Origin of the sequence: Paracoccus sp. (in: a-proteobacteria) (assembly GCF_030538695.1) — a bacterium.
GTDB lineage: Bacteria > Pseudomonadota > Alphaproteobacteria > Rhodobacterales > Rhodobacteraceae > Paracoccus.
On sequence record NZ_JAUNTN010000026.1, the window covers coordinates 1 to 45,676 of the forward strand.

General features: G+C 61.7%; 47 protein-coding genes, 3 tRNA genes and 1 riboswitch. Of the genes, 30 read left to right on the forward strand and 20 right to left on the reverse strand.

Annotation, left to right across the window (positions count from 1 at the left end; translation table 11 throughout):
• Positions 1-53 precede the first annotated feature (53 nt).
• Positions 54-377 carry a hypothetical protein gene (locus Q4G24_RS13940; RefSeq protein ID WP_303367150.1) on the reverse strand — a complete coding sequence of 108 codons (324 nt, stop codon included), beginning with the start codon at positions 375-377 and terminating at the stop codon, positions 54-56.
• 26 nt (positions 378-403) lie between these two features.
• On the opposite strand from Q4G24_RS13940, the gene Q4G24_RS13945 reads away from it, so the two are divergent.
• The 3 genes from Q4G24_RS13945 to Q4G24_RS13955 are packed head-to-tail and all read left to right on the forward strand — an operon-like array spanning position 404 to position 1,829.
• Positions 404-757 (forward strand): DUF6516 family protein, encoded by a 354-nt coding sequence (locus tag Q4G24_RS13945; RefSeq protein WP_225245198.1) that lies wholly within the window; start codon positions 404-406, stop codon positions 755-757.
• Positions 754-1,143, forward strand: a complete 390-nt coding sequence (locus Q4G24_RS13950; protein WP_303367151.1) for a helix-turn-helix domain-containing protein — start codon at positions 754-756, stop codon at positions 1,141-1,143. The genes Q4G24_RS13945 and Q4G24_RS13950 overlap by 4 nt, the downstream gene beginning before the upstream one ends.
• Positions 1,140-1,829, forward strand: a complete 690-nt coding sequence (locus Q4G24_RS13955) for a recombinase family protein (RefSeq protein WP_303367152.1) — start codon at positions 1,140-1,142, stop codon at positions 1,827-1,829. The genes Q4G24_RS13950 and Q4G24_RS13955 overlap by 4 nt, the downstream gene beginning before the upstream one ends.
• On the opposite strand, the gene Q4G24_RS13960 is transcribed toward Q4G24_RS13955, so the two are convergent.
• Positions 1,822-2,250, reverse strand: a complete 429-nt coding sequence (locus tag Q4G24_RS13960; protein ID WP_303367153.1) for a hypothetical protein — start codon at positions 2,248-2,250, stop codon at positions 1,822-1,824. The genes Q4G24_RS13955 and Q4G24_RS13960 overlap by 8 nt on opposite strands.
• Before the next feature lie 137 nt (positions 2,251-2,387).
• On the opposite strand from Q4G24_RS13960, the gene Q4G24_RS13965 reads away from it, so the two are divergent.
• Positions 2,388-3,197 (forward strand): DUF3164 family protein, encoded by an 810-nt coding sequence (locus tag Q4G24_RS13965; RefSeq protein ID WP_303367195.1) that lies wholly within the window; start codon positions 2,388-2,390, stop codon positions 3,195-3,197.
• Positions 3,198-3,202: 5 nt separating this feature from the next.
• Here the strand turns inward: Q4G24_RS13965 and Q4G24_RS13970 are convergent, their stop codons facing one another.
• Together Q4G24_RS13970 and Q4G24_RS13975 are read right to left on the reverse strand one after the other, a co-directional pair.
• Positions 3,203-3,610, reverse strand: a complete 408-nt coding sequence (locus Q4G24_RS13970) for a hypothetical protein (RefSeq protein WP_303367154.1) — start codon at positions 3,608-3,610, stop codon at positions 3,203-3,205.
• Positions 3,610-3,822, reverse strand: a complete 213-nt coding sequence (locus Q4G24_RS13975; protein WP_303367155.1) for a hypothetical protein — start codon at positions 3,820-3,822, stop codon at positions 3,610-3,612. Before Q4G24_RS13975 ends, Q4G24_RS13970 begins: the two co-directional genes overlap by 1 nt.
• 553 nt (positions 3,823-4,375) lie before the next feature.
• Between Q4G24_RS13975 and Q4G24_RS13980 the strand changes: the two genes are divergently transcribed.
• The 3 genes from Q4G24_RS13980 (at position 4,376) to Q4G24_RS13990 (ending at position 6,887) form a co-directional block, all read left to right on the forward strand.
• Positions 4,376-5,050, forward strand: a complete 675-nt coding sequence (locus tag Q4G24_RS13980; RefSeq protein WP_303367156.1) for a S24 family peptidase — start codon at positions 4,376-4,378, stop codon at positions 5,048-5,050.
• Positions 5,051-5,186: 136 nt separating this feature from the next.
• Complete coding sequence (locus Q4G24_RS13985; RefSeq protein WP_303367157.1) at positions 5,187-5,807, forward strand: hypothetical protein; 621 nt, start codon at positions 5,187-5,189, stop codon at positions 5,805-5,807.
• Positions 5,808-5,813: 6 nt separating this feature from the next.
• Positions 5,814-6,887: an XRE family transcriptional regulator gene (locus tag Q4G24_RS13990; protein ID WP_303367158.1), complete on the forward strand. Its 1,074-nt coding sequence runs from the start codon at positions 5,814-5,816 to the stop codon at positions 6,885-6,887.
• Between the two features lie 279 nt (positions 6,888-7,166).
• On the opposite strand, the gene Q4G24_RS13995 is transcribed toward Q4G24_RS13990, so the two are convergent.
• The 4 genes from Q4G24_RS13995 to phaC form a co-directional block, all read right to left on the reverse strand.
• Positions 7,167-7,256 (reverse strand) — tRNA-Ser (locus Q4G24_RS13995).
• A 39-nt stretch (positions 7,257-7,295) separates the two neighbouring features.
• On the reverse strand, positions 7,296-7,859 hold the full coding sequence (phaR, locus tag Q4G24_RS14000; protein WP_303367159.1) for a polyhydroxyalkanoate synthesis repressor PhaR: 564 nt from the start codon (positions 7,857-7,859) through the stop codon (positions 7,296-7,298).
• 107 nt (positions 7,860-7,966) lie between these two features.
• A complete protein-coding gene (locus tag Q4G24_RS14005; RefSeq protein ID WP_303367160.1) occupies positions 7,967-8,431 on the reverse strand; it encodes a Phasin in 465 nt (154 codons plus the stop codon).
• 126 nt (positions 8,432-8,557) lie between these two features.
• Entirely contained in the window at positions 8,558-10,804 is a 2,247-nt protein-coding gene (gene phaC / locus Q4G24_RS14010) for a class I poly(R)-hydroxyalkanoic acid synthase (protein WP_303367161.1), read from the reverse strand.
• Between the two features lie 101 nt (positions 10,805-10,905).
• On the opposite strand from phaC, the gene phaZ reads away from it, so the two are divergent.
• The 5 genes from phaZ to Q4G24_RS14035 all read left to right on the forward strand — a co-directional run bounded on the left by phaZ (position 10,906) and on the right by Q4G24_RS14035 (position 15,871).
• Positions 10,906-12,237 carry a polyhydroxyalkanoate depolymerase gene (gene phaZ / locus Q4G24_RS14015; RefSeq protein WP_303367162.1) on the forward strand — a complete coding sequence of 444 codons (1,332 nt, stop codon included), beginning with the start codon at positions 10,906-10,908 and terminating at the stop codon, positions 12,235-12,237.
• Between the two features lie 86 nt (positions 12,238-12,323).
• A riboswitch (cobalamin riboswitch) is annotated at positions 12,324-12,515 on the forward strand.
• 140 nt (positions 12,516-12,655) lie between these two features.
• Positions 12,656-13,660 carry an ABC transporter substrate-binding protein gene (locus Q4G24_RS14020; RefSeq protein ID WP_303367163.1) on the forward strand — a complete coding sequence of 335 codons (1,005 nt, stop codon included), beginning with the start codon at positions 12,656-12,658 and terminating at the stop codon, positions 13,658-13,660.
• Positions 13,657-14,679, forward strand: coding sequence for an iron ABC transporter permease (locus Q4G24_RS14025; RefSeq protein WP_303367164.1), 1,023 nt, complete (start codon positions 13,657-13,659; stop codon positions 14,677-14,679). Before Q4G24_RS14020 ends, Q4G24_RS14025 begins: the two co-directional genes overlap by 4 nt.
• Positions 14,676-15,452 carry an ABC transporter ATP-binding protein gene (locus Q4G24_RS14030; protein WP_303367165.1) on the forward strand — a complete coding sequence of 259 codons (777 nt, stop codon included), beginning with the start codon at positions 14,676-14,678 and terminating at the stop codon, positions 15,450-15,452. The genes Q4G24_RS14025 and Q4G24_RS14030 overlap by 4 nt, the downstream gene beginning before the upstream one ends.
• Positions 15,449-15,871, forward strand: a complete 423-nt coding sequence (locus tag Q4G24_RS14035; RefSeq protein WP_303367166.1) for a pseudoazurin — start codon at positions 15,449-15,451, stop codon at positions 15,869-15,871. Before Q4G24_RS14030 ends, Q4G24_RS14035 begins: the two co-directional genes overlap by 4 nt.
• Positions 15,872-16,044: 173 nt before the next feature.
• Here the strand turns inward: Q4G24_RS14035 and Q4G24_RS14040 are convergent, their stop codons facing one another.
• The 3 genes from Q4G24_RS14040 to Q4G24_RS14050 all read right to left on the reverse strand — a co-directional run bounded on the left by Q4G24_RS14040 (position 16,045) and on the right by Q4G24_RS14050 (position 17,420).
• On the reverse strand, positions 16,045-16,314 hold the full coding sequence (locus Q4G24_RS14040; protein ID WP_303367167.1) for a hypothetical protein: 270 nt from the start codon (positions 16,312-16,314) through the stop codon (positions 16,045-16,047).
• Positions 16,315-16,410: 96 nt separating this feature from the next.
• Positions 16,411-16,485, reverse strand: a tRNA-Asn gene (locus tag Q4G24_RS14045).
• A gap of 92 nt (positions 16,486-16,577) precedes the next feature.
• The gene (locus tag Q4G24_RS14050) at positions 16,578-17,420 is read right to left on the reverse strand and encodes an MBL fold metallo-hydrolase (RefSeq protein ID WP_303367168.1); all 843 of its coding nucleotides are present in this window, start codon (positions 17,418-17,420) and stop codon (positions 16,578-16,580) included.
• 57 nt (positions 17,421-17,477) lie between these two features.
• Here Q4G24_RS14050 and Q4G24_RS14055 point away from each other — a divergent pair, with 57 nt between their 5' ends.
• From Q4G24_RS14055 to Q4G24_RS14080, 6 genes are all read left to right on the forward strand, one after another.
• Entirely contained in the window at positions 17,478-18,818 is a 1,341-nt protein-coding gene (locus tag Q4G24_RS14055) for an ATP-binding protein (RefSeq protein ID WP_303367169.1), read from the forward strand.
• A 72-nt stretch (positions 18,819-18,890) separates the two neighbouring features.
• On the forward strand, positions 18,891-20,216 hold the full coding sequence (locus Q4G24_RS14060) for a hypothetical protein (RefSeq protein WP_303367170.1): 1,326 nt from the start codon (positions 18,891-18,893) through the stop codon (positions 20,214-20,216).
• A gap of 196 nt (positions 20,217-20,412) precedes the next feature.
• The gene (lon, locus tag Q4G24_RS14065) at positions 20,413-22,824 is read left to right on the forward strand and encodes an endopeptidase La (RefSeq protein WP_303367171.1); all 2,412 of its coding nucleotides are present in this window, start codon (positions 20,413-20,415) and stop codon (positions 22,822-22,824) included.
• A 229-nt stretch (positions 22,825-23,053) separates the two neighbouring features.
• Positions 23,054-23,419, forward strand: a complete 366-nt coding sequence (locus Q4G24_RS14070; protein ID WP_303367172.1) for an HU family DNA-binding protein — start codon at positions 23,054-23,056, stop codon at positions 23,417-23,419.
• A 79-nt stretch (positions 23,420-23,498) separates the two neighbouring features.
• Positions 23,499-23,573, forward strand: a tRNA-Val gene (locus Q4G24_RS14075).
• Positions 23,574-23,623: 50 nt separating this feature from the next.
• Positions 23,624-24,172 carry a histidine phosphatase family protein gene (locus tag Q4G24_RS14080; RefSeq protein WP_303367173.1) on the forward strand — a complete coding sequence of 183 codons (549 nt, stop codon included), beginning with the start codon at positions 23,624-23,626 and terminating at the stop codon, positions 24,170-24,172.
• Here the strand turns inward: Q4G24_RS14080 and Q4G24_RS14085 are convergent.
• Positions 24,169-24,855 carry a fumarylacetoacetate hydrolase family protein gene (locus Q4G24_RS14085; RefSeq protein WP_303367174.1) on the reverse strand — a complete coding sequence of 229 codons (687 nt, stop codon included), beginning with the start codon at positions 24,853-24,855 and terminating at the stop codon, positions 24,169-24,171. The two genes, Q4G24_RS14080 and Q4G24_RS14085, sit on opposite strands and share 4 nt — an antisense overlap.
• 48 nt (positions 24,856-24,903) lie before the next feature.
• Positions 24,904-25,914, reverse strand: coding sequence for a TRAP transporter substrate-binding protein (locus Q4G24_RS14090; protein WP_303367175.1), 1,011 nt, complete (start codon positions 25,912-25,914; stop codon positions 24,904-24,906).
• A 102-nt stretch (positions 25,915-26,016) separates the two neighbouring features.
• Here Q4G24_RS14090 and trpB point away from each other — a divergent pair, with 102 nt between their 5' ends.
• A complete protein-coding gene (gene trpB, locus Q4G24_RS14095; protein ID WP_303367176.1) occupies positions 26,017-27,243 on the forward strand; it encodes a tryptophan synthase subunit beta in 1,227 nt (408 codons plus the stop codon).
• Between the two features lie 88 nt (positions 27,244-27,331).
• Here the strand turns inward: trpB and selD are convergent, their stop codons facing one another.
• Positions 27,332-28,375: a selenide, water dikinase SelD gene (gene selD / locus Q4G24_RS14100; RefSeq protein ID WP_303367177.1), complete on the reverse strand. Its 1,044-nt coding sequence runs from the start codon at positions 28,373-28,375 to the stop codon at positions 27,332-27,334.
• 115 nt (positions 28,376-28,490) lie between these two features.
• Between selD and Q4G24_RS14105 the strand changes: the two genes are divergently transcribed.
• A complete protein-coding gene (locus Q4G24_RS14105; protein WP_303367178.1) occupies positions 28,491-29,573 on the forward strand; it encodes a glycosyltransferase family 2 protein in 1,083 nt (360 codons plus the stop codon).
• Positions 29,566-30,180 carry an FMN-binding negative transcriptional regulator gene (locus Q4G24_RS14110; RefSeq protein WP_303367179.1) on the forward strand — a complete coding sequence of 205 codons (615 nt, stop codon included), beginning with the start codon at positions 29,566-29,568 and terminating at the stop codon, positions 30,178-30,180. The genes Q4G24_RS14105 and Q4G24_RS14110 overlap by 8 nt, the downstream gene beginning before the upstream one ends.
• An 8-nt stretch (positions 30,181-30,188) precedes the next feature.
• On the opposite strand, the gene Q4G24_RS14115 is transcribed toward Q4G24_RS14110, so the two are convergent.
• A complete protein-coding gene (locus Q4G24_RS14115; RefSeq protein ID WP_303367180.1) occupies positions 30,189-31,199 on the reverse strand; it encodes a GDP-mannose 4,6-dehydratase in 1,011 nt (336 codons plus the stop codon).
• Entirely contained in the window at positions 31,199-32,365 is a 1,167-nt protein-coding gene (locus tag Q4G24_RS14120; protein WP_303367181.1) for a nucleotide sugar dehydrogenase, read from the reverse strand. Before Q4G24_RS14120 ends, Q4G24_RS14115 begins: the two co-directional genes overlap by 1 nt.
• Before the next feature lie 282 nt (positions 32,366-32,647).
• Here Q4G24_RS14120 and cysS point away from each other — a divergent pair, with 282 nt between their 5' ends.
• From cysS to Q4G24_RS14140, 4 genes are all read left to right on the forward strand, one after another.
• On the forward strand, positions 32,648-34,012 hold the full coding sequence (gene cysS, locus Q4G24_RS14125) for a cysteine--tRNA ligase (RefSeq protein ID WP_303367182.1): 1,365 nt from the start codon (positions 32,648-32,650) through the stop codon (positions 34,010-34,012).
• A gap of 59 nt (positions 34,013-34,071) precedes the next feature.
• Positions 34,072-35,694: a citramalate synthase gene (gene cimA / locus Q4G24_RS14130; protein ID WP_303367183.1), complete on the forward strand. Its 1,623-nt coding sequence runs from the start codon at positions 34,072-34,074 to the stop codon at positions 35,692-35,694.
• On the forward strand, positions 35,691-36,440 hold the full coding sequence (locus Q4G24_RS14135; protein ID WP_303367184.1) for a squalene/phytoene synthase family protein: 750 nt from the start codon (positions 35,691-35,693) through the stop codon (positions 36,438-36,440). The genes cimA and Q4G24_RS14135 overlap by 4 nt, the downstream gene beginning before the upstream one ends.
• 138 nt (positions 36,441-36,578) lie before the next feature.
• Entirely contained in the window at positions 36,579-37,634 is a 1,056-nt protein-coding gene (locus Q4G24_RS14140) for a chemotaxis response regulator protein-glutamate methylesterase (protein WP_303367185.1), read from the forward strand.
• 46 nt (positions 37,635-37,680) lie between these two features.
• On the opposite strand, the gene eno is transcribed toward Q4G24_RS14140, so the two are convergent.
• The 4 genes from eno to Q4G24_RS14160 form a co-directional block, all read right to left on the reverse strand.
• A complete protein-coding gene (gene eno / locus Q4G24_RS14145; RefSeq protein WP_303367186.1) occupies positions 37,681-38,955 on the reverse strand; it encodes a phosphopyruvate hydratase in 1,275 nt (424 codons plus the stop codon).
• Positions 38,956-39,042: 87 nt separating this feature from the next.
• On the reverse strand, positions 39,043-40,416 hold the full coding sequence (locus Q4G24_RS14150) for a YdiU family protein (RefSeq protein ID WP_303367187.1): 1,374 nt from the start codon (positions 40,414-40,416) through the stop codon (positions 39,043-39,045).
• 101 nt (positions 40,417-40,517) lie between these two features.
• On the reverse strand, positions 40,518-41,210 hold the full coding sequence (aqpZ, locus tag Q4G24_RS14155; RefSeq protein ID WP_303367188.1) for an aquaporin Z: 693 nt from the start codon (positions 41,208-41,210) through the stop codon (positions 40,518-40,520).
• Between the two features lie 114 nt (positions 41,211-41,324).
• The gene (locus Q4G24_RS14160) at positions 41,325-41,663 is read right to left on the reverse strand and encodes a multidrug efflux SMR transporter (protein ID WP_303367189.1); all 339 of its coding nucleotides are present in this window, start codon (positions 41,661-41,663) and stop codon (positions 41,325-41,327) included.
• A 134-nt stretch (positions 41,664-41,797) separates the two neighbouring features.
• Between Q4G24_RS14160 and obgE the strand changes: the two genes are divergently transcribed.
• The 5 genes from obgE (at position 41,798) to Q4G24_RS14185 (ending at position 45,603) form a co-directional block, all read left to right on the forward strand.
• Positions 41,798-42,832, forward strand: coding sequence for a GTPase ObgE (gene obgE, locus Q4G24_RS14165; RefSeq protein WP_303367190.1), 1,035 nt, complete (start codon positions 41,798-41,800; stop codon positions 42,830-42,832).
• Entirely contained in the window at positions 42,829-43,935 is a 1,107-nt protein-coding gene (proB, locus tag Q4G24_RS14170; protein ID WP_303367191.1) for a glutamate 5-kinase, read from the forward strand. The genes obgE and proB overlap by 4 nt, the downstream gene beginning before the upstream one ends.
• 449 nt (positions 43,936-44,384) lie before the next feature.
• A complete protein-coding gene (locus Q4G24_RS14175; protein WP_303367192.1) occupies positions 44,385-44,951 on the forward strand; it encodes a hypothetical protein in 567 nt (188 codons plus the stop codon).
• A gap of 104 nt (positions 44,952-45,055) precedes the next feature.
• Positions 45,056-45,349, forward strand: coding sequence for a hypothetical protein (locus Q4G24_RS14180; protein WP_303367193.1), 294 nt, complete (start codon positions 45,056-45,058; stop codon positions 45,347-45,349).
• Complete coding sequence (locus Q4G24_RS14185; RefSeq protein ID WP_303367194.1) at positions 45,304-45,603, forward strand: hypothetical protein; 300 nt, start codon at positions 45,304-45,306, stop codon at positions 45,601-45,603. The genes Q4G24_RS14180 and Q4G24_RS14185 overlap by 46 nt, the downstream gene beginning before the upstream one ends.
• Positions 45,604-45,676 lie beyond the last annotated feature (73 nt).

Genomic DNA, 45,676 nt, shown 5'->3' on the forward strand with positions numbered 1-45,676 from the left:
AATAAAACCCGCAGACTCTCGTTATAAACGAGGGAACAAAGGGGGGCAGGTCACTAAATTTCTGCGTTGTAAAGCTCCTCCGGTCGCTTTGATCGGGGCGCCACCGCGCCCGTAAAGGGCGACCGCGACACCCGGTCCCTGAAGCACTCCCCGACGATCTGTTCGACTACGCCGACGAGCCCACGCCAGACGGCCGGGAGCGCCGCAGGTCGCCGCTTCGCATCGTCGATGTTGAAGCACTGCCGGTCTTCGACGACTGGCCCGAAAAGGTGCCGATCACCGAGGAAGAACTGCAAATCTTCGAGCGGTATTTCGGCGATGTGCTCGACCGGCTGTTTGGCCCAATCGACGATCCTGACAATCAGGGCTTGTTGCAATTAACATCAGATGGTAACAGTAAGCCATGAGCGAGGATCGTGACCCGAGCCTCGACACGCTTCTGGACCTCGACGGACAGGTGCTCGTTGTCGATCCCGAGGGCGGCCATTGGGTGAAGTTCGTTGTCACCCGCGTTCCGGCATCGCCGGAAAAGCCGCACGGCCTCGATTACTCGCTCACGCTTCACGGGCCTTCGGGCGAACGGCTGGTCGGCTTCGATAACGCCCATCCGGTCGGCCGGGGCAGACGCGGCGAGCCGATGGACCATCGGCACCGCCTCCAGACCGTGAAGCCCTATGCCTACGAGGACGCGGCCACGCTGCTGGCCGACTTCTGGCAGGCGGTGGACGCGGTGTTGAAGGAGCGAGGCGTAACATGACCACATTGAAAGTCGGGATTGCCGACTACGAGGAAATGAAGGCCCGCACCATGCGGATTGCCAAGGGCGAGGAAAAGCCGGCGGCGGACGATCCGAAGGTGTGGTTCACGTCCACGGAATCCTTCGCGCAAATCCTGTCCAGCGGGAACCGCGAGTTGCTGCGCGTCATCGACGAGCAGTCGCCCGGCTCGCTGGAGGAACTGTCGCGGATCACCGGGCGGTCGAAGCCCAGCCTGTCCCGCACCCTCAAGACGATGGTGAACTACGGCCTTGTCCGCATGGACCCCGGCGAGGGCCAGAAGGTCGTTCCCAAAGTGCTGCATGATCGCGTGGCGCTGGAGCTGCCACTGATAGAACGCCGGGCCGCGAAAGGAAGCGCGCTATGAATATCCAAAGTCTCCACGTCACTCTGCGCGCCGCGCTCTACCTGCGCGTCTCCACGACGCGGCAGGCCGAGCATGACGTGTCGATTCCCGACCAGCGCAAGCAGGGCGAGGCTTATTGCGCCTCGCGCGGCTACCAGCTTGTCGAAACCTTCGTGGAAGCCGGCGCGTCCGCCACCAATGACCGCCGCCCCGAGTTTCAACGGCTGATCGAGGCGGGCACGTCCAAACCCGCGCCTTTCGATGTCGTCGTGGTCCATTCGTTCAGCCGATTCTTCCGCGATCACTTCGAGCTGGAGTTCAACGTCAGGAAGCTCGCCAAGAACGGCGTCAAGCTGGTTTCGATCACACAGGAAATGGGCGACGACCCCATGCACGTCATGATGCGGCAAATCATGGCGCTGTTCGATGAATATCAGTCGAAAGAGAACGGCAAGCACGTCATGCGGGCGTTGAAGGAGAACGCGCGGCAAGGCTTCTGGAACGGCTCTCTGCCGCCTATCGGCTACGGTCGGTCCTGGGGATGCCGCCAACGGACATCCTTATTCAACCCGCAGCAGGTTTGTTTCCGGCTGAAAGCCTCGGCAGGCATGACAATCTGCGGCTGTTCAATTCTGGGTCTGAGCGTTCGTCGCGCTTCATTCACGCCAAGCTCTTTGTGGCCCTTGGTGAGGAATCGGATCATGTGATCTCAGGCAGTATGAATTGCTCGATCTGAGTTTCAAGGTCTGCAGAAAGCGCGCCGAGGGCTTTCTGAATCGGAGCAAGCGACCGACTGGACTGAGCCCCTCGAACGGCCATCTGTGCTGCGAATTTCGCCGTTGCAAGGTAATCCAGAACCCGCGTGTGCTCGCTCTCATCGTCTTCGACCTGAAGGGACTGTAGCGCGCGGATCGTCCCAAAATGCTGGCGCAGCAATCGCCCAATCAGACGCGGCCACTCAGTGCTATCCTTCGTTTCCAATGGAAGCACCTGATGTTCTTTCGCTTGTCCGGCAACGGGCATCGCCCCAGCCAGGACAATTTGCAGGAGGGCCCGCAAACGAACCAGTTCAGCTGTTGTTATCGGGCTGCCCTTCAGCGCCGTTGTTCGCTTCTCAAAGGCCTTCACAGCGTCGACATATTTCTTGGCTGTTGTCGTGACGTGAGCTCGCCGAGCTGGACTGTTTGTATTGTCAGCAGAATTCAGTCCTTCGGCATCTACATCCTCAACCCTGGCCGGTTCGGTAGTTCGGCGACAAGACCTATCTGCAGGATGGGAAGGGGGCGCTGGTGCCGGTCGAGTTGATCAAGCCGCAGGTGCTGCTCGAGGACGAGACCGTTCGCAAGATTATCGGCTTTGGTCTGGCGCTCAGCGAGCAGATCGCCCGCTTCAAGGCTCATACTTTTACCGACCTTGGCGACTTTGACGCACTGCTTGCGCAGCAATATCAGGCGACCAAGGGCGGCGCCAAGGGCAACCGGACCTATCAGACCCATGATGCGTTGATGAAGGTCGAAATCCGCATTGCAGATCTGATCGACTTTGGCCCCGAGCTCCAGATCGCCAAGGCGCTGGTTGATGAATGCCTGAACGAATGGGCAGCAGATGCACGGGCCGAGATCCGTGCCGTGGTTATCGCTACGAACGTGAAGGGGCTCCTTGATGAGCCCGAGTTTGACGAGATCGCCGCTAAAAGACTGATCTCCGAGCTTCTGAACAACCTGATCAAGATTCAGGCGGAGCAGGTAGCGATGCAGCGCGCTGTTGCTGCACTTGAGCAGGAACAGCGACAGGCGGACCAGTTTCAGGCCGAGGCGATCCGTTACAGGCCGAAGAGGACTGAACAGGGTTCGTTCGTGTATGAACTGCAACCCACGCATGCAAACGGGGAGCCGATTCACTGCATATGCGCTGCCTGCTATAACAAGAAGATCAAGTCGATCCTGCAGCCGGTTCAGCACAATACCTTTGAATGCGGGACGTGCGGTGGCCGCGTGTTCATGCCCGACGGACAAGGAAGCGGCATCATGGTCGGCCGTGTGCCGCGTGACGACAGGTTTGATGGGTGGATATGAAGGCATCACGCAGCCCCTACGATGTGATGGCATGACGGCTGGATGAATAGTCCGCTGACCGGCGTGCCGTTGACTTCGGCGGCACTTGTCACGATTCTGGCTTTGGCGTTTGCGACCTTGCTGCCATGCCGGAGGATGCTGCGTGCTGCCCGCCAGGCCGCGCGGAAGCTGCCGCGATCAGAGAACCACAGCTGGGTGATGTGCTCCTCGATCACGTCAAAGGGAAACTCACCAGCAGCCGAGCGTTCGGAAATCTCCTGATCGCTCGCCGTGCAAGCCTCGATGACGCCCCATTTATGGGGCTCGTCCTGGCTGCGGTCGCGACTGATGTCGGCAAAACCGTTGCCAACAGGAATGATTGAGGGCTGCACGCTAAGGTCAACGCAAGACATCTGGATGTTCGGGAAAAGCATCAGGCTATCCTTAAAGTTACGGACGTTTCGCCGTCGGGGCGCTTGACCCCTTCGGGCCAGCTCAGCCCATCGGGCCAGATCGCGCTGAAATAGTTCAGGGCGATAAAATGGGTGCTCGGGTGAATCCCGCGGGCCGGATCGCGGCGAACCCGGATTACGGCGCTGACCGCTTTGCGGGTTATTGCCATCCGTTCGGTGCGCCAGCGGTGCATGGGTCCGCAGCAAGCGGGCGCACTCCGATGCGCCAGGACTGTCCCGGTGCGTGCAGCATAAAGCCGGTCCAGCAGCCTGATTTGTTGGGCTGCCTCAAATGCGGCGGGTGATGACCGCCCTTTAAGGGCGCTATCAGCGAGAGGCGGAAGGTCCGCCAACTCTGGGCAAATACGAAGCGCCAGACGGCGACGCAGCGCTGCAAACATCATGCTGCTTCCTTTGACTTGGGGGGACGGGGGACCGAACGTGGCCATTCGAGATCGACAGGCCAATGGGTTGAGAGCCAGCGCCATGCACGATCTGCCGATTCAAGCGTGCAGCCAAGGCCGCCCCGCAGCCGCGTAACTAACCGCGCACTCCCAACCATTTTGTTGGAGATCGTGGCATCAGCGGTGTTTGTGTGCCGGCCGTATGCGTCCACAAGGGTGAGTAACTGGTGCTTGTCGATCATAGTGTAATTTTACACTTGATTATAAATGTTAATTTACACTGACCTTGAAGCGAGTCAACAGGGGATTGTGCTGATGGTGTTTGTTGGTGTAATTTTGCACTATGAGCGTTCTTGAAACCCTTCTTGCGCAGGTCGAAGCGCGTCGCACTGATCTGGGCCTGACCCAAGCACAGTTGGGAGAAAGGGCGTTTGGTCGCCCCGATACATCTATTATTCAGAACATGCGGCGAGGATCGGAACCCACGTATTCCAAGTTATTAGCTTTGTGTGATGCGCTCGGCCTCGAGTTCTACATCGGACCCCCGCGCGATCTCGCGCCGCCCGTATCTGTGGAAATTGACGGTGAAGAATACGATGCCGTGCGGCGCTACGATGCGCAGTTCTCGGCTGGTGGCGGTGCGCTGAACGCTGAAGAGCTTGAGGCTGGTGCGGTTGCATTCCGCCGCGACTGGCTCACCCGCGAGGGCATTTCCGCCAGGGAATCAATGGTTGTCAGCGTCCAGGGTGATAGCATGGCCCCGACGCTGGATGACGGCGATCTGGTCCTGATCGACAAGCGCCGCAGAAGCCCGCGTGGCCGCCGGATCTATGCTCTGGTCGGTCCCGACGGCGATGCACGGGTCAAACGTATCGAAGTCCTGGCCGACACCATGATTCTGCACTCTGATAATGATGCTTACCCGACCGAGTTGGTCCCAACCGCCGACGCCGACCGCTACACGATCCTCGGTGAAGTGGTATGGCGCGGCCATTCACTGAGGGACGGGGGGGTGTAGAGCGTGGGGGATGGGGGGGATGGTTCAAGCAAAGACAGATCGCCCCGCTCTCTTTGGAGGTTACGGATAGGTCACGCTTGACATGTTGATTTTTTTTCCCTCAAATGAGGTCTGAAAAATCAACGCGGAGCTTCAGGTGAAAGCCTACCCTTCAGAACCTCTCACCGGCGATAAGGCTGACGCGCGCCTTGAGGCACTTGGCCTAACTCGTGCTTCTCTTCTAGCGACAGCCGATACGGCATTAGCGGCCGGTCGTGACGTAAGTCCGTTTGCTTTGAAGATGGCACCGGGAATGAACAGGTATCTTGTAGGAGGAGAGAGCCTTCGGGGTGAGCATGTTGGTGACAGATGGGAACCTTACCGGCGCGGCAACCTTGAGGGGATCATCAGCCGTGACGGCCAGACTATTGTCTATTTCCAAAACGCAATTTCATGTTGTCAGCTTCATCTGCCTCAGCCGCGCTCAAAGCGGGGACCGCAGAGCGAAAAAATGTCCTCCATCAACCTTTTCGAAGCAACAGGGATACACCTACCTCACCTAATCAAAGGGCGTGAGATGAGTTGTGCCGCCGTCTACTATCTACTGGTTGATGATGACGGTCGAGTTGAGCTCTCATCTATGGTAATTGAAGGGGGCTTTTTCACGTCTTACGGGGAGCGCATTATACTCCGTGCAGACAGTGATCTTGACCCTGCTGTCATTTTGCCAGAAGAGGCACCGGCACCGGTTCTTGAGATTGCGATTTCTCGCAAGTGATAACAAATGTTCAATGGAAGCCGACTTTCTGCTGCACGAAAAAGGCGGTCAATGACCGGTAAGGCGCTTGCTAGCCTAGCAGGGCTGGCTCCGAACACGATTTCACGCCTAGAGCGCGGTATGATCAAGGAGCCATCACAAGAAACGGTCGCCATTCTGGCAAATGCGTTAAACTACCCGATAGAGTTCTTCGATGGCTCTGACCTGTGTGACCTTAGTGCGGATAATGTCAGCTTTCGGAGCATGAGCGCAATGTCGGCTGCACAGCGCGACGCGGCAATTACTGCCGGCCAGTTCGGGGTTCTTTTGCTTGACCGATTGTCCGAGCAATTTAACCTTCCTCTTCTGAACCTGCTTGAGGCTGATCCCGGAACGCCACCAGACGTGGCAGCCCGCCTCTTGCGGCAAAGATGGGGGCTTGGAGATCAGCCAATTCCTCATATGATTCGCTTGCTTGAAGCAAAAGGCATTCGCGTTTTATCACTGAACGAACAAAACCTGCATGTCGATGCATTCTCGTTTTGGGCGAAGGGACAGGCCTATATCTTCTTGAACAATCAGAAGTCGGCTGAGCGCATGCGCTATGATGCCGCACATGAGCTGGGACACCTTGTTTTGCATAGGCAAAGCGCTCCGAAGGATACTAGGCAAGGTGAAAAGGAAGCGAACGAATTCGCTGCCTCATTCATCATGCCTGAGGCTGATGTTAGACTGTATCGTCCTCGAACGGTTTCACCGGCTGCGATTATTAAATCGAAGGCCCGGTGGCGTGTGTCGGCAATGGCGTTGACATATAGGCTTTTTTCACTCCGCTTGCTGACAGAGTGGCAGAATCGCATGCTCTATATTCAGCTGGGGCAGATGGGGTATCGATCTTCAGAACCCCAAGGTATTGAACGGGAAACATCTGCCCTTTGGCCAATGATTTTGGGAGCGCTCTGGGAGGACAAGAAAACAAGAGATCACCTTGCAACTGACATAGGGCTACCATTAGCCGAGGTGAACTCGTTGCTTGATGGCCTGCTGGAGCAGCGGAAGCCACGCCCACCTCGGAATACTCGCCTCTCTGTGGTGAAGTGAGCGCAGGCTAGAGCCGGCGTCAAGCCATGCGGAAATCACATAGCTCGACGCCGTCACACACACTATGCTGAAGGCTTTTCGCCGGTTTTTTTGACCATTTTCGCCGGTCTTTTTGTCGCGCTACAGGTGGACCGTTTTTTTGTCGCGCTACACCATTCAGAGCCCGAAACAGGCCTGGCGCACAGTCTCAGAGGTTCGGATGGGGGAGGCAAAGCCCTTTGAAAACACGACTATTTCTGCGCCGTGAAGGGCGCCTGTCCGTGTTTGCAACAGGGATTATGGCGGACGGTGAGGGATTCGAACCCTCGAGACGGTTCCCCGCCTACACACTTTCCAGGCGTGCGCCTTCGACCACTCGGCCAACCGTCCGTGTCGGGTCGTTTAGCCTGTCATGCGGGCGGGTGCAAGTCAGAGCTTTGCAATCCGGGCCTGTAAATCTGCAAGTTGGCGGCGAATGTCGGTCATATCGTCGGCGGGGGGGGAGGGGCTGCTCGTGTCCTCGGGGGCGGGGCCGGTGGCGGTGCCGGCGCCGGGCCAGTTGCCCATCATCGCCTGCAAAAACATCTGTTGCTGGCGTTGTAGTTGCTCGAATCCGGGCATGGAGGCCATGGGATTGGCGCGGGACATATTCTCGATCAGCTTGGACTGACCCTCGCGCAGCATCTCGAAGCTGGCGGCCAGAAACTGCGGCACCACGGATTGCGCCTGCGTGGTATAGCTGCGCACCAGATCGGTCAGCACATCGACGGGCAGGACGTTTTCGCCACGGCTTTCATGTTCGGCAATAATTTGCAGCAGATATTGCCGGGTCAGGTCGTCGCCGGATTTCAGATCAACGATCTTGACCTCTCGTCCCTGCCGGATAAAGGCGGCAATGTCCTCCAGCGTGACGTAATCGCTGGTTTCGGTGTTATACAAGCGGCGGCTGGCATAACGCTTTATCAGCAGCGGCGCGTCGGTTGAAGCGGCCATTCGGAACCCCCCTTGGATGGTCGTCCGGTCATTCTGCGGCTGCAATCTGGCAAATGCAAAAGAAAAAGGGCGCCCGAAAGCGCCCCTTTGATTCCATGGCCGAAAAATCAGGCCTTGGTCGCGGTGGTTGCAGCGGTGGTTGCTTTTTTCACGGCGGCCTGCGTGTCCTTGGCGGCCTTCTCGGCAACCTTCTGCGCGTCGGCAGCGATGTCCTTGCCGGCGGTCAGCATCAGGTCAACGGTGTCCATCTGCACTTTCTTGGCAACCTCGGCAAAGGCGGCCATATGCTCGGCGGCCATTTCGGTGGCTGCGGTGGCGAAATCGCTGACGGCCTTGGCGTATTCCGAAGGGTCTTCCTTGGTCGCGGTCAGTTCACCCAGACGAGCGATGGCGTCCTTGGCCCATTGCGCGCCGATCTCGGTCGAACGCTCGGCCGCGGCCAGCGTGACGCGGGCCATCTTTTCGTTCAGCGCGGTTTGCGACTTGAACGCATCCTGAACCGAGCTGGTGTCAACCGGGAACTGGCTCATCATGTCTTGAAAGGCTTTGGTGAAGTCGGGGGCTTTTGCCATGTCAGTCTCTCCTCATTCCCTGAGCGCCGCTGGGGGCGCCGATCATCCATTGCGGATAAAAGCAACATACATTCTGCACCGCAGCATTTCAAGCCCAAATATGCTGCGCCGCAGCATTCGCCGCGGTCAGGCCCCTTCCTTGACGTAAGTGCCGGGGGCGGCACCGAAACCTTCGACGGGGGTGCGGGCGGGAACCATCGGGCCAGAGTGACCCGACAGCCAATCCTGCCAGCGTGGCCACCAGCTACCTTCGTGATAGGTGGCAGCCTGTTTCCACGCGGCAGCACCGCCATCAAAACCCGCGTCAGACGTATAATGGCCGTATTTCTTCTTGCTGGGCGGGTTGATGATCCCGGCAATATGGCCCGATTCCGACAGGATGAAGCGTTTGTCCGGGGAACCCATCTGCGAGATTCCCTTCCAGCTATGCAGCCATGGTGCGATATGGTCGGTTTCGCAGGCGATGGCGCAAAGCGGCACGGTCACATCTTTCAGGTGCAATTCCTGACCGAACAGGGTCAGGCCCGCGCCCGCAAACAGGTTGTCCTGACAAAGCCCGCGCAGGTAATCCATCGCCATGCGGCCCGGCAGGTTGGTGGCGTCGCCGTTCCAATACAGCAGGTCAAAGGCTGGTGGTGCCTCGCCCATCATATAGCTGCGGATCGCCGGTCCCCACACCAGATCATTTGCCCGCAGAAAGCTGAAAGTGCGGGTCATCAACTGCGCGGGCAGAATGCCGTGGGTGACGACTTCCTCATCCAGACCGTTGACGAAATCATTGGTCAGATAGGTGGTGAACTCTCCCTGATCCGAGAAGTCGGTCAGGGTGGTGAAAAACGTGGCGCTGTTCACCCGGTCATCGCCGCGCGATTTCAGCAGGGCCAGCACCAGCGACAGCGTGGTGCCGGCGATGCAGTAACCGATGGCGTTCAGCTTTTCCTGTCCGGTTTCGGCAAGCACCTGATCCATGACGGTCAGATAGGCCCCGGCGTAATCCTGCAAGCTGACATCGGCAAAGCTGGCGTCGGGGTTCTTCCAACTGACCACGAACAGTGTATAGCCCTGATCGACGATCCAGCGGATCAGGCTGTTTTGCGGCTTCAGGTCCATGATGTAGAATTTGTTGATCCAGGGCGGAAAAATCACCAACGGGATCTGATGGACCTGTTCCGTCGTCGGGCTGTATTGAATCAGCTCATACAGGCGTTCACGCCGCACGACGCGGCCTTCGGCGGTGCCGATGTTCTCACCCACGCTGAAGGCGTCACGATCGGCAAGCGAGACAATCATTTCGCCGCCTGCCGCCTCGACATCGCGGACAAGGTTTTCCAGCCCCTTGATAAGACTGCGGCCCTCGGTTTCGACGGCGCGTTGCAGCGCGTCGGGGTTGGTGGCCAGAAAATTGGTCGGCGCCATCATATCGACAAGCTGCCGGGTAAACCATTCGACGCGGATGCGGTCGGTTTCATGCGGCAGTTGCAACTCTCGTGCGGCGCGCAGCATGGCATCGGCATTGATGCGATACTGGCGGCGGACGGCGTCAAAGAACGGATGCGTGCGCCACAACGGGTTCTGGAACCGTTTGTCCTTTTCGTCGGGATCATCCTCGACCGCCAGCTTGCCACGGGCGGCGGTTTCTTGCAGGCGGGCGTAGTGTTTCAGCGTTTCGCCCCAATAGCTGACCTGCTGTTCCACCAGTCGGGCGGGCTGTTCGGACAGAAGTTTCATCCATGCCTGCGCCGAGGACATGAACAGGTCTGGCCCCGGCCCCTCGACCGCGGGCGTATGCACCCGGCGGCGAGAAAAGGCAGCGACGAGCCGCTGGGTCAGGGTTTCGATCTTTTCGATATTGGTGGCCATTGCCTCGGTCATGCTGTCATAGGCGGCCTGTGGCAGCGTCGTGGTTGCCGCTGTTTCTGGTGTGGTTCTGGGGGGTGTCGTCGCCTCGGGTTGCGCTTCTTGCCTGGCCTCGGTTTGATCCGGTTTGTGGGTGGTTGCCTTGCGGCGGCTGCTGGTGCGGGTGTCGCTGCGCACCGGCGCATGGGCGCGCGTGGTGCGGCCTGCTGGCTTGGTCGCAGGCTTTTTCGTGGGCTTGGCCTGTGTTGCAACAGCCTCGGGGGCGGGGGGCTTGGCGGCGGTTTTTCGAGGCCGGGCAGGCTTGGCCGTGGTTTGTTTGGCCGTGGTTTGTTTGGCCGCTGTTTCGAGGGGCGCAGTCTGCGCCTTGGTCCGGCGGCGTGGCGGTTTCGGGGCCGCCGGGGCCGATTCATCTGGTGCCGCCGCTGGTGCCGCCGTCACCTTGCGGCCACGCCCCCTCCGCGAAGCCGCCTGAGATGGTTGTGCTTTTTTGATCGAATCGTCGTCTTTGCTTGCCATGGCGATATTCCCCCCCTACCGTCATATGCATATTCCAGCGCAAGACGCAGCGTAACGCAACCGAATCGCGTCGCCTGCCGCAAGAAATAAGGACCGGATGAATGTTCAAAGGGTATCGGGGGATCGTGTCCTATGATGCGATGGAAACCATCCGCAACACGAATGAATGGATCGGTGCGACGGCCCGTGCCGTGGCCTCCTATCCTGCCTTTGCGCTGATTCCGAACCCGGCCTTCAAGATGCTGTCGGCATGGGGCCGCGTCACCGAACGCAGTTTCGCCCGCATGGTCATCAAACCTGACTGGAACATTCCCCCGATCCCCGGTGCGGATGGTCAGGACCATATCACCTATGTGGAAACCGAGCTGAAACGCGATTTCGGCGACCTGATCCATTTCCGCGTCGCCCGCCGCGATCCGATGCCGCGCAAGGTGCTGCTGGTCGCGCCGATGTCGGGCCATTATGCGACGCTGATGCGGTCCACCGTGGTGTCGTTGCTGCCCGACTGTGATCTTTATGCGACCGACTGGCACAATGCCCGCGACATTCCGGTGAGTGCGGGCAAATTCGACATCGAGGATTACACCAAATATCTGGTCGAGTTCATCGAGCATCTTGGCCCCGAAACTCATGTCATCGCCATCTGTCAGCCCGCACCTCTGGCCCTTGCCGCCACTGCGATGCTGGCTGCCAAAGGCCCGCAGTTCCAGCCGCGCAGCCTGACCCTGATCGGCGGTCCGATCGACCCTGACGTTGCGGCCACCGAAGTCACCGATTTCGGAAACCGCGTCACCATGGGCGAGCTGGAGGCTCTGGCCATTCAGCAGGTTGGCTTCAAATATGCCGGGGCAGGGCGGATGGTCTATCCGGGGCTGGCGCAGCTCAGCAGCTTTATCAGCATGAATGCTGAAACCCATGCCCGCGCCTTTATCGACAAGATCTTCGCCGAAGCGCGGGGTGAAGGCTCGGAAGGGGACAAGCACAACAAGTTCTATGACGAATATCTGGCTGTCATGGATATGACCGCCGAGTTCTACCTGTCCACCGTTGAACGCATCTTCAAGGGGCTGGAAATCGCGCAGAACCGCTTTACCGTGGACGGCCAGCCGGTCGATCTGGGCAAGATCAGTGGCATTGGCGTAATGACGGTCGAAGGCGCGAATGACGACATTTCTGCCCCCGGCCAATGCGTTGCGGCGCTGGATCTTTGCACCGGCGTTGATGCCAAAAAGAAACGTCAGCATCTGGAACCCGGTGCAGGCCATTATGGCATTTTCGCGGGGAAGTCGTGGCGGCTGAACATTCGTCCGCTGGTGCTGGATTTCATGGATGAATGTGCCGGTGCCCCCGCCAAACGCCGCGCCGTGGGCCGCAAGGCCGTTGACTGCGGTAGCGCCGATGCGTTGGGTATGGATGGCAAGATCGCCGTCTGATCCGCCCTCTGTGCGATCGCCGAGGCAGGGGACTTGCCCCTGACCGGCGCGCATCGGGAAAGTGCTTGCCACCGGGGCAGGCTTTGCGTTATCGCTGGCCCGTCGGTTTCCATATGGAAACAATAGGGAATCCGCCGCCCCATCTGGGGCGAACCGGAACTGCCCCCGCAACTGTAGGCGGTGAGTCGGCGCGATCATGCCACTGGGGCAACCCCGGGAAGGCCGCGCCCGGTGATGACCCGCCAGTCAGGAGACCTGCCGACGCGAAACGTAACCAAATCCGGGCGGGGTTGTCCGGGAGGTGTGGCATGGCATTGACGGCACGGCGCATAGCGCCTTTCAGCATGATGTCCGGCGATTTTCGCCGCGCCCTGTCGCCTGTCCCGGCAAGCGCGGCCATTATCATCAGGAACATCCCATGTATCTGCGATTGACAACCGCCCTTGCGGCGATCTGCCTTGCCGCGCCTGCCTTTGCCGGGACGGATTACCCGCTGGAGTTTGACAATTGCGGCGTGCCGCTGCGCTTTGACGCCGCGCCCGAACGTGTAGCCAGCATCGGTCAGGCCGCGACCGAGGTTCTCTATGCGCTGGACCTTGCCGACAAGGTCACCGGCACCGGCGTCTGGTTCACCGATGTTCTGCCCGAATATGCTGAGGTGAACGCCCGCGTCCCGCGTCTGGCGGATAATGACCCCAGCTTTGAATCCATCGTTCAGACGCGCCCCGATCTGGTCGCCTCGCAATATGAATGGTTCATCGGCCCGCAGGGGATCATCGCGACCCGCGAGCAATTCGCCGATCTGGCGATCCCGACCTATATCATGGCCGCCGATTGCGCGGGCAAGGATAACACCATCGGGTCCGACGGCACCCGGACCGAGATGTTCACCATGGATAGCATCTGGCAGGGCATCACCGATCTGGCCGCGATCTTCGACGTGCCGGAACGGGGCGAGGCGCTGATCGCCGCGCTTCAGGCGCGCGAGGCTGCCGCCATTGAGCAGGCGCAATCGCTGGATCTGGGCGATGCCTCGGCGCTGTTCTGGTTCTCGTCGGCAGAAATGGACATCGACCCCTATGTCGCCGGTCGCAAAGGCCCGCCAGCCTATATGATGGAGGCGCTGGGCCTGCGCAACGTCATCGAAAGCGATGAGGAATGGCCGACGGTGGCTTGGGAGACCATCGCCCGCGCCAACCCGACCGTGATCGTGATCGCGAAACTGGAACGCCGCCGCTTTCCCGCCGATGATTTCGAGCGCAAGCTGGAATTCCTGCGCAGCGATCCAGTCGCCAGCCAGATGGATGCGGTCATCAACAACCGTATCGTGGTGATGGACGGGCATTCGATGGACCCCTCGATCCGCAACGTCATGGGGCTGGAACAACTGGCCGAGGCGCTGGCCGGGTATGACCTGAAATGATCCGCACCGCACCCGCCATGGTCGCGCTGCGCGGGCTGGCGGGCGCGGGCCTCTTGATACTGGCGGTTCTGGCCGGGGTCTCCTTAGGCGAAATCGCCATCCCGCCCGGCGATATTTTCCGGGTGCTGGCCAATAATCTGTGGCAGGCGGGGCATGAGGTTGACCGGGTCGAGGCCGGGATCATCTGGAACTATCGCCTGCCGCGCACGCTGGTCGCTAGCGCCTGCGGGGCCGCGCTGGCGCTGTCGGGGGTGGTGTTGCAGGCGCTGGTGCGCAATGCGCTGGCCGATCCCTATCTGCTGGGCGTGTCCGCCGGGGCCTCGACCGGGGCGGTGGCGGTCACGATCATGGGCGTTGGCGGCGGGGCCATCGGCATATCGGGCGGTGCATTTATCGGCGCGGCGCTGGCCTTTGGGCTGGTCGCGGCACTGGCCCGCGCGGCGGGCGGCGGGCCTGCGCATATGGTGCTGGCCGGGATCGCCGGATCGCAGCTTTTCAACGCGCTGACCTCGTTCTTTATCGCCAAATCCGCCAATGCTGAGCAAGCGCGCGGGATCATGTTCTGGCTTCTGGGCAACCTCTCCGGCTCGCGCTGGCCCGATGTGACGCTGGCGGTGCCGGTGGCGGTGATCGGGCTGCTGGTCTGTCTGTGGCATATGCGGGCGCTCGACGCCTTCACCTTTGGCGCAAGCGCGGCGGCATCGCTGGGCATCAATGTGCGCGCGGTGCAGGTGGTGCTGATCGGCGCGGTCACGGCGATGACGGCGGTGATGGTCAGCCTTGTCGGCGCGATTGGCTTTGTCGGGCTGGTCATTCCCCATGCCGCGCGATTTCTGACCGGGCCGCGTCACGGCGTTCTGGTGCCGGTCGCGGCTTTGGTGGGGGCGGTGTTCCTGATCGGCGCGGATATCGTCTCGCGCGTGCTGATCCCCGGTCAGGTCGTCCCCATCGGCGTCGTCACCGCGCTGGTCGGCGCGCCCGGATTCGCACTGATCCTGATCCGCCGGGGCGCGAAATGAGGCTGGAGGCGCATAACCTCGGCTGGAGCCCGCGCCGGGGCCGCGTGGTGGTCTCGGGCGTCGATCTGAGCGTCGCGCCGGGCGAGACGCTGGGCCTGATCGGGCCGAACGGGTCGGGCAAATCGACGCTTCTGCGGCTGCTGGCGGGGTTGGCGCGCGGGGCCTCGGGTCGGGTCACGCTGGACGGCACCGACCTGCGCCGCCTGCCCCGCCGCCGGATCGCGCAGGTCATGGCGGTGGTCGAGCAGCAGACCGACACGACCGAGGCCCTGCGCGCCCGCGATGTGGTTGAGCTGGGCCGGACGCCGTTTCTGACGGCCCTGTCGCCCTTTGGCGCGAGCGACGCCGCGATTGTCGCCCGCGCGCTGGAGACGGTCGGCATGTCGCATCTGGCCGATGCGCCATGGGCCACCCTCTCGGGCGGTGAACGTCAGCGCATCCAGATCGCCCGCGCCTTGGCGCAAGAGCCGCGCATCCTGCTGCTGGACGAGCCGACCAATCATCTGGACATTCATCACCAACTTGCCCTGCTGCGCATGGTCGATGACCTGCCGGTGACGGTGGTTATCGCGCTGCATGACCTTAATCAGGCGATGGGCTGCGACCGGCTGGCGGTGATGGAGGCCGGGCGCATGGTCGCGCTTGGCCCCCCGCGCGATGTGCTGACGCCCGACCGCCTGCGCCGGATTTTCCGCATCGACGCGCGCCTGCTGACCGACCCGACCGATGCCGCAACCCTGTTCCGCTTTTTGTCACTGGAGAAAACCCCATGAAACACGCCCTGATCGCCTTGGCCCTGATGGCGACCCCGGCTTTCGCGGAACCGCATGAGGTGCAGATGTTCAACCGCAACGAACACGGTTCCATGATCTATGACCCGCAATATCTGCGCATCGCGCCCGGCGATACGGTGAAGTTTCTGGCCACCCAGCCCAGCCATAACGCCGCCAGCATCGACGGCGGCATCCCCGAAGGCGCGGAATCCTTCCGCGGCAATATCAACGAGGAAATCGAGATCACCCTGACCGAGCCGGGTCATTACTTCATCAAATGCACGCCGCATTACGCCATGGGCATGGTCATGCTGATCGAAGTCACCGAGGATGAGCCGACCCGCCCGGACCCGCCCGAGGGAATGCCCGCCCGCGCGGCGCAGCGGTTCGAGCAGATTATAGATGGCGTTTATGAGTAATGTGCGGGGCAGGGGGGCGATCTGGCCACCTGTTCCCTCTCGCGGAAGCTTTTGGGGGTTTTTGTCTTGATTTCGTTTTGGTTCGGGGCGGTTTTTGGGCTGAATCGTAAATGTGAAGGCCGTAGCAAGGCCGCTGTCTTAATCCCTTTATAGTTAGGACGTTTGCTCTGGTGCTAACGGAGAATTAAAGCACAGGAGCAAGAAACCGCGTGCGCCTCGTAGCGAACCGCGTTCAGGATTTCCACCTTCGCATCGTGAACGGTGACGCGTCCTGTGTCAAGGAGCGGCCAGCCCAGGGCGGCGGCTGCGGTCGCGACTGTCGCGAGGCGTCGGGCCTCGGCGGCGCTGGTGGTTGAGAGCGGAGCTTGGATCGCCTTCCCGCAATAGACGCGCCGCCAAGCGTAAAAGTCGCCGCGACGGATGACATAGTTGGCGATAGCCATGACGGCCCCCAAATCAGGGGCGTGCGTGAGATCAACAAATGGGCATGAGGTCCATATGCCGCCAAATCGCCGCTAAGATTTTGATTTACAAGGATTTGGCTCCGGCGGTAGGGATCGAACCTACGACCAATTGATTAACAGTCAACTGCTCTACCGCTGAGCTACGCCGGAACACGGGGCGGTGTATAGCTTTGGGTTTGGGGGGCGGCAAGGGGGTATGCGAAGATTTTTTGACGTTTTTTGCAATGCGTTGAAAATATTTATCAAGAGATCGAGAACTGGTCGTTTGGTCCGCCCTCGGGGGCGGTTACGGCGCCGAGTTCTTGCAGGGCGATCAGGTGGGCGAAGGTGTTGCGGGTGGCGGCGGGCAGCAGGGCGGGGGGCACGTCATAGATTCGGGTGGCCAGTTCGGCTGCGGTGCCGGGGGCCTGGCGCAGGGCAGTCAGGATTTGAGCGCTGCGGGTGCGGCGATGGGCGGCAAGCTCGGCCAGCCGGGGCAGGGGGGCCTCGATCGCGTCGCCATGTGCGGGGATCAGCCGGGCGGGGCGCAGCGCGTTCAGGCGGTCGAGGCTGCGGAAATAATCTGCCAGATCGCCGTCTGGCGGGGAGATCAGCGTGCTGGACCAGCCCATGACCAGATCGCCGCAAAACACCTGATCTTCCATGCGAAAAGCCAGATGGTTGCCCATATGGCCGGGGGTGTGGATGGCCTCGATCGTCCAGTCGGGGGTCTCGATGGCCTCATTGTCACGCAGGCGGATGTCGGGCGTAAAGCCCGCGTCCAGCCCTTCACCGCCCCCCGAAAGCCCGGCTGCGGCCAGCGCGGTCATGCGGGGCGAGCGGCCCTCGGTGGCGTGCCCAAAGGCGATGATCGGGGCACCGGTTGCCTTGGCCAGCGCCTTTGCGCCTTCGGAATGGTCCAGATGGGCGTGGGTTACGAAAATATGGCTGATCCGGCCCGGTGTGGCGGCCAGAATCGCGGCGCGATGGGTGGGCAGATCGGGGCCAGGGTCGATCACGGCCACATGGCGCTGGCCGATCAGGAAGGTATTTGTCCCTGGCCCGGTCAGGGGGGACGGGTTGGGGGCCAGCACGCGAATCGCCATCGGGGTTTCCCTTTGCTGAAAATCGGGCCAAGCTGCGGCCCGGTAACGGAGGCTGACATGAATCTGGCTTGGGCAAAAGATCTGATGCCGCGCGGGATTTACGGGCGGGCGGCGCTGATCCTGTTCATGCCGGTGATTACGGTGACGCTGGTGGTGACGGTGCTGTTTCTGCAACGGCATTTCGAATCCGTCACCCGGCAGATGACCGTCAGCATGGCGCAAGAGGTCGGCTTTGTCGCCGCCCGGATCGAGGCAGCCCCGGATCTGGCGGCGGCGCAGGCCGTGGGGCAGCAGATCGCGGCACCGCTGGGGCTGGAGCTGACCCTGCCCGCACCGATCGCTGATACCGACCTGCGCAGTTGGGATGACCTGTCAGGGCGGATCGTGACCGAAGTGCTGCATCAGGTGGGGCCGCGCGTCCGGGCGGTGGATCTGTCACAGAACCGGCTGGTGCAACTGTCGCTGGATGGCCGCTGGGGGGCGTATCGGCTGGATTTCTCGCGCAGCCGGGTCAGCGCCCGCAACCCGCATCAATTGCTGGTGCTGATGATCGGCACTTCGGCTTTGATGAGCGGCATTGCCACGATCTTTCTGCGCAATCAGATGCGCCCGATCCGGCGGCTGGCGCGGGCGGCGGATGCTTATGGCCGGGGGCAGGTGTTGCCCTATAAGCCCTCGGGTGCGACCGAAGTGCGCAGCGCCGGGACGGCGTTTCTGAACATGCGCAACCGGATCGAGCGGCTGAACGAACAGCGGCGGCTGATGTTGTCGGGGGTCAGCCATGACCTGCGCACGCCCCTGACCCGGCTGCGCCTGGGGCTGTCGATGCTGTCCACCGACCTGCCGCCGGAGCGGGATGAGATCACCGCGATGGAGCGGGATGTGGCGCAGATGGGGCAGATGGTTGATGCCTTTCTGGATATGGTGCGCACGGATGTGCAGGACAGCCCGCCCGAGCCGGTAGCGGCGCTGGATTTCATCCGGCAGGTAGTGAGCGATGCACAGCGCGGCGGGCAGAATGTGACGTTGGATGTGTCGGCGGGTGATCCGGTGGGGATTGCGACCTTTCGCCCGGCTGCGGTGCGTCGCGTGGTCGAAAACCTGATCGGCAATGCGACCCGCTATGGCACCCGTGCCAGCGTTGGGGTGGCGCTGTCGGACCGCAGCCTGAAGGTCTCGGTCGAGGATGACGGCCCCGGTATCCCCGAGGATCGCCGCGACGAGGCCCTTCGCCCCTTCACCCGGCTGGACCCGGCCCGCAATCAGGACCGGGGGCAGGGGGTCGGGCTTGGCCTTGCGATTGCTGCCGATATGGCGCGCAGCCATGGTGGCAGCCTGCGGCTGATGGATGGCGAGCGGCTTGGGGGTTTGCGGGTCGAACTGGTGATCCCGCGTTAGGCTAAGGCGCATTGCAAAACCGGATGGCTTGCGGCAAGGCTTGCGCATCAAATGTCAACAGGAGATTGCGCGATGCGTGGTGTCGACAGGTTGTCTGGTCCTCTGACCCTTGCGCTTGGCTGCGCGTTCTTTACCTCGGCTGCTCCGGTGGCGGCGCAAACCGATGTTGCGCTGCTTTGCGGCGATTATGCTGCGCGGTCCTGGGTCAATGGCACGGCTGAGGAGTCGGATGTTTCGACGGCCGCCGATCCACTACGCCTGAGCCTGTCGCTGGGCACCGGGGCCACCACCGTAACCGCCTTTCGTGTCAGCGCCGAGGCCGAGGAAACCCTGCGGATCGAGGCCGCACCGACCGGCCCGCGTGGTGACGGTGATCCGAAGGTTCGCTTGCTGGACAGCGAGGGCAATATCTTTGGCGAGAATGATGACGCCGGTGAAGGCACGCTGAACGCACGGGTCGAAACGCCGCTGGAGCCGGGGGATTACTGCGTGATCGTCGATGCGGTCGGTGAATATGGCATGGCCATGGGCGAGCTTCAGATCGCCCGTGCCAGTCAGCCCGCATTGTTCGACCTGCCCGATCCGGCGACGCTGGGCGCGGAAGACGGCGGCGGCAACAGCAACATTCCCGCCTGCACCGCGGACACGCAGGCCGGTTTGCTGATCGAGGGCGATCTGAACATGGCGTTGGACAATGCCGGGCGGGCAGGCACCCCGGTTCAGCAACAGGTCAACCTGACCGGCACAGAAGCTTATCTGCGCTTTACGCTGGATGCTCCGGCGGCGCTGACCCTGCGGGCGCAAAACACCGCCCTGGACCCGGTGATGGCGCTGTTTGATGCGGAAGGTCGGCAGTTGGGCTATAATGATGATGACCGCGACAGCCTGAATGCGCGGCTGGACATGATGGAGCCGCTGCCTGCTGGGGAATATTGCATCGGGGTTCGTTCTATTGGGCACGAGCCGGGCGCTGTCACGGTCTCGGTGGACGCCTTTGACGAGGTCGCGATGCTGCGCGAAGCCTATGACCGGGCAGAGATGGCCCCGCCCATGGATGGTTCGGTGGCGATTCAGGCGGTCGAGGCGGATACAAGGGCCGAAACCACCATACTGGTCGGCAAATCTGCCCGCTGGTTCAGCTTTGACGTAGAGCGCCGCGCGGCCTATGCGATCAACGCTATTGGTGGGGGCGTGTCCGATCCGCGCTTGCGCCTGTTCAATGCGCAGGGTGTAGCCGTGGGGGATGTAGATGACAGCAACGACAGTCTGGATGCGGAAATGGTCGTGGTGCTGGCGCCGGGCAAATATCGGCTGGCGGTGATGAACAGCAGCTCGGACGGGGCCTTTGCCGCCCGCCCGGTGCAGTTGAGTTTCGAGCGTTTCCTGCCGGTTGAATAAACCTGTGACACCAGCTTTCAGAGGCGGCGGGGTGATCCTGCCGCCTCATGTCATTGTAACAATTTGATTAACCCTGAACGGAAATAGAACGGCCCGGCATATTGAACCGGAACCGGGGCGAACCTAAATTGACCCGCAGGCAGAGACCGTCTGCTGCCGCCAAGGGGCTGCGGTCTCGGGCATGAAAGGACCGATAATGAGTGATACTTCCCAAACGACCTATCCGGTGCTGCCGCTGCGCGACATCGTGGTCTTTCCGCATATGATCGTGCCGCTGTTCGTCGGCCGCGATCGGTCCGTGCGCGCATTGGAAGCGGTGATGGAGGCGGACCGCCCGATCCTGCTGGCTGCGCAAAAGGATGCGTCGATTGATGAGCCGGACGCGGCGGGCATCTATACCACTGGTGTTCTGGCCAATGTGCTGCAACTGCTGAAACTGCCCGACGGCACCGTGAAAGTGCTGGTCGAGGGGCGTGAGCGGGTGCAGATCACCGGCTTTGTCGATAACCCCGATTATTTCGAGGCCGAGGCGGTTGCGCTGGACGAACAGCCCGGCGACGCGGCGACGGCTGCTGCGCTGGTGCGCACCGTCGCGGATGAGTTCGAGCGTTACACCAAAGTGCGCAAGAACATTCCCGAAGAAGTCCTGACCACGGTTTCTGAAACCCGCGACCCCGCCCGTCTGGCCGATCTGGTCAGCGGCCATTTGGGGATCGACGTGGCCGAGAAACAGGCTCTGCTGGAGGAGCTGGACGTGGCCGCGCGTCTGGAAAAGCTCTATGGCCAGATGCAGGGCGAGCTGTCTGTCTTGCAGGTCGAGAAAAAGATCAAATCGCGCGTCAAATCCCAGATGGAAAAGACCCAGCGCGAATATTACCTGAATGAGCAGATGAAGGCCATTCAGAAGGAACTCGGCGATCAGGACGAGGGCGGCGAACTGGCCGAGCTTGAGGAGAAAATCGCCTCGACCAAGTTCAGCAAAGAGGCCCGCGACAAGGCCGAGGCCGAGCTGAAAAAGCTGAAATCCATGTCGCCCATGTCGGCGGAGGCGACCGTCAGCCGCAACTATCTGGACTGGCTGCTGTCCTTGCCTTGGGGGACGAAATCGCGTACCCGCAAGGATATTGGCAAGGCCGAGGAAATCCTGAATGCGGATCACTACGGGCTGGAAAAGGTCAAGGAGCGTATCCTTGAATATCTGGCCGTGCAGACCCGCAGCCAAAAGCTGAAAGGCCCGATCCTGTGCCTCGTCGGCCCGCCGGGCGTCGGGAAAACCTCGCTTGGCCGCTCGGTTGCCAAGGCGACGGGGCGCGAGTTCATCCGCATCAGCCTTGGCGGCGTGCGCGATGAATCTGAAATCCGTGGCCATCGGCGCACCTATATCGGGTCCATGCCCGGCAAGATCATTCAGGCGCTGAAAAAGGCGAAAACCACCAACCCGCTGATCCTGTTGGATGAAATCGACAAGATGGGGCAGGATTTCAGGGGCGACCCGGCGTCTGCCATGCTGGAGGTGCTGGACCCGGAACAGAACGCGAGCTTCGTGGACCACTATCTTGAGGTGGAATACGACCTGTCCAACGTCATGTTCCTGACCACGGCCAACAGCTATAACATGCCCGGCCCGCTGCTGGACCGGATGGAGATTATTTCTCTGGCCGGCTACACCGAGGATGAAAAGCGTGAAATCGCGCGTCAGCACCTGTTGCCGAAACAGGTTGCGGCAAACGGTCTGCGCAAGGGTGAGTTCAGCGTTTCGGATGAGGCTCTGACTCATGTGATCCGCTATTACACCCGCGAAGCCGGGGTGCGGAATCTGGAACGCGAAATCGCCAAGCTGGCCCGCAAGGCGGTGACTGAAATCCTGCGCGGCAAGGTCAAATCCGTGGATGTGACGCCCGAAAAGGCCGAGGAATACCTTGGCGTGCGGCGCCATCGCTATGGTCTGGCCGAGGCCGAGGATCAGGTTGGCGTCGTCACCGGGCTGGCCTGGACCAGCGTTGGCGGCGATCTGTTGCAGATCGAGGCGCTGAAACTGCCGGGCAAGGGCCGGATGAAAACCACCGGGAAACTGGGCGAGGTGATGAAGGAATCCATCGACGCCGCGTCCAGCTTTGTCCGCTCGGTCGCGCCGGAACTGGGGATTCGTCCGCCCGAGTTTGAAAAGCGGGACATCCACGTTCACGTTCCCGAAGGGGCAACCCCCAAGGATGGGCCGTCCGCTGGTCTGGCGATGGTGACGTCGGTGGTGTCGGTGATGACCGGCATCCCGGTGCGCAAGGATGTGGCGATGACCGGCGAAGTGACCCTGCGCGGCAATGCGCTGGCCATCGGCGGGCTGAAGGAAAAGCTGCTGGCGGCGCTGCGCGGCGGTATCAAAACCGTGCTGATCCCCAAGGACAACGAAAAGGACCTGACCGAGATCCCGGCCAATGTCAAAGAAGGGCTGCGCATTATCCCGGTGGAAAACGTCCGTGAGGTGCTGAAACATGCGCTGGTGCGGATGCCGGAATCGCTGGACTGGGACGAGGCCGCCGAGGAGGCTGCCGCGGCCGAGGCCGCCCGTCTGGCTGCGCAGCGGCCGGCGGCGGATGCGATAACGCATTAACCTTCTAGAAATATTGACCAAATGGCGGCGCAACCGAAAGGCTGCGCCGCTTGCTTTTGGAATGGCAGGCGGTTGCGGGTTGCTTTTGTCTCAAAACCCCGTTAACTGGCGTTTCTTTTAATTGACGCGACACATTGCTTGGCGCATCAGGCACTTGTCTGCTTTTGCTGTTCAGAATCCTCTGACGGGAAAGCGCCTGAACTCAGCCACTATCAGCCCCGAGGTAAACGTGAACACGAAAGCCACCGCGAAAACCGCCCCGAAAAACGCCGCCAAAGCGGTCGCGCCGAAAGCTGCAAAGGCGGCTCCCCGCGCCCGCAAGGCTAAGCCCGAAGTGTCCGATCCGATCCCGGCGAAAATTGTGCAGAAGCGCGAGTTTCTGGACCGTGTGGTTGCCGCCTCGGGGGCGAAAAAGAACGATGCCCGCGTGATCGTCGAAGCCACCTTGGCCGAGCTTGGTAAAGCCTTCGCTGCTGGTGAAAGCCTTGCGGTTCAGCCTTTTGGCAAGGCGCGCGTGAACCGCCAGAAAGATGTCGGCGGCGGTGAAGTCCTGATCCTGCGCCTGCGCCGCAAGGCCGACAGCGCGGATGCCTGACCTGCAACGGGCGATTTTGTCGATTTTCCGTCAGATCGCCCTTGCAATACCTGTCGCGCAGGGATAAATCGCGCGAACCGGGTGATTAGCTCAGTGGTAGAGCGCTTCGTTCACATCGAAGATGTCAGGAGTTCAAATCTCTTATCACCCACCATTCTTCCAACGGGCGCGGCGCAGGCTGCGCCCGTTTGCATGTCAGGCCCGATGATACATCCGTTCCCGCTCTATCTGCTGCGCCACGGCGAAACCGAATGGAACCGGCAGGGGCGGTTGCAGGGGCGGCTCGATTCCCCCCTGACCGTGCAGGGACGGAAACAGGCGGAACAGCAGGCGGCAACCTTGGCCGGGATCACGGCACCGGGCTATGCCAGCCCGCAGGGCCGGGCGCAGGACACCGCGCGGATCATTTTGGGCCCAGACTTCATCACCGATCCCCGGCTGGTGGAAATCGACGTGGGCGATTTTACCGGCGCTCGTCTGGATGATTTACACCGCGACCATCCGGGCCTCTTTCACGATTGGTTAGGCTGGTATGACCAGACCCCGAATGGCGAGCATTTCGCCGCGCTGGCGGTGCGTTGCCGGGCGTTTCTGGATGATCTGACCGGCCCGGCGGTGGTGGTCACGCATGGGGTGACGCTGCGGATGCTGCGGGTGCTGGCATTGGGGCAGGGTGTGGCAAAACTTGGCGACCTGCCCTTGCGGCAAGGGCAGGTTTACCATGTCGAAGGCGGACAGCACCGCGCGCTTTAGATCAGGGTCAGGCGGACCGGCTCCAGCCCCTCGATCCGGCCTTCGATCACATCGCCAGCGACGACCGGGCCGACCCCGGCGGGGGTGCCTGTCAGGATCACATCGCCGGGGGCAAGGTGATAAAAGCGTGACAAATCCGCGATCAGTTCCAAGGCGTTAAAGATCATATCCGACAGGTGGCCTTGCTGGCGCGGCTGGCCGTTGACCGTCAGGCTGATGGTCTGGTCGCCGGGCTGGAAATCCGCCGCGCGGGTCAGCGTGCCGATGATGGCCGATGCCTCGACATCCTTGGCCAGCGACCAGGGCCGCGCCTTGTCCTTGGCCGCAAGCTGCAAATCGCGCCGTGTCATGTCCAGCGCGGTGCCATAGCCGTAAACCGCCGCCAAGGCTTGCGTGGGCGTGACCTGAAAGGCGGGGGTGCCGATGGCTACCGCCAGTTCGACCTCGTGGTGATAGTCGCTGGTGCCGGGCGGATAGGGCTGGCGACTGCCCGAAGGCGCAAAGGCCAGCGCCGATTTGGTAAAATAGAACGGCGTTTCGCGGTCGGCCTCGTCACCCATTTCGGCGGCATGGGCGGCATAGTTGCGCCCGACGCAGAAAATACGATGAACGGGATAGGTGCCGTCGAGACCAAGCACCGGCAGCGCGGGCCATGCGGGCGAAGGGAAAAGGCTGTGCATCATGTCCTCCTTATCCCAACGACTTTGCCCGGCGCGGGGGGCGGGCGCAAGTCAGGGTTGATGCGCGGCAATCATGGCGCGGGCATCATTCAGCATCGCCATGCCATCATCGCCCGCCGCATCCCGTGCCGCCACCCAAGCGTCGATGACCGGCTGTGCGGCGGCACGCCAGGGGGCCTGATCCTCGGTCGCGATCACGGTGATTTCCGCACCATGATCCAGCGCCTGCTGACGAATATCCGCCTCGATCCCGTCATAGACCGCGCTGGCCTGCGCCGCCAGTGCCGCCCCGGCATTGCGGTCGATGATCTCGCGTAGGTCGGGCGGCAGATTGTCATATTTCGCCCGGTTCATCACCAGCGCGAAAACCGAGGTGTAAAGCCCGTTTTCGCCGTCAAACTCGGTGTGGTATTTCGTGATCTCGGTCAGCTTCAGGTCGCGCGTGACCTCCCACGGGACCAGCGCACCGTCGATCACGCCGGTGGTCAGCGCCAGCGGCAGCTCCGGCACCGGCATCCCGACGGCGACCGCCTCCATGGCGTTCAGGGCATCCGTCATGGCGCGGGACGGGCCGCGCAGCTTCAGGCCGCGCAGATCGTCAAGGCTGGCGACCGGGCCGCGCTTGAAGTGAAACTTGCCCGGCGCGCCGACATGCAGCAACAGCGGGTGAACCTCGGCCAGCTCATCGGTCAGATATTTTGCCTGATAATCCTGCAAAGCTGCATTTGTTGCCGCCGCAGTCGAGGCGATAAAGGGCAGTTCGAACACCTCGGCCCGAGGGAAACGGCCGGGTGTATAACCCAAAAGCGTCCATGAAATATCCACCACCCCATCGCGGGCCTGATCGAAAAGCTGTGGCGGCTTGCCGCCAAGCTGCATCGCCGGGTAAATCTGCACCTCGATCCGACCGCCGGACTGTTCCTCGACCGCGCGCGCCCAAGGCTCGATCAACTCGACCTGAACCGTCGTGGTGGGCGGCAGGAAATGGTGAACCTTCAGCGTGATCTCTGCCGCGGTGGCGGGGGCGGTCAGCAGCAGGAAAGCGGCAATCAGGTGGCGCATCTGGACCTCATGGGTGGGGGCCCGCGATATAGCGCGGCGCGGCCAGCATTGCCACCGCCCGGCCCGCGCGGTAATCGGAATGTGACGCAAAGGAGGCCCCATATGCCCGACGATCTTCCCAACAGCTTTCGCAACGGTCCCGATGATTCAGGGCGTTTTGGCATTTTCGGTGGGCGTTTCGTCAGCGAGACCCTGATGCCGCTGATTCTGGCATTGGAGGCCGAATACAAGCAGGCCAAAACCGACCCGGCCTTTATCGCGGAAATGGCCGATCTGTGGACGCATTATGTCGGGCGGCCCTCGCCCCTGTATTATGCGCCACGTCTGACCGAGCATCTTGGCGGGGCGAAAATCTATCTGAAACGCGAGGAGCTGAACCACACCGGCAGCCACAAGATCAACAACGTGCTGGGGCAGATCCTGTTGGCGCGGCGGATGGGCAAGACCCGGATCATCGCAGAGACCGGCGCGGGTCAGCATGGGGTGGCAACGGCGACGGTTTGCGCGCGCTTCGGGCTGAAATGCGTGGTTTATATGGGGGCGCATGATGTGGAACGCCAGCAGCCCAACGTGTTCCGTATGCGCCTTTTGGGGGCCGAGGTGGTGGCGGTGAAATCCGGGCGTGGCACGCTGAAAGATGCGATGAATGACGCGCTGCGCGATTGGGTCACGAATGTGCATGACACGTTCTATTGCATCGGCACGGTTGCCGGGCCGCATCCTTACCCGGCGATGGTGCGCGATTTTCAGGCGGTGATTGGGCGCGAGACCCGCGATCAGATCATGGCCGCCGAGGGTCGCCTGCCTGATTCGGTGGTTGCCTGTATCGGCGGCGGCAGCAATGCGATGGGGCTGTTTCACCCGTTCCTCGATGAACCTTCGGTGCGGATTATCGGGGTCGAGGCCGGGGGTCATGGCGTTGATGAGCGGATGGAGCATTGCGCCAGCCTGACCGGCGGCCGCCCCGGTGTGCTGCATGGCAACCGCACCTATCTGTTGCAGGATGAGGACGGCCAGATCCTTGAGGGCCATTCCATCAGCGCTGGTCTGGATTACCCCGGCATTGGGCCAGAACATGCCTGGCTGCATGACATGGGGCGTGCCGAATATGTGAATGTTACCGACGCCGAGGCTTTGGAGGCGTTCCAATTGCTTTGCCGGACCGAAGGCATCATTCCCGCGCTGGAACCCAGCCATGCGATTGCCCATGCCGCCAAAATTGCGCCGGGGCTGCCGCGTGATCACCTGATGGTGGTGAACCTGTCGGGGCGTGGCGATAAGGACATCTTTACGGTCGCCCGCCATTTGGGCGTGCAGATCGACGGCTGAACCGGGAGCGCCCATAGGGGTGATCCTGAGCAGCGGTTTGCTGACGATCAGATGAGAAGGGCCGCCCGTCGGGGGCGGCCCTTCTGCGTCAGACGACCTCAATCCGGGCGGGGCCTTCGGTCACGTCACCGATGCGGGTCGCCAGCGGATAGCCCGCAGCGCGGATCTGCGCGACCAGCGCATCGGCCTGATCGGCGGCGCAGGACACCAGCAGCCCGCCCGATGTTTGCGGATCGGTCAGCAACCCGCGCTGCCAGTCGGGACAGCCTTTGGGCAGCGTGACGTGATCCTGCACCGCAGTCCAGTTGCGCCCCGAAGCGCCGGTGATGCAGCCCGCCTGCGCCAGTTCCGTCGCGCGGGTCAGCAGCGGCAGGGCATCCGCCTGAATCCGCAGCCCCACGCCCGCGCCACGCGCCAGTTCCCAGCCGTGACCCAGCACCGAAAACCCGGTCACATCCGTAATCGCATGAACCGCCGGGTTATCGGCCAGCTCGACCCCGATCTTGTTCAGCAGCGTGGCCGAGGCGATCATTTCATCAATACCGGCCTGATCCAGAAACCCTTTCTTGATGGCCGAGGAATAAACCCCCACGCCAAGCCCTTTGGTCAGGATCAGCGCGTCGCCCGCCTGCGCACTGCTGTTGCGGCGGATCTTGTCGGGGTGGGCCAGCCCGATCACGGCGAGGCCATAAATCGGTTCCGGCGCATCAATCGAATGACCGCCCGCGACCGGAATCCCGGCCTGCGCGCAAATATCGGCGCCGCCCTGCAAAATCTCGCGGATGGTGGCTGCGGGCAGCTTGTCGATGGGCATACCCAGCACCGCCAGCGCGAAAATCGGCCGCCCGCCCATAGCATAAATGTCAGAAATCGCATTGGCCGCCGCGATCCGCCCGAACTGGAACGGGTCATCCACCATCGGCATGAAGAAATCGGTTGTCGCAATGATGGCGGTGTTGTCGTCCACCTGCCAGACGGCGGCATCGTCAGAGGTGTCATTGCCGACCAGCAGTTGCGGGAAGGCTTGCGCCAGCGGCTGTTCTGCCAGCAATTCCGCCAGCACCGCAGGCCCGATCTTGCAGCCGCAGCCGCCGCCATGTGCCAGAGAGGTCAGCTTTGGGTGGTCAGTCATAATCTTATGCCCTTTCCTGTTCGTTCCCCTTCCTGCGTCAGCCTTGCGCGGGTTGCAACGGCTTTCGCCTTACCACAGGATGCGTTAAAAAATCGCAAACAGCGGCGGGAAAAAGATGCGCACCATCGTCACCACCATGCGCGATGAGGCGCCCTTTGTCCTTGAATGGCTGGCCTATCATCAGGAGATTGGCTTTACCGACTTTCTGATCTTCTCGAATGATTGCAGCGACGGCACCGATCTGATGCTGGACCGTCTGGCGGCCATGGGCGTGGTGCGGCATCTACCCAATGCCCGGCGCGGCGTTAAAACCGTGCAATGGCAGGCGCTGACCCGTGCCATGAACCAGCGCGAGGTCAAGCGGGCGGATTGGGTGATGGTCTCGGATGTGGACGAATTCCTTTGCATCCATGCGGGCGCGGGGCGGCTGGATGATCTGTTCGCAGTTGCGCCTGATGCGCAGGCGTTTTCGGTGTCCTGGCGGATGTTCGGCAATGCCGGGGTGGCGCGGCTCTCGGACGCCCCGGTGTTGCGCCAGTTCACCCGCTGCGCCCCCGAAAGGATGTTATGGCCGTGGCGGGCGGTGCAGTATAAGACCTTGTTTCGTATGACTGAAAATGTTGCGCGTCTTGGGGTCCATCGCCCGCGTTGGGCCGCGCCGCTGGCAGAGGACACTTGGCTGGACGGCTCGGGGCGGGTGGTGCGGGCGCATGGCGGCACGGTGATTTTGCATGATGCGCCGCGCTATGATCTGGCCCAGCTTAACCACTATGCGCTTGGCTCGGTCGAGGATTTCGTGCTGAAAACCCTGCGCGGCAAGCCCAATCACAGCCATGATCCGATTGACCTGTCCTATTGGCTGGACCGCAATTTCAATATGGCAGAGGACCGCCGGATTATGCGCCTGATGGATGCGGTCGAGGCCCGGATGCAGGTCTTTTTGCATGACCCCGAGCTGGCAATGCTGCACCGGCGCGCACTGGATTGGCGGCGGGCGCGGATTGCCGAGTTGCTGACCCAATCCGAGCCATTCTATCTGTTCGCCCGCGCGATGCAGGCGGGCAGTACGCAGGTTTTGCCGCTGGATCAGCAAATGATGCTGACTCACGGCCTGATGCGGATGCGGGCCGCCGAGGCCAAACGCAATGCCGAGGCTGCTCAGCCCGCCAAACCGGACAAAGGAACCACCGATGTATAACCCCAAGCATTTCCACGAAACCGACCCGGTTCAGGTTGCTGCGCTGATGGCGGATCATCCGCTGGCCGTCGTGGTGGCGCAGGGGGATCAGGGCTTTCAGGCCAATCACCTGCCTCTGTTCGCTGCGCCTGATGGAGCACTGATCGGTCATGTCGCCATTGGCAACGGCTTGCATGAACTGCCGGACGGCAGACCGGTTCTGGCGATTTTTCAGGGGGTTCAGGGTTATATCTCGCCCAACAGCTACCCCAGCAAGGCTAAGCATCACCGCGCGGTGCCGACCTGGAATTATCAGGTGGTGCATGTGCATGGCCAGATCAGCTTTCAGCATGACATGCAGGCCAAACGGGCGGCGGTGGCGCTGCTGACCCGCCTGTATGAACGGCGGGTGAATGGTGATGCGGCATGGCGCATGGCGGATGCGCCTGCGGATTTTCTGGATCAGATGCTGGCGGGGATCGTGGCGTTCCGTATCACCCCGGAGCGGGTCGAGGCCAAATCCAAACTCAGCCAGAATCGCGACGACCGCGACCTTACGGGCGCGGTCGGTGATCTGTTCGCGCGGGGCGAGGACGCGCTGGCCGAAGCCATGCGCCGCCGGCGTTAGGCCCGTAATCAGGCCCCGTAATAATCCCGATACCAGTCCACATAGGCCGCCATACCGTCGCGCACATTGGTCTGCGGGGCGTAACCCGTCAGCCGGCGCAGCAGCGTGGTGTCGGCCCATGTCGCAGGCACATCGCCGGGCTGGATCGGCAGCATGTTCTTGACCGCTTCACGCCCCGAGGCGGCCTCGATTGCGGCGATAAAGTCCAGCAATTGCACGGAATCGCCATTGCCGATATTGACCACCCGCCAGGGCGCGACCGGGGACAGGCTGTCTCCCGTCTCGACCTGACCATCGGCTGGGCGCACCGGCACCGCATCCATCAGCAGGCGGATACCGCGCACCAGATCCGTCACATAGGTAAAGTCGCGCTTCATGTCGCCGTGGTTGAACACCTTGATCGGGCGGCCGTCGAAAATCGCGCTGGTGAACAGATAGGGCGCCATATCCGGGCGACCCCAAGGCCCGTAAACGGTGAAAAAGCGGAACATGGTGATCGGCAGGCCGAACAGATGCGCATAGCTGTGCGCCATCGCCTCATTCGCCTTTTTGGTCGCCGCGTAATAGGACATCTGTGTGTCCACCTTGTCGGTTTCCCGATAGGGCATTTCGGTATTGGCGCCATAGACCGAACTGGTCGAAGCCATCAGCAGATGCGCGGGCGGATGGGCGCGGGCGGCCTCCAGCAGCTCGAACGTGCCGAGCAGGTTGGCCTGAGTATAGGCGCGGGGGTTTTCGATGGAATAGCGCACACCGGCTTGCGCGGCCAGATGCACCACCGCATCGGGCTTATGCGTGGCGAACATATCCATCAGCAGGCCCGGCTCCTCGACGCTGCCGCGAATGGCGGTAAAGCCGTCGCGGGCGGTCAGCCGTTCTTCGCGCGCGGCTTTCAGGGCCGGGTCGTAATAATCATTGTGATTGTCGATGCCGACAACTGCAAAGCCCTGATCCAGCAGCAGGTTGGACAGGTGATAGCCGATAAATCCGGCGCTTCCGGTGACAAGAACAGTTTTCATCAGTCCACTCCGAACAGGTCGCGGGTATAGACCTTGGCCGCGACATCGCGCAGGTCATCGGTCAGGCGGTTGGCAAGGATCAGGTCGGATTCGGCCTTGAAAGCGTCCAGATCACGCACCACGCGGCTGCGGAAGAAATGGTCCTCTTTCAGCACGGGTTCATAAACGATGACCTCAATCCCCTTGGCCTTGATCCGCTTCATAATGCCCTGAATAGAGCTGTCGCGGAAATTGTCGGACCCGGCCTTCATCACCAGCCGGTGAACGCCGACGACCTTGGGCTGCTTCGCCACGATCTGATCGCTGATGAAATCCTTGCGGGTGCGGTTGGATTCAACGATGGCTCCGATCAGGTTTTGCGGCACGTCTTCGTAATTGGCCAGCAATTGCTTGGTGTCTTTGGGCAGGCAATAGCCGCCATAGCCGAAGGACGGGTTATTGTAATGCGCGCCGATGCGCGGGTCGAGGCTGACGCCCTCGATAATTTCGCGTGTGTTCAGCCCATGTTTCAGCGCATAGCTGTCGAGTTCGTTGAAATAGGCCACGCGCAAGGCCAGATAAGTGTTGGAAAACAGCTTGATCGCCTCGGCCTCGACCGGGCCGGTAAAGCGCACGGGCATATCCTTGCGGATTGCACCTTCGACCAGAAGTTCCGCGAAACGATGTGCCGCCGGGCCGTGATCGCCGACCACGATCCGCGACGGATACAGGTTGTCGTAAAGCGCCTTGCCCTCGCGCAGAAACTCGGGCGAGAAGATGATGCCCTGATAGCCCGCCTCGACCCGCATCCGGCTGACGAAACCCACGGGAATGGTGGATTTGATGATGATGGTGGCGCGTGAGGTGATCTGGCGTGCATTGGTGATGACCGTTTCCACCGTCGAGGTGTCAAAGCGGTTGGTGCGGTCGTCGTAATTCGTGGGCGTGGCAATGATGATGAAATCCGCCCCCGACAGCGCCGCCACCGCATCGGTGGTTGCGGTCAGGTTCAGCGGTTTTTCCGCCAGATATTGCGCGATCTCGGCATCTTCGATCGGGCTTTGACGGTCATTGACCATGCGCACCCGGTTTTCGTCCACATCCAGCGCCCAAACCTCATGGTGCTGCGCCAGAAGGACCGCGTTTGACAGGCCGACATAGCCCAAGCCTGCAACTGCAATCTTCATCTGCATTTGTCCTGTGTTATGGCCGGATTGTGGCCCATCATTTTTGTGCAGCCTGTCATGTGCAGGCAGTTTTGCACATCTTGCGGTGACAAATAGATATTTTTTGACGTTTTCGCAATCCCTGATGGGCGGAAAGGGCGATGGCAGGCCCTTGGCAGGGGGGCGCAGATCGGCTATCAGGGCAATATGTCGATGCGCTTCATCCTTCGCTGCTGCATTACCGGCTGAGTTTTCAGGCGGGGCAGGCGCGTATCAGACCGGCAGCCCCGCGAAAGGGGCAATATGGTTCAGATCCGACTGACGAACAGCAAGACCCGGACAAAACAGGATTTTCACCCGCGCGATGCAGCGCGGATCGGGGTCTATTGCTGCGGTCCGACCGTTTATGACCGGGCGCATCTTGGCAATGCGCGGCCTGCGGTGGTGTTCGATGTGCTGGTGCGGCTGCTGCGCCATGTCTATGGCGCGGAAGCGGTGACTTATGTGCGCAACCTGACCGACGTGGACGACAAGATCAACGCGCGGGCGATGATGACCGGCCGTCCGATTCGGGATGTGACCGAGGAAACCGTGGGGTGGTATCACGACGATATGGGCGCGCTTGGTGTAGCCCTGCCGGATGTGGAACCCCGCGCAACCGAGCATATCCCCGGTATGGTGGCGATGATCGCGGATCTGATCGCGCGTGGACACGCCTATGAGGCCGAGGGCCATGTGCTGTTCGATGTGCGCAGTTTTGCCGGTTATGGCCAGCTGTCGGGACGTTCGGTCGATGATATGATCGCCGGCGCACGGGTCGAGGTTGCGCCGTTCAAGCGTGATCCGATGGATTTCGTGCTGTGGAAGCCCTCGGATGCGGAAACTCCGGGCTGGGACAGCCCGTGGGGGCGGGGGCGTCCGGGCTGGCATATCGAATGTTCGGCCATGTCCCAGCAATATCTTGGCCCGGATTTTGACATCCATGCGGGCGGGATCGACCTGCTGTTCCCGCACCATGAAAACGAGGTCGCGCAAAGCTGCTGCGCCAATCCCGGCCATGATTTTGCCCGTTATTGGCTGCATAATGAGATGTTGCAGGTCGAGGGCAAGAAAATGTCTAAAAGTTTAGGCAATTTCTTTACGGTCCGCGACCTCTTGGATCAGGGCGTGCAGCCTGAGGTGATCCGTATGGTGCTGCTGATGACCCATTACCGTCGCCCGATGGACTGGACCGCCGAAAAGGTGGCCGAGGCCGAAGGCACCTTGCGCCGCTGGCGTGGGCTGACCGATGGCGTGGCGGCGGGGCAGGTGGCGGCACCTGTGCTGGCGGCTTTGGCCGATGATCTGAACACGGCGGGCGCGCTGGCCGCGCTGCATGATCTGGCGCGCGACGGCGATGCGCCTGCGCTGAAGGCTTCGGCGGGGCTTTTGGGTCTGCTGACCGATGACATGGGTGGCTGGACGCAAGCGGGTGATGAGGCCGAGGCCCTGATCGCGGCGCTGCTGGCGGCGCGGGCTGAGGCGCGGGCAGCGCGGGACTTTGCCCGATCTGACGCAATCCGTGACGGGTTCGCGGCGGCGGGCGTTTCGGTCAAGGATACGCCCGCCGGTGTGGAATGGTCGCTGGAGCCGGGTTTCGATCCGGCCCGGCTGAAGGCGTTACTGTAATGGCAGGACCGGGGGGCTGTCTGCCCCCCGGACCCCCCGAGGATATTTCTGGACAAAAGATGAGCCAAGAACGTCTTTATATCTATGACACCACTTTGCGCGACGGGCAGCAGACACAGGGCGTGCAGTTTTCGACCGCTGAAAAGGCCGAAATTGCGCGGATGCTGGATGAGTTGGGGGTGGATTACATCGAAGGCGGCTGGCCCGGCGCGAATCCAACAGACAGCGAGTTTTTCGCTGCCGTGCCGAAGACGCAGGCGGTGATGACGGCCTTTGGTATGACCCGGCGCACGGGGCGGTCTGCCAGCAATGATGAGGTTCTGGCCGGGGTTCTCAATGCCGGAACCCCTGCCGTTTGTCTGGTCGGTAAGACCCATGATCTGCATGTGCGTGAGGCTTTGGGCATTGCTCAGGAGGATAACCTCGCCGCGATCCGCGACAGCATTGCGCATGTGTTGGCGCAGGGGCGTGAGGTGTTGTTCGACGCCGAGCATTTCTTTGACGGCTATGCCGATGATCCTGATTTTGCGCTGGCCTGTCTGCGGGCGGCCCATGAGGCTGGGGCGCGCTGGATCGTGCTGTGTGATACCAATGGCGGGACGCTGCCTGACCGGGTGGCGCAAGTGGTCCGAGAGGTCATTGCCGCCGGGATTCCGGGAGGGCGGCTGGGTATTCACTGCCATGACGACACCGGCAATGCAGTGGCCTGTTCGCTGGCTGCCGTGCAGGCCGGGGTGCGGCAAGTGCAAGGCACGCTGAATGGTTTGGGCGAGCGTTGCGGCAATGCCAGCCTGACCACTCTGATCCCGGTTCTGGCGCTGAAATCGCCCTTTGCCGAGGCGTTCCAGATCGGGGTTACGGATCAGGCGCTGGCCCGGCTGACGGCGATTTCGCGGCGTCTGGACGAGATCCTGAACCGGATTCCTGATCGTGCCGCGCCTTTTGTCGGGGGCCGGGCCTTTGTGCATAAGGCCGGGCTGCACGCCAGCGCGATCCTGAAAAATCCCTCGACTTATGAGCATATTGACCCGGCGCGGGTGGGCAATGCGCGGCTGATTCCGATGTCCAATCAGGCCGGGCAGTCGAACCTGCGGGCGCGGCTGGCTGAGGCCGGGATTGCGGTTGCTACGGGCGATCCGGCGCTGGCGCGGATTCTGGATATGGTGAAGGCCCGTGAGGATCAGGGCTATGCCTATGATTCCGCACAGGCCAGTTTCGAGCTGCTGGCGCGGGCCGAGCTTGGCGCCTTGCCGCGGTTTTTCGAGGTCGAACGCTATCGCGTCACGGTCGAGCGGCGTATGAACGCTTTGGGTCGCCGGATCTCGGTTTCCGAAGCGGTGGTGGTTGTGAATTGTGCGGGGCAGCGGGTGATCTCGGCCTCGGAATCGGCAGATGAGCAGGGGGCGGATGCCGGACCTGTCAATGCGCTGTGGCGGGCTTTGGCCAAGGATTTAGGGCCGTATCAGGCCGCCATCGACGATATGCGCCTGACCGATTTCCGGGTGCGGATCACCGGTGCAGGCACCGATGCCGTCACGCGCGTGACCATCGACAGCGCCGACGGGCGCGGCACAAATTGGTCCACCGTTGGGGTCAGCGCCAATATCGTGGACGCCAGTTTCGAGGCGCTGGTCGAGGCGATCCAGTGGAAGCTGATCCACGACCGCGTGGCCCCGGCATGAGCGCCCTTGCCCGTCTGGCAAACTGGTTGCGGCAGGCCGATCCCGACCGTTTTGGTGCCTCGCTGACCGCGCCGCAGGCGTTGCGGCCAAAGCTGTGGGCGCTCTATGCGTTGAACCTTGAGGCTGCGCGCGCCCCTTTCGCAGCGCGTGAACCGATGCTGGCGGAAATGCGCCTGCAATATTGGCTGAATCAATTGGCAGCCTTGGGTGAGGGGCGGCCGGCGGATCGCCATGACATGCTGGACGTGCTGCGCGATCATTGGGGTCGGGATGCGGTGGCTCTGGCCGGTCTGGTGTCTGCGCGAGAGTGGGACTGCTGGCCGCAACCCTTTGATGGTGCAGATGAATTGCTGGCCTATATTGACGCAACGGCAGGTGGGGTGATGCGCCATGCCGCTGGTGTTTTGGGCGCGCGGGGGGATGAGGGCGTAATTGCCGATCAGGCGCGGGGCGTTGGGCTGGCGAACTGGTTGCTGGCGCAGCCGGTTTTGCAGGGGCAGGGCCGGGGCTTGCGCGATGCGGGGCCTCAGGCGCGGGCCGATCTGGCACGGCGCGGGCTGGCGGCGCTGGACCGGGCTACAAATGCCCGGCGCGAGGTGCCGCGCAAGGCGGCTCCGGCACTTTATGGCGGGGTGGCGCGTCGGGTTCTTGAGGCCATTTTCCGTGATCCCGAAGCGGCGAAACTGCCCTCGGATGCGGGCAGAAAGTTAAAATTAGCACTATTTTCCGTGACCGGACGCTGGTGAAAACTGTCGCCTGTTAACGGGATATTCAGGAATTGCTGCGATAAAAGCTCTGTTTTCAGGGATTATACAGGGTCGCATTTCCGTGTCACCGACCAGACAGACATATATTTTTCGCCTTTTGCTGATGCGGGGCTGCCTATGAACCAGATCAATGTTCTTGTGGTGGATGATTCGCCCACCATGCGGCGGTTGCTGCGGCTTGCATTGCAAAAAGAGCCTCGGCTTGTCGTTGTGGGAGAGGCTGGCAATGCGGATGAGGCGCGCCGCCAGATTGCGGTTCTGCGCCCGGATGTGCTGACGCTGGATGTCGAAATGCCCGGTGAAAGCGGGCTGGATTTTCTGCGTTGGCTGATGGCTGAACGGCCGATGCCGGTGGTTATGTGTTCCACTGAAACCCAGCGTGGCAGCAGCGCCGCGGTCGAGGCGCTGTCACTGGGGGCGGTGGATTGCATCGGCAAGCCGGTCAACCCGGCGGCGACCGATGCGTTTGACCGGCTGCCTGCGGTGCTGATGGCTGCCGCCGCCGTGCGGTTTCCGGCGCGGCGTTCGCTGTCGGCCCCGCCGGTTCAGCGTTCTTCGGCGGGGTTCAACTGGAACCGTAAAGTGGTGCTGATCGGATCATCGACCGGCGGGGTCGAGGCGCTGGAACGGGTGTTGCAGGTCTTTCCCGAAAATGGTCCGCCGGTGCTGATTACCCAGCATATGCCGGAAAGTTTTCTGGCCAGCTTTGCGCAGCGTCTGAACACACGGATTGCACCGAACGTGGCGTTGGCCCGTGATGGGGCGCGACTGGAGCAGGGCCGGATTCTGCTGGCCCCCGGCGGTGCTTCCCATCTGACATTGGATGGCGGGTTGCGCCCTGTCTGCCGTCTGATCGAGGGGCCAAAGCGGAACTCGCATCGGCCTTCGGTGGATGAGCTGTTCGATTCAGCGGTGTTTCTTGGCAAGGGAGCGGTGGCGGTCATGCTGACCGGCATGGGCCGCGATGGGGCTGAGGGGATGCTGGCGCTGCGCCGGGCGGGGGCGCGGTGCATTGCGCAGGATCAGGACAGCTCGGTTGTGTGGGGGATGCCGCGTGTGGCCCATGAGATGGGCGCGGTCGAGGAGCTGCTGCCGTTGGGTGAGATCGGGACGCGGATTCTGGAACTGACCTCGCGGCCAGCGGCGCGGGTGGGATTTGCCAGAGGGGCCTAAGCAGGCCGCAGCGGTTTTCGCTGCGGCCCTGATCAGTTTTTGGCGCTTAGCGCAGGATGCTGCGGCCCGCGTAATAGGCGGTTTCACCCAGCATTTCCTCAATACGGATCAACTGGTTGTATTTCGCCAGCCGGTCCGAACGTGCAAGGCTGCCGGTTTTGATCTGGCCGCAATTGGTGGCAACTGCCAGATCGGCAATGGTGGCGTCCTCGGTCTCGCCCGAGCGGTGCGACATCACGCTGGTATAGCCCGCGCGGTCGGCCATACGCACGGCGTCCAGCGTCTCGGACAGGGTGCCGATCTGGTTGACTTTGACCAGAAGGCTGTTGGCGCAGCCCTTCTCGATCCCTTCGGCCAGACGCGAGGGGTTGGTGACGAACAGATCGTCGCCCACCAATTGCACCGAAGCCCCAAGCCGTTCGGTCAGCAGGCGCCAGCCTTCCCAGTCGTCCTCGGCGCAGCCATCCTCGATCGACAGGATCGGGTAATCGGCACAAAGCGCGGCCAGATAATCGACGTTTTCGGCCGAAGTCAGGATCTTGCCCTCGCCTTTCATGTTATATTTCCCGTCACGGAAATATTCGGTCGAGGCGCAGTCCAGCGCCAGCATGATGTCCTCGCCCGGCTTATAGCCCGCCTTGTCCACCGCCTTCAGGATGAAATCCAGTGCGTCGCGGGTGCTGGACAGGTTCGGCGCAAAGCCCCCCTCATCGCCCACGCCGGTGGCCAGACCTGCCGCCGACAGCTCTTTTTTCAGCGTGTGGAAGACTTCGGACCCCATGCGCACGGCGTCGCGGATTGTGCCGGCCGACACCGGCATAATCATGAACTCCTGAATGTCGATCGGGTTATCGGCATGTTCGCCGCCGTTGATAATGTTCATCATCGGCACCGGCAGAACATGCGCAGCGGTGCCACCGACATAGCGATACAGCGGTTGCCCAGTCGCTTCGGCGGCGGCTTTGGCGACGGCGAGCGACACGCCAAGAATGGCATTGGCCCCCAGACGCCCTTTGTTTTCGGTCCCGTCCAGCTCGCACATCATGCGGTCGATGGCCAGTTGTTCGGTCGAATCTTCACCGATCAGCGCCTCGGCCAGCTCGCCATTGACGGCGGCGACAGCCTCCAGCACGCCCTTGCCCTGATAGCGCGCCTTGTCGCCGTCGCGCTTTTCAACGGCCTCATGCGCGCCGGTCGAGGCCCCCGACGGCACCGCGGCGCGGCCCATGGTGCCATCTTCCAGCATCACATCGACCTCGACGGTCGGATTGCCGCGGCTGTCCAGAATTTCTCGTGCGAAAATGTCGATAATGGTGGTCATGGAAGTGCCTTTCGCTTTCGCTGCCAAGTCGCGCCTGACATAGCGCGGCGCGGGGGGCGGCGAAAGACCGTTCGCGCAAACGGTCGGCTATGTTCCGCAAAAGGTCCGGGTGACGGCCTGATCCGGCGCAGGGGGCTGGTCTAGATGGTCCCATTCCGGGCGCTCGGTGAATGGATCGGACAGTGCCGCCTGCATCTGATGGAACGGGGTCATATTGCCGGCGGTGGCAGCCTGAATGAGGGTTTCGATCTGGTGATTGCGCGGGATGCGGCGCGGATTGGCGCGGGCCATCAGCGCGGTGTCGGGGTTATGGCTGCGCCATTCCGTTGCCCATGCCGACAGCGCGGGGGGTGGGCTGGTCAGATTGGCAAATGTTGTGGTGAAATCCATCCGCGCTGCTGCCATCAGATCCAGCAGGCGTTGTCCCAGATCCGCCCCCGCAGGCGAGGGTGGCAGGCCCAGCTTGGCGCAAATCCGGGCCTGCCATTCCTGTGCATAGATTTGCGGAAAGGCATGGACGGCCTCGGTCACCTGCGCGATGGCGCAGTCCTGGTCGCCCATCAGCGGAATCAGGCAACTGGCGAATTGCGCAAGGTTCCAGACCGCCACATGCGGCTGTTCGGCCCAGGCATAGCGGCCCCAGCGATCTATCGAGGAAAATACCGTATCAGGATGAAAACCATCCATAAAAGCGCAGGGGCCATAGTCGATGGTCTGACCCGAAATGGTCATGTTGTCGGTGTTCATCACCCCATGCACAAAGCCGAGCGCCATCCATTGTGCAATCGTTGCGGCCTGCGCGGCGACGGTTGCGTGCAGCAGGCCAAGCGCGTCACCTGCACCGGGATAGTGGCGGGTTATGCAATGTTCGGTCAGGGCGGCCAGCGCCTCAACATCGCCGCGCACGGCGAAATACTGGAAGGTGCCGATGCGAATATGGCTGGCGGCCACGCGGGTCAGGATGGCACCGGGAAGGGCCGTCTCGCGCTGGACCCGCGCCCCGGTCAGCACGGCGGCAAGTGCGCGGGTGGTCGGCACGCCAAGCCGGGCCATATATTCGCTGATCAGATATTCGCGCAGCACCGGGCCAAGCCATGCACGACCGTCACCATTGCGCGAAAACGGCGTCTGGCCCGAACCTTTCAACTGGATGTCGAACCGGCCTGCGGGGCAGGTCACTTCGCCAATCAGCAACGCCCGCCCGTCGCCAAGCTGCGGGGTGAAACCGCCGAACTGGTGGCCCGCGTAGGCTTGCGCGATCCCCGCCGCCCCCGGCGGCAGGGCGTTGCCAGCCAGCATCGCCAGCCCTTTCGGTCCGCGCAACCAGTCTGGGTCCAGCCCCAGTTCGGCCGCAAGTGCGGTGTTCAGCGCCAGCAATTGTGGTGCTGGCACCGGGTTTGGCGCGACGCGGGCATAGGCGCGTTGGGGCAGGTTCAGATAGGAATTATCGAAACGGATCATCGCGGGCTTTCGGCTGCTTACCCCCTTGATCTAGGGACGATGCGGCAAAGAAAAAGGGCCGGATCGCTCCGGCCCCCGTAAAGCGGTGTTTCGGGCTGTGATTACCGGGCTGCGTCGGAACGGGTCAGGCCCATGCCGTGCAGCACACCGGCCAGACCGGCACCGATCAGCGGTGCAACGATGAACAGCCAGACCTGCGACAGTGCGTGAGTGCCGGCGAACAGCGCCGGTGCCAGCGAGCGGGCCGGGTTGACCGAGGTGCCGTCAACATGGATGCCAACAAGGTGGATACCCGCCAACGTCAGGCCGATGGCCAGACCGGCAAAACCCGCCGGGGAATCGCTTTGGGTCGCGCCAAGGATCACCGTCACGAAGATGAAGGTCGCCACGATCTCGAAGATCAGCGCGGACATCATGCTGTATTCGCCCTGATAACCCGGACCCCAGCCGTTCTGCCCAAGCCCGTTCGCGGCCACGCTGTAATCGGCCTTGCCCGAAGCAATCGCCCAGACCGCCAGAATGGCAAGGATGGCCCCGGCCACCTGCGCGATGACATAGGTGATGAAGTCGCTGTTGCTCATCCGGCCAGAGACCAGAAACCCGAACGATACGGCCGGGTTCAGATGCGCGCCGGAAATGGTGCCGATGCCATAGGCGGCGGCGACGATGGACAGGCCAAAGGCCATGGCAATGCCATGCAGGCCGATCTCGGCCCCCATCAGAACTGCCGAGCCGCAGCCGAAAAAGACCAGAATAAAGGTGCCGACAACTTCGGCGATTGCTTTCTTGGACATGGTTCGCTCCTGTGAACCGTTTGTTTCATGGGGCCGCTTTAGCGCTATCTTAACAATAATCAAGAGAAAAGCCGCATGGTTAGCGGCTTTGTGCTGATTGTAACGCCACGGCGTTTAATGGCTGCTGGTTGATGAAAACAGGTTAATCACCACCACGCCGCCGATAATCAGCGCAATGCCGATCAGACCGGGCAGGTCGATCATCTGGCGAAAGAACAGCCAGCCGATCAGGGCCACAAAAATGATTCCAAGTCCCGACCAGATCGCATAGGCGATGCCAAGCGGCATGAACCTCAGCGCGTGCGACAGCAGGTAAAACGACAGCCCATAACCAAGCACCATCAGCAGCGTGGGCAGGAGCTTGGTGAATTGCGCCGATCTTTGCAGCATACTGGTGGCAAAGATTTCAAAAATGATGGCGGCAAGCAGGAAACCATAGGCAGCGATGGGCATGGGGGACTCCGGTTGTTCTTGGGGTTGCGGATACCGGGGCCGGGTGTTTCTGTCACCATCACGTTAGCGTGAACGGGCGGCCTTGAATGGCGCGGCTGGCTGGCGTATCGCGGGGAAAGCTGAAGGGGCGCGCCATGAAATTTCTTGATCTTGCCAAAGTCTATATCCGCTCGGGCGGGGGCGGCGCGGGCTGCGTCAGCTTCCGGCGGGAAAAGTTTATCGAATACGGCGGCCCAGATGGCGGCGATGGCGGGCGCGGCGGCGATGTCGTGGCCGAGGCGGTCGAGGGGCTGAACACGCTAATTGATTTCCGCTATCAGCAGCATTTCTTTGCCAAATCCGGCCAGCATGGCATGGGCAGCCAGCGCACCGGGGCGTCTGGTGACGACATCGTGCTGAAAGTGCCTGTCGGCACCGAGATTCTGGACGAGGATCAGGAAACCGTGATTGCCGACCTGACCGAACCGGGACAGCGGGTGATGCTGGCGCGCGGCGGCAATGGTGGTTTCGGGAACCTGCATTTCAAATCTTCGACCAACCGCGCGCCGCGCAATGCCAACCCCGGCCAGCCCGGTGTGGAACGCACGATCTGGCTGCGGCTGAAACTGATTGCCGATGCCGGGCTGGTCGGCCTCCCCAATGCGGGGAAATCGACGCTGCTTTCGGCGGTGTCCAATGCACGACCCAAGGTGGCGGATTACCCGTTCACCACGCTGCACCCCAATCTTGGCGTGGTTGGTGTGGACGGGCGCGAATTCGTGATGGCCGATATTCCGGGCCTGATCGAAGGCGCATCCGAAGGCCGCGGCCTTGGCGATCAGTTTCTGGCGCATGTCGAACGCTGCCATGTCCTGCTGCATCTGATCGACGGCACGGCGTTGGACCCGTTGCAGGATGCCCGCATCATCCTGACCGAGCTGGAAAAATATTCCCCGGTCCTGTTCGCGAAGCCGCGCATCACCGCACTGAACAAGATCGATGCCATGGACGAGGAAATGCGCGGTCTGCTGAAAGCGCAGCTTGAGGAAGGTTTGGGCTGTGATGTGCGGCTGGTCTCAGGTGTGGCAGGCGAAGGCGTGATGGCCTTGATGCGGGCGCTCTGGTCGGAAATCGCCGCCTCACGCAAGGGGCCGGCGGATGAGCCAGAGGCCGGGGGCTGGCACCCGTGACCGGCCCCCGGATTCAGGAGGCCCGGCGGCTGGTGGTCAAAATTGGCTCGGCGCTTCTGGTCGGGCCAGAGGGGTTGCGGCGCGAATGGCTGCACGGGCTGATCGACGATGTGGCCGACTGGCACCGGCAAGGGGTCGAGGTGGTTCTGGTATCGTCCGGGTCCATCGCACTTGGCCGTAAGTTGCTGGAACTGCCGGCCGGGCCGCTGACGTTGGAGCAAAGCCAGGCGGCGGCGGCCGTCGGGCAAATCCGGCTGGCGCGGCACTATGAGGAGGCGCTGGCCCCGCATGGCATCCGCGCGGGGCAAGTGCTGCTAACGCTGGAGGACAGCCAGAACCGGCGCCGTTATCTGAACGCGCGGGCGACCTTGCGCAGCCTGCTGGCGATGGGGGTGGTGCCGATCGTCAACGAAAACGACACCGTGGCCACTGACGAGATCCGCTTTGGCGACAACGACCGGCTGGCCGCGCAAATCGCGGTGACGGTCGAGGCCGATCAACTGGTGCTGCTGTCCGATGTGGATGGGCTTTACACCGCCAATCCGAAAACCGATGCATCGGCGCGGCATCTGCCGGTGGTGGCCGAAATCACCTCTGACATCGAGGCGATGGGCGGCGATCCGGTCTCGGGCCTGTCGAAAGGCGGAATGAAAACCAAGCTGATGGCGGCGCGCACGGCGATCAATGGCGGCTGTGCGATGGTGATTGCGGAAGGCTCGGTTCTGCGGCCGCTGTCCACGATTCGGGACGGGGCGCGGGTGACGTGGTTCCTGCCCAAAGCCGACCCGCAACTGGCCCGCAAGAACTGGATCACCGCGATGAAGCCGCAGGGGGTTCTGATGGTTGACACCGGTGCGGCGCAGGCTCTGGCAGGGGGCAATTCGCTGTTGCCGGTTGGGGTGCGTGCTGTTCAGGGCAGCTTCCAGCGCGGTGATGCGGTCGAGATTCAGGACGGCTCCGGCCATGCCATCGGGCACGGGCTGGTGCGCTATGCCAGCGATGAGGCCGCCCGGATCGCCGGCCATCGCAGCGAGGAGATCGAGGCGATCCTCGGTTATGCCGGGCGCGGTCCGATGGTCCATCGTGACGACATGGGGTCGTAAAGGGGCGTGGGGTTACAGGGGGCTGGCTCCACATCACATCTGGAAATTCCCCCCCCGAGATATTTAAGTAAAGAAGAAAGCGGGCTCTTCTTTATAAAAATATCCAACGGCTGTTACTGGACAGTTGAACTTATGATTTATGGGGATAGCCAGTGTAGCCGGCGATTAGGCATTTGAGCCAACAAAACAAGGGCTTTCAGCGCAGTGCGATGAGGCATGTCCGGGGTGTATCGGGAAGGGAGAAGTCTGCCATAATTACAGGTGGTTTTGAGCTTTTGGCGCAGCATTATAAGTGCGGAGAAGTCTGCCAGTTTTTCCGCCCTTCAAATTGCATTTGGGCGGTTTGCGCCGCCCCAACAAATCACCAGCCGAAACCCCAATACGCCAGGCTGAGGGTGATGAGTGATGAGTGATGATAGGGCGATGTCGGCCATAGCCAATGCCACTGTGTGCTTGACTTTAACATCCTGTCCAGCCCGCGCGGCACAGACCCAGCGTTCGGCCTGCGTGCAACCGCATTCAGCGGCAATGACGATCTGGGCTTTTGCCTCATGTTCGAAACCTGCGTGTGGCGAGATATCAAGGTACGGTCCAAGTTATGCGATCTGTGCATCAGGCCTCATGAATTTCTGTCATTGCAGGCCGAAGGCGAAAGCAACGGGAACCGCAACCAAGCCGACGTGGTGGTGATCAACGAAGCTCCGATCTCTTCCCTGCTGCATCATGGGGCGGTCGAGATCAAAGAGCTTTGCGACGTGACCCAGCATAGCATGGGCGACTGGTTGCTGGGCTTTTATCAGGTGGTGCAAGGCGACTTGACCCTCAATGTGCTCGACGAGGCCGGGTTCACGCCGGACATATGCGCCGAGTTGATCAAAGCCGAAAGCGATCTCAAGCCGCAGGTCGATGTGACGCTCGACATGGACGATGAGCAGAGCCTAAAGGTCGCGCAGGACTATGATTGTCATTGGTGGAAGTATGAGAAAGCGTCTGGCGGTGGTCGTGTGATTGCCTAGAGGCCCGGTCCCTGAACCGAATCTGCGTCTCGAAGGACAAGAAGAAGCTGCTGACCAATTGGGTCTCCATCATCAGCGCGATCACAGTCGATGATGATGGCTGGATGAAGGTGCAGACGGTCTTCATGTCCGCGACCATGGACCGGGCTATGATCGAGCAGTTCTTCCATATCGATGAATGGGTCGAGATCGACGTGCAAAATCACAGTAACTCAGTTGTTCGGCGGGCCGATACACCTAGCTCGAAAGCGGAGCTGCTCTATGGAACTGGCAACCGAGAAGAAGAATACGGCGAAACAAATGTGTCGAAGAAGGCAGTTACCGAAAAGCTCCGCGCTGATGTTGCCGGATCGTGGGCGACGAGAACTTGTTCACCTTCAAAGGCGTTGCGGAGTTAGACGACATGGTAACGGGTTGGTTCAGCTGCGCGAAAGGTGTCGCTGAATGGTGCGGACAGGATGCGTTCATTCTAGGGCGTCCGCTGCCGATGCCGTATGTGGTCGAGTACATTGCCCGCGCGATCTGGCAGAACGGTGAGCCGGTCGGCAGCATTGGTGCATGGTATCCGAAGAAGAAGATTGCCTATGTCGGGGGGAGAGGCATGGCGTGGGCGGAACGCCATCCTGATCCACGCTGCGAGGGTGTGCGTTGATCGAGCTGTGAGGAAGCCATTGACCTGCCCCCCTTTGTTCCCTCGTTTATAACGAGAGTCTGCGGGTTTTATT

Bases quoted from the DNA above. Each gene is read 5' to 3' on its own strand.
- Q4G24_RS13945 (WP_225245198.1), top strand. From the start codon at position 404: ATGAGCGAGGATCGTGACCCGAGCCTCGACACGCTTCTGGACCTCGAC.
- Q4G24_RS13950 (WP_303367151.1), top strand. From the start codon at position 754: ATGACCACATTGAAAGTCGGGATTGCCGACTACGAGGAAATGAAGGCC.
- Q4G24_RS13955 (WP_303367152.1), top strand. From the start codon at position 1,140: ATGAATATCCAAAGTCTCCACGTCACTCTGCGCGCCGCGCTCTACCTG.
- Q4G24_RS13970 (WP_303367154.1), bottom strand. From the start codon at position 3,610: ATGCTTTTCCCGAACATCCAGATGTCTTGCGTTGACCTTAGCGTGCAG.
- Q4G24_RS13975 (WP_303367155.1), bottom strand. From the start codon at position 3,822: ATGCACCGCTGGCGCACCGAACGGATGGCAATAACCCGCAAAGCGGTC.
- Q4G24_RS13980 (WP_303367156.1), top strand. From the start codon at position 4,376: ATGAGCGTTCTTGAAACCCTTCTTGCGCAGGTCGAAGCGCGTCGCACT.
- Q4G24_RS13990 (WP_303367158.1), top strand. From the start codon at position 5,814: ATGTTCAATGGAAGCCGACTTTCTGCTGCACGAAAAAGGCGGTCAATG.
- phaR (WP_303367159.1), bottom strand. From the start codon at position 7,859: ATGGCCGCTTCAACCGACGCGCCGCTGCTGATAAAGCGTTATGCCAGC.
- Q4G24_RS14005 (WP_303367160.1), bottom strand. From the start codon at position 8,431: ATGGCAAAAGCCCCCGACTTCACCAAAGCCTTTCAAGACATGATGAGC.
- phaC (WP_303367161.1), bottom strand. From the start codon at position 10,804: ATGGCAAGCAAAGACGACGATTCGATCAAAAAAGCACAACCATCTCAG.
- phaZ (WP_303367162.1), top strand. From the start codon at position 10,906: ATGTTCAAAGGGTATCGGGGGATCGTGTCCTATGATGCGATGGAAACC.
- Q4G24_RS14020 (WP_303367163.1), top strand. From the start codon at position 12,656: ATGTATCTGCGATTGACAACCGCCCTTGCGGCGATCTGCCTTGCCGCG.
- Q4G24_RS14025 (WP_303367164.1), top strand. From the start codon at position 13,657: ATGATCCGCACCGCACCCGCCATGGTCGCGCTGCGCGGGCTGGCGGGC.
- Q4G24_RS14030 (WP_303367165.1), top strand. From the start codon at position 14,676: ATGAGGCTGGAGGCGCATAACCTCGGCTGGAGCCCGCGCCGGGGCCGC.
- Q4G24_RS14035 (WP_303367166.1), top strand. From the start codon at position 15,449: ATGAAACACGCCCTGATCGCCTTGGCCCTGATGGCGACCCCGGCTTTC.
- Q4G24_RS14040 (WP_303367167.1), bottom strand. From the start codon at position 16,314: ATGGCTATCGCCAACTATGTCATCCGTCGCGGCGACTTTTACGCTTGG.
- Q4G24_RS14050 (WP_303367168.1), bottom strand. From the start codon at position 17,420: ATGGCGATTCGCGTGCTGGCCCCCAACCCGTCCCCCCTGACCGGGCCA.
- Q4G24_RS14055 (WP_303367169.1), top strand. From the start codon at position 17,478: ATGAATCTGGCTTGGGCAAAAGATCTGATGCCGCGCGGGATTTACGGG.
- Q4G24_RS14060 (WP_303367170.1), top strand. From the start codon at position 18,891: ATGCGTGGTGTCGACAGGTTGTCTGGTCCTCTGACCCTTGCGCTTGGC.
- lon (WP_303367171.1), top strand. From the start codon at position 20,413: ATGAGTGATACTTCCCAAACGACCTATCCGGTGCTGCCGCTGCGCGAC.
- Q4G24_RS14080 (WP_303367173.1), top strand. From the start codon at position 23,624: ATGATACATCCGTTCCCGCTCTATCTGCTGCGCCACGGCGAAACCGAA.
- Q4G24_RS14085 (WP_303367174.1), bottom strand. From the start codon at position 24,855: ATGATGCACAGCCTTTTCCCTTCGCCCGCATGGCCCGCGCTGCCGGTG.
- Q4G24_RS14090 (WP_303367175.1), bottom strand. From the start codon at position 25,914: ATGCGCCACCTGATTGCCGCTTTCCTGCTGCTGACCGCCCCCGCCACC.
- trpB (WP_303367176.1), top strand. From the start codon at position 26,017: ATGCCCGACGATCTTCCCAACAGCTTTCGCAACGGTCCCGATGATTCA.
- selD (WP_303367177.1), bottom strand. From the start codon at position 28,375: ATGACTGACCACCCAAAGCTGACCTCTCTGGCACATGGCGGCGGCTGC.
- Q4G24_RS14105 (WP_303367178.1), top strand. From the start codon at position 28,491: ATGCGCACCATCGTCACCACCATGCGCGATGAGGCGCCCTTTGTCCTT.
- Q4G24_RS14110 (WP_303367179.1), top strand. From the start codon at position 29,566: ATGTATAACCCCAAGCATTTCCACGAAACCGACCCGGTTCAGGTTGCT.
- Q4G24_RS14115 (WP_303367180.1), bottom strand. From the start codon at position 31,199: ATGAAAACTGTTCTTGTCACCGGAAGCGCCGGATTTATCGGCTATCAC.
- Q4G24_RS14120 (WP_303367181.1), bottom strand. From the start codon at position 32,365: ATGAAGATTGCAGTTGCAGGCTTGGGCTATGTCGGCCTGTCAAACGCG.
- cysS (WP_303367182.1), top strand. From the start codon at position 32,648: ATGGTTCAGATCCGACTGACGAACAGCAAGACCCGGACAAAACAGGAT.
- cimA (WP_303367183.1), top strand. From the start codon at position 34,072: ATGAGCCAAGAACGTCTTTATATCTATGACACCACTTTGCGCGACGGG.
- Q4G24_RS14135 (WP_303367184.1), top strand. From the start codon at position 35,691: ATGAGCGCCCTTGCCCGTCTGGCAAACTGGTTGCGGCAGGCCGATCCC.
- Q4G24_RS14140 (WP_303367185.1), top strand. From the start codon at position 36,579: ATGAACCAGATCAATGTTCTTGTGGTGGATGATTCGCCCACCATGCGG.
- eno (WP_303367186.1), bottom strand. From the start codon at position 38,955: ATGACCACCATTATCGACATTTTCGCACGAGAAATTCTGGACAGCCGC.
- Q4G24_RS14150 (WP_303367187.1), bottom strand. From the start codon at position 40,416: ATGATCCGTTTCGATAATTCCTATCTGAACCTGCCCCAACGCGCCTAT.
- aqpZ (WP_303367188.1), bottom strand. From the start codon at position 41,210: ATGTCCAAGAAAGCAATCGCCGAAGTTGTCGGCACCTTTATTCTGGTC.
- Q4G24_RS14160 (WP_303367189.1), bottom strand. From the start codon at position 41,663: ATGCCCATCGCTGCCTATGGTTTCCTGCTTGCCGCCATCATTTTTGAA.
- obgE (WP_303367190.1), top strand. From the start codon at position 41,798: ATGAAATTTCTTGATCTTGCCAAAGTCTATATCCGCTCGGGCGGGGGC.
- Q4G24_RS14180 (WP_303367193.1), top strand. From the start codon at position 45,056: ATGAAGGTGCAGACGGTCTTCATGTCCGCGACCATGGACCGGGCTATG.